Source organism: Rhabdochromatium marinum (assembly GCF_016583795.1).
Classification (GTDB): domain Bacteria; phylum Pseudomonadota; class Gammaproteobacteria; order Chromatiales; family Chromatiaceae; genus Rhabdochromatium; species Rhabdochromatium marinum.
The window spans coordinates 1-54,242 of record NZ_NRRS01000021.1 but is presented as its reverse complement, the minus strand read 5'-3'; the positions used below and the strand labels follow the sequence as shown (position 1 = coordinate 54,242).

General features: G+C 60.2%; 49 protein-coding genes, 1 tRNA gene and 1 pseudogene. 29 read left to right on the top strand and 22 right to left on the bottom strand.

What is annotated here, in order from left to right:
• Nucleotides 1-244: 244 nt before the first annotated feature.
• A complete protein-coding gene (locus tag CKO36_RS08650) occupies nucleotides 245-1,702 on the top strand; it encodes a flagellar hook-length control protein FliK (RefSeq protein WP_200283455.1) in 1,458 nt (485 codons plus the stop codon).
• A gap of 127 nt (nucleotides 1,703-1,829) precedes the next feature.
• Here the strand turns inward: CKO36_RS08650 and fusA are convergent, their stop codons facing one another.
• The 3 genes from fusA to argE form a co-directional block, all read right to left on the bottom strand.
• Complete coding sequence (gene fusA / locus CKO36_RS08645) at nucleotides 1,830-3,875, bottom strand: elongation factor G (RefSeq protein ID WP_200283452.1); 2,046 nt, start codon at nucleotides 3,873-3,875, stop codon at nucleotides 1,830-1,832.
• Between the two features lie 135 nt (nucleotides 3,876-4,010).
• On the bottom strand, nucleotides 4,011-5,717 hold the full coding sequence (locus CKO36_RS08640) for a GGDEF domain-containing protein (protein ID WP_200283449.1): 1,707 nt from the start codon (nucleotides 5,715-5,717) through the stop codon (nucleotides 4,011-4,013).
• Between the two features lie 35 nt (nucleotides 5,718-5,752).
• On the bottom strand, nucleotides 5,753-6,943 hold the full coding sequence (gene argE / locus CKO36_RS08635) for an acetylornithine deacetylase (protein WP_200283447.1): 1,191 nt from the start codon (nucleotides 6,941-6,943) through the stop codon (nucleotides 5,753-5,755).
• 234 nt (nucleotides 6,944-7,177) lie between these two features.
• On the opposite strand from argE, the gene CKO36_RS08630 reads away from it, so the two are divergent.
• From CKO36_RS08630 to CKO36_RS08610, 5 genes are all read left to right on the top strand, one after another.
• The gene (locus tag CKO36_RS08630; RefSeq protein ID WP_200283444.1) at nucleotides 7,178-8,668 is read left to right on the top strand and encodes an RsmB/NOP family class I SAM-dependent RNA methyltransferase; all 1,491 of its coding nucleotides are present in this window, start codon (nucleotides 7,178-7,180) and stop codon (nucleotides 8,666-8,668) included.
• A gap of 60 nt (nucleotides 8,669-8,728) precedes the next feature.
• Complete coding sequence (locus tag CKO36_RS08625; RefSeq protein WP_200283441.1) at nucleotides 8,729-9,043, top strand: (2Fe-2S) ferredoxin domain-containing protein; 315 nt, start codon at nucleotides 8,729-8,731, stop codon at nucleotides 9,041-9,043.
• A gap of 110 nt (nucleotides 9,044-9,153) precedes the next feature.
• The gene (rplM, locus tag CKO36_RS08620; protein WP_200283438.1) at nucleotides 9,154-9,582 is read left to right on the top strand and encodes a 50S ribosomal protein L13; all 429 of its coding nucleotides are present in this window, start codon (nucleotides 9,154-9,156) and stop codon (nucleotides 9,580-9,582) included.
• Nucleotides 9,583-9,658: 76 nt separating this feature from the next.
• On the top strand, nucleotides 9,659-10,048 hold the full coding sequence (gene rpsI / locus CKO36_RS08615; RefSeq protein ID WP_200283433.1) for a 30S ribosomal protein S9: 390 nt from the start codon (nucleotides 9,659-9,661) through the stop codon (nucleotides 10,046-10,048).
• A gap of 31 nt (nucleotides 10,049-10,079) precedes the next feature.
• A tRNA-Gln gene (locus CKO36_RS08610) sits at nucleotides 10,080-10,153 on the top strand.
• Here CKO36_RS08610 and CKO36_RS08605 read toward each other — a convergent pair.
• Nucleotides 10,139-10,477: a hypothetical protein gene (locus tag CKO36_RS08605; protein WP_200283430.1), complete on the bottom strand. Its 339-nt coding sequence runs from the start codon at nucleotides 10,475-10,477 to the stop codon at nucleotides 10,139-10,141. The genes CKO36_RS08610 and CKO36_RS08605 overlap by 15 nt on opposite strands.
• An 85-nt stretch (nucleotides 10,478-10,562) precedes the next feature.
• Here CKO36_RS08605 and CKO36_RS08600 point away from each other — a divergent pair, with 85 nt between their 5' ends.
• A complete protein-coding gene (locus CKO36_RS08600) occupies nucleotides 10,563-11,870 on the top strand; it encodes a porin (RefSeq protein ID WP_200283428.1) in 1,308 nt (435 codons plus the stop codon).
• 101 nt (nucleotides 11,871-11,971) lie between these two features.
• Here CKO36_RS08600 and fabA read toward each other — a convergent pair whose 3' ends face one another.
• From fabA to CKO36_RS08540, 12 genes are all read right to left on the bottom strand, one after another.
• Entirely contained in the window at nucleotides 11,972-12,487 is a 516-nt protein-coding gene (gene fabA, locus CKO36_RS08595) for a 3-hydroxyacyl-[acyl-carrier-protein] dehydratase FabA (RefSeq protein WP_200283426.1), read from the bottom strand.
• 146 nt (nucleotides 12,488-12,633) lie between these two features.
• Nucleotides 12,634-14,388: a proline--tRNA ligase gene (locus CKO36_RS08590; protein ID WP_200283424.1), complete on the bottom strand. Its 1,755-nt coding sequence runs from the start codon at nucleotides 14,386-14,388 to the stop codon at nucleotides 12,634-12,636.
• 44 nt (nucleotides 14,389-14,432) lie between these two features.
• A complete protein-coding gene (locus CKO36_RS08585; protein ID WP_200283422.1) occupies nucleotides 14,433-14,777 on the bottom strand; it encodes a phenylpyruvate tautomerase MIF-related protein in 345 nt (114 codons plus the stop codon).
• A gap of 58 nt (nucleotides 14,778-14,835) precedes the next feature.
• On the bottom strand, nucleotides 14,836-15,468 hold the full coding sequence (gene yihA, locus CKO36_RS08580; protein ID WP_200283420.1) for a ribosome biogenesis GTP-binding protein YihA/YsxC: 633 nt from the start codon (nucleotides 15,466-15,468) through the stop codon (nucleotides 14,836-14,838).
• On the bottom strand, nucleotides 15,465-15,965 hold the full coding sequence (moaC, locus tag CKO36_RS08575) for a cyclic pyranopterin monophosphate synthase MoaC (RefSeq protein WP_200283418.1): 501 nt from the start codon (nucleotides 15,963-15,965) through the stop codon (nucleotides 15,465-15,467). The genes yihA and moaC overlap by 4 nt, the downstream gene beginning before the upstream one ends.
• A 33-nt stretch (nucleotides 15,966-15,998) precedes the next feature.
• A complete protein-coding gene (ppa, locus tag CKO36_RS08570) occupies nucleotides 15,999-16,547 on the bottom strand; it encodes an inorganic diphosphatase (RefSeq protein WP_200283416.1) in 549 nt (182 codons plus the stop codon).
• Nucleotides 16,548-16,743: 196 nt separating this feature from the next.
• Nucleotides 16,744-18,747, bottom strand: a complete 2,004-nt coding sequence (locus CKO36_RS08565; protein ID WP_200283413.1) for a sodium-translocating pyrophosphatase — start codon at nucleotides 18,745-18,747, stop codon at nucleotides 16,744-16,746.
• Nucleotides 18,748-18,788: 41 nt separating this feature from the next.
• A complete protein-coding gene (locus tag CKO36_RS08560) occupies nucleotides 18,789-20,042 on the bottom strand; it encodes a 6-phosphofructokinase (RefSeq protein WP_200283410.1) in 1,254 nt (417 codons plus the stop codon).
• Nucleotides 20,043-20,183: 141 nt separating this feature from the next.
• Nucleotides 20,184-21,383: a UbiH/UbiF/VisC/COQ6 family ubiquinone biosynthesis hydroxylase gene (locus CKO36_RS08555; RefSeq protein WP_200283408.1), complete on the bottom strand. Its 1,200-nt coding sequence runs from the start codon at nucleotides 21,381-21,383 to the stop codon at nucleotides 20,184-20,186.
• The gene (gene ubiH, locus CKO36_RS08550) at nucleotides 21,380-22,681 is read right to left on the bottom strand and encodes a 2-octaprenyl-6-methoxyphenyl hydroxylase (protein ID WP_200283405.1); all 1,302 of its coding nucleotides are present in this window, start codon (nucleotides 22,679-22,681) and stop codon (nucleotides 21,380-21,382) included. The genes CKO36_RS08555 and ubiH overlap by 4 nt, the downstream gene beginning before the upstream one ends.
• The gene (gene pepP, locus CKO36_RS08545; protein ID WP_207161420.1) at nucleotides 22,668-24,044 is read right to left on the bottom strand and encodes a Xaa-Pro aminopeptidase; all 1,377 of its coding nucleotides are present in this window, start codon (nucleotides 24,042-24,044) and stop codon (nucleotides 22,668-22,670) included. Before pepP ends, ubiH begins: the two co-directional genes overlap by 14 nt.
• 45 nt (nucleotides 24,045-24,089) lie before the next feature.
• Complete coding sequence (locus CKO36_RS08540) at nucleotides 24,090-24,659, bottom strand: UPF0149 family protein (RefSeq protein ID WP_200283403.1); 570 nt, start codon at nucleotides 24,657-24,659, stop codon at nucleotides 24,090-24,092.
• Nucleotides 24,660-24,948: 289 nt separating this feature from the next.
• Between CKO36_RS08540 and CKO36_RS08535 the strand changes: the two genes are divergently transcribed.
• The 7 genes and pseudogenes from CKO36_RS08535 (at nucleotide 24,949) to cobJ (ending at nucleotide 30,857) form a co-directional block, all read left to right on the top strand.
• Nucleotides 24,949-25,188 (top strand): TIGR02449 family protein, encoded by a 240-nt coding sequence (locus CKO36_RS08535; protein ID WP_242469471.1) that lies wholly within the window; start codon nucleotides 24,949-24,951, stop codon nucleotides 25,186-25,188.
• Nucleotides 25,185-25,493 (top strand): cell division protein ZapA, encoded by a 309-nt coding sequence (locus tag CKO36_RS08530; protein ID WP_200283400.1) that lies wholly within the window; start codon nucleotides 25,185-25,187, stop codon nucleotides 25,491-25,493. The genes CKO36_RS08535 and CKO36_RS08530 overlap by 4 nt, the downstream gene beginning before the upstream one ends.
• A gap of 93 nt (nucleotides 25,494-25,586) precedes the next feature.
• Entirely contained in the window at nucleotides 25,587-27,200 is a 1,614-nt protein-coding gene (locus CKO36_RS08525) for a peptidoglycan D,D-transpeptidase FtsI family protein (protein ID WP_200283398.1), read from the top strand.
• Nucleotides 27,197-28,552 (top strand): FtsW/RodA/SpoVE family cell cycle protein, encoded by a 1,356-nt coding sequence (locus tag CKO36_RS08520; protein ID WP_200283396.1) that lies wholly within the window; start codon nucleotides 27,197-27,199, stop codon nucleotides 28,550-28,552. The genes CKO36_RS08525 and CKO36_RS08520 overlap by 4 nt, the downstream gene beginning before the upstream one ends.
• A 140-nt stretch (nucleotides 28,553-28,692) precedes the next feature.
• Nucleotides 28,693-29,121: a hypothetical protein gene (locus CKO36_RS08515; RefSeq protein WP_200283394.1), complete on the top strand. Its 429-nt coding sequence runs from the start codon at nucleotides 28,693-28,695 to the stop codon at nucleotides 29,119-29,121.
• Between the two features lie 68 nt (nucleotides 29,122-29,189).
• A pseudogene (locus CKO36_RS20650) lies at nucleotides 29,190-29,924 on the top strand (precorrin-2 C(20)-methyltransferase); the annotation flags it as partial.
• Complete coding sequence (cobJ, locus tag CKO36_RS20645; protein WP_338053442.1) at nucleotides 29,904-30,857, top strand: precorrin-3B C(17)-methyltransferase; 954 nt, start codon at nucleotides 29,904-29,906, stop codon at nucleotides 30,855-30,857. The pseudogene CKO36_RS20650 and the gene cobJ, both read left to right, overlap by 21 nt.
• A 4-nt stretch (nucleotides 30,858-30,861) precedes the next feature.
• On the opposite strand, the gene CKO36_RS08505 is transcribed toward cobJ, so the two are convergent.
• From CKO36_RS08505 to tcuA, 3 genes are read right to left on the bottom strand one after another with little or no spacing between them, the layout of a single operon-like run.
• Entirely contained in the window at nucleotides 30,862-31,632 is a 771-nt protein-coding gene (locus tag CKO36_RS08505) for a cobalt-precorrin-6A reductase (RefSeq protein ID WP_200283392.1), read from the bottom strand.
• 28 nt (nucleotides 31,633-31,660) lie between these two features.
• On the bottom strand, nucleotides 31,661-32,773 hold the full coding sequence (gene tcuB, locus CKO36_RS08500) for a tricarballylate utilization 4Fe-4S protein TcuB (RefSeq protein WP_200283389.1): 1,113 nt from the start codon (nucleotides 32,771-32,773) through the stop codon (nucleotides 31,661-31,663).
• Nucleotides 32,757-34,154 (bottom strand): FAD-dependent tricarballylate dehydrogenase TcuA, encoded by a 1,398-nt coding sequence (gene tcuA / locus CKO36_RS08495; protein WP_200283375.1) that lies wholly within the window; start codon nucleotides 34,152-34,154, stop codon nucleotides 32,757-32,759. The genes tcuB and tcuA overlap by 17 nt, the downstream gene beginning before the upstream one ends.
• Nucleotides 34,155-34,364: 210 nt before the next feature.
• On the opposite strand from tcuA, the gene CKO36_RS08490 reads away from it, so the two are divergent.
• The 12 genes from CKO36_RS08490 to pap all read left to right on the top strand — a co-directional run bounded on the left by CKO36_RS08490 (nucleotide 34,365) and on the right by pap (nucleotide 48,138).
• Nucleotides 34,365-34,931, top strand: a complete 567-nt coding sequence (locus CKO36_RS08490) for a thioredoxin family protein (protein WP_200283371.1) — start codon at nucleotides 34,365-34,367, stop codon at nucleotides 34,929-34,931.
• A gap of 234 nt (nucleotides 34,932-35,165) precedes the next feature.
• Nucleotides 35,166-37,178: a transketolase gene (tkt, locus tag CKO36_RS08485; RefSeq protein ID WP_200283368.1), complete on the top strand. Its 2,013-nt coding sequence runs from the start codon at nucleotides 35,166-35,168 to the stop codon at nucleotides 37,176-37,178.
• 54 nt (nucleotides 37,179-37,232) lie between these two features.
• Nucleotides 37,233-38,234 carry a type I glyceraldehyde-3-phosphate dehydrogenase gene (gap, locus tag CKO36_RS08480; RefSeq protein ID WP_200283365.1) on the top strand — a complete coding sequence of 334 codons (1,002 nt, stop codon included), beginning with the start codon at nucleotides 37,233-37,235 and terminating at the stop codon, nucleotides 38,232-38,234.
• Between the two features lie 116 nt (nucleotides 38,235-38,350).
• Nucleotides 38,351-38,680 carry a hypothetical protein gene (locus tag CKO36_RS08475; RefSeq protein WP_200283352.1) on the top strand — a complete coding sequence of 110 codons (330 nt, stop codon included), beginning with the start codon at nucleotides 38,351-38,353 and terminating at the stop codon, nucleotides 38,678-38,680.
• 78 nt (nucleotides 38,681-38,758) lie between these two features.
• Nucleotides 38,759-39,940, top strand: a complete 1,182-nt coding sequence (locus CKO36_RS08470; RefSeq protein WP_200283349.1) for a phosphoglycerate kinase — start codon at nucleotides 38,759-38,761, stop codon at nucleotides 39,938-39,940.
• Between the two features lie 6 nt (nucleotides 39,941-39,946).
• Nucleotides 39,947-41,395, top strand: coding sequence for a pyruvate kinase (pyk, locus tag CKO36_RS08465; RefSeq protein WP_200283346.1), 1,449 nt, complete (start codon nucleotides 39,947-39,949; stop codon nucleotides 41,393-41,395).
• 64 nt (nucleotides 41,396-41,459) lie between these two features.
• Nucleotides 41,460-42,524 (top strand): class II fructose-bisphosphate aldolase, encoded by a 1,065-nt coding sequence (gene fba, locus CKO36_RS08460; protein WP_200283343.1) that lies wholly within the window; start codon nucleotides 41,460-41,462, stop codon nucleotides 42,522-42,524.
• A 132-nt stretch (nucleotides 42,525-42,656) separates the two neighbouring features.
• A complete protein-coding gene (locus CKO36_RS08455) occupies nucleotides 42,657-43,151 on the top strand; it encodes a hypothetical protein (RefSeq protein ID WP_200283340.1) in 495 nt (164 codons plus the stop codon).
• 28 nt (nucleotides 43,152-43,179) lie between these two features.
• Nucleotides 43,180-43,866 carry a biliverdin-producing heme oxygenase gene (locus CKO36_RS08450; protein ID WP_200283337.1) on the top strand — a complete coding sequence of 229 codons (687 nt, stop codon included), beginning with the start codon at nucleotides 43,180-43,182 and terminating at the stop codon, nucleotides 43,864-43,866.
• On the top strand, nucleotides 43,866-45,140 hold the full coding sequence (locus CKO36_RS08445) for a glycosyltransferase (RefSeq protein ID WP_200283335.1): 1,275 nt from the start codon (nucleotides 43,866-43,868) through the stop codon (nucleotides 45,138-45,140). Before CKO36_RS08450 ends, CKO36_RS08445 begins: the two co-directional genes overlap by 1 nt.
• A complete protein-coding gene (locus CKO36_RS08440) occupies nucleotides 45,121-46,422 on the top strand; it encodes a glycoside hydrolase family 2 TIM barrel-domain containing protein (RefSeq protein ID WP_200283331.1) in 1,302 nt (433 codons plus the stop codon). The genes CKO36_RS08445 and CKO36_RS08440 overlap by 20 nt, the downstream gene beginning before the upstream one ends.
• Before the next feature lie 147 nt (nucleotides 46,423-46,569).
• Nucleotides 46,570-48,138, top strand: coding sequence for a polyphosphate:AMP phosphotransferase (gene pap, locus CKO36_RS08435; protein WP_200283328.1), 1,569 nt, complete (start codon nucleotides 46,570-46,572; stop codon nucleotides 48,136-48,138).
• Between the two features lie 38 nt (nucleotides 48,139-48,176).
• On the opposite strand, the gene lysM is transcribed toward pap, so the two are convergent.
• From lysM to CKO36_RS08420, 3 genes are all read right to left on the bottom strand, one after another.
• A complete protein-coding gene (gene lysM, locus CKO36_RS08430; RefSeq protein ID WP_207161419.1) occupies nucleotides 48,177-48,656 on the bottom strand; it encodes a peptidoglycan-binding protein LysM in 480 nt (159 codons plus the stop codon).
• Nucleotides 48,653-49,579, bottom strand: coding sequence for an isoaspartyl peptidase/L-asparaginase family protein (locus CKO36_RS08425; RefSeq protein WP_200283325.1), 927 nt, complete (start codon nucleotides 49,577-49,579; stop codon nucleotides 48,653-48,655). The genes lysM and CKO36_RS08425 overlap by 4 nt, the downstream gene beginning before the upstream one ends.
• Before the next feature lie 70 nt (nucleotides 49,580-49,649).
• A complete protein-coding gene (locus CKO36_RS08420) occupies nucleotides 49,650-50,732 on the bottom strand; it encodes an ATP-grasp domain-containing protein (protein WP_200283322.1) in 1,083 nt (360 codons plus the stop codon).
• 360 nt (nucleotides 50,733-51,092) lie between these two features.
• Here CKO36_RS08420 and CKO36_RS08415 point away from each other — a divergent pair, with 360 nt between their 5' ends.
• From CKO36_RS08415 to CKO36_RS08405, 3 genes are read left to right on the top strand one after another with little or no spacing between them, the layout of a single operon-like run.
• Entirely contained in the window at nucleotides 51,093-51,893 is an 801-nt protein-coding gene (locus CKO36_RS08415; protein ID WP_242469470.1) for a DUF2189 domain-containing protein, read from the top strand.
• 3 nt (nucleotides 51,894-51,896) lie between these two features.
• A complete protein-coding gene (locus tag CKO36_RS08410) occupies nucleotides 51,897-52,619 on the top strand; it encodes a sulfotransferase family 2 domain-containing protein (protein WP_200283319.1) in 723 nt (240 codons plus the stop codon).
• A complete protein-coding gene (locus CKO36_RS08405; RefSeq protein ID WP_200283317.1) occupies nucleotides 52,619-54,151 on the top strand; it encodes a BCCT family transporter in 1,533 nt (510 codons plus the stop codon). The genes CKO36_RS08410 and CKO36_RS08405 overlap by 1 nt, the downstream gene beginning before the upstream one ends.
• Nucleotides 54,152-54,242 lie beyond the last annotated feature (91 nt).

The following is a 54,242-nucleotide window of genomic DNA, read 5'->3' as shown; positions in this document are numbered from 1 at the left end:
AGCGCGTGCATCAATTCGCCAAGAACATCAACCGCAACGTCTTTGAAGTAGCGGATCGCCTGTGGGTAAAGATCGCCCTCGACCCAGAGGAAGAAAAACTACGTATTCCAGGTTAGGCGCGGTTTAGACAGCTTGGGGGTTGGCATGAAGATTGTATTCATGTCAAAACGCCGGTCTTCATGTGCAGCGCATTGCAACGCAGACATGTGCCGGGACTATTCGCGAGCAAAAGAGGCACTTTGTCATGGTCGGAACGCAACAGGCAATGGTAGAAGGCCGTTCGGTGCTAGCAGGTGTGCTGGGAGGAAACGGTGCACTGGCGTCTGCTGGGCAGGAGGCGGCTGGTGTTTTTACCGAGGCCATGGAAGAACAGCTCGGCGGTTTGCTGGTTGAACTTGGCATTGATCCCAAGCAGCTTGAAGGCATGGATGTCACGGCTATGCTGGCGCAACTTCAGGAGCTGTTGCAGGGGCAACTGACGGCCGCCAGCGGCGATGCATTGCCGCTGCTTGGCGAAGCCGCATCCCAGGCGCCCAAGTCATTGGCTGCGTTGAAGCTCTTTTTGCAGTCAAATGCTCAGGATCATGATCAGGACGACGTTGGGCAGGATCCGCAGGCCCAAGCGGCGCTGGCGGCCTTGCTACAGCAATGGCTGACCGGCGCAGACACAGGCGCGCAGACCTTGGTTGGCGATGAAGAAGCCGGTCATGAAAGGGTTAACCTTTTGTTGCGTCAGTTGTTTGGAGCTGAGCTGTCGGCTGATGGTTCGACAGAGGACGATGTTGCGCTTCTGGCGCGTTTGCGTCAGTTGTTGGGCGTTGGGCAATCGACCGACGGTTCGACGGAGGACGATGTTGCGCTTCTGGCGCGCTTACGTCAGTTGTTGGGCGTTGGGCAATCGACCGACGGTTCGACAGAGGACGATGTTGCGCTTCTGGCGCGCTTACGTCAGTTGTTGGGTGTTGGGCAATCGACCGAGGGTTCGACGGAGGACGATGTTGCGCTTCTGGCGCGCTTGCGTCAGCTACTGGGCGTTGGCCACCAGCCACGTGAGGGAGGGGCAGATAATCAACTGCCACGACCCTTGTTCGATTTTGTGGCGCAAGCCTTGGGGGAGCGCAGTGGCTCGGCGGATCGCTCGGCTACGCTAGGCATTAACAGTTCACCAACGGATGGATTGGCACTGCTGAAAGCCTCTCTGACGACAGCGCGTGGTGCCGAGTCAACCGCTTCCAGCAATACCACCGAAGGCACCAAGGCATTCGATCTTGCGCGCTTACTGACTTCCGATGGAACCCGGCAGCTGGCAGATCGCATAGCCATCATTGCGCGGGCGCGCGGTGGCGTGGCGGAACTCAAACTGCATCCGCCGAGCCTTGGTGCCATGGAAGTGCGGGTGTCGTTGGATATTGATAAAGCCCATGTGCATTTTGTTTCCACCAATCCGGTGGTGCGCGATGTGTTGGAAGCTGCAATGCCGCGACTGCGCGAGGCGTTGGCGCAGGATGGTCTGGCGCTTGGTGACGCCTCCGTGTCCGATCAACCGCCACAGCCCCACGACGAGGCGGCCGGTGAAGGGGGGCATGGAGCAGCGCATGGCGGCGAGGCTGAGGATGATAGCGAGGCGCTGATGGCGTTGGAAGGCGCCAGGCCGGGCAGTACCCTGTCAGCTTTGGCGCGCAGGCTCGATATGTTTGCCTGAGCTATAACTGCAACGCGCGCACCAAGTTGACCGCTGAGCTGAACTCACCCAGCTCCGGTGCTTTGCTGTAGCCAGCGGCGCGGCCCGCTTGGCATCATCCAAGCGGGCAGGCGCTGATTGGGAGTTGTTAATCCTCGGTACGCTGAAAAGCGTCGCTCAGTTGCTTTTGCACCGAGGCTGGAACAGACGCATAGTGGCTGAGTTCAATGCCATAGGTGCCCTCACCGCCGGTCAGAGACTTCAGGCGGGATTCATAGCCTTCGAGTTCGGCCAGTGGCACCTCGCCATCAATCAGGACGCGCCCCAGCGTTTTGGTTTCACTGCCATTGATGCGCCCGCGTCGTGAGGACAGGTCTCCGGCCAGATCACCCATGGCGCTGTCTTGTGCCACAATGCGGATCTTGACCACGGGCTCCAGTACCACCGGCTTGGCCTGCTCAACGGCCTCAATGAAGGCCTTGCGTCCGGCGGTGACAAAGGCAATGTCCTTGGAATCGACCGGGTGGAATTTGCCGTCGTAGACGGTCACGCGAATATCCTGCATCGGATAACCAGCCACGGCGCCTTCCTCCATGACCTGGCGGATCCCTTTTTCAATCGAAGGGATGAATTGTCCCGGAATGCTGCCACCCACGGTGGCATCAATGAAATCAAATCCTTCCCCTTGATCCAGCGGCTCCACGCGCAGATAGACTTCGCCGAACTGTCCGGCGCCGCCGGTTTGCTTTTTGTGGCGATGATGGCCTTCGGCCTTGGCGCTGATGGTTTCGCGATAGGGAATCTTGGGCGGGCGGGTTTCGACCTCGACATGGAACTGCTCAGCGAGTCGGCGCATTAGCACCTTGAGATGCAATTCGCCCAGACCGCGCATGACGGTTTCGTTGGCGGCGGCGTTATGCTCGACATGAAAGCAGGGGTCTTCGGCTTCCAGTTTATGCAGGGCGTCGGTTAGCTTCTGCTCATCGCCGCGCTTGGTGGGCGAAATGGCCAGGCCAAAGAGCGGCACTGGGCATTCGATGCTTTCCAGATGAAAATGATCCTCATCATGGGAGTCGTGCAGCACGGCATCGAAATGGATGTCATCGACGCGCGCAACGGCTAGGATATCGCCCGGCACGCCCTCATCGACTTCCAGCATGTCATGGCCATGCAACCGGTACAGGTGGTTCACCTTGAACGGTTTGCGCGCATCGCCGATGAACAGCTGGCTGTTTGGTGCAATGCGACCCTGGTGAATGCGGAAAATGCCCAGTTTGCCGCGGAAGGGGTCGTTGATGATCTTGAATACATGCGCGATGGCATGCTGGCCGGGGTCGGGTGTGATCTGCACCGGCTTGCGATCTGCACCTTCGCCCTTCATGAAGGCGGGCGGATTGCCCTCGGCCGGGTTGGGCATCAGTCGCTCCAGGATCGTGATCAACTCGGGTATGCCGGCGCCAGTGTCGCTTGAGCAGTAGCAGATGGGCACCAGATGCGACTCGCGCAGCGCTTCCTCGAAGGGGTCGTGCAGCTGCTCGGGTTTGAGTTCCTGGCCCTGCTCCAGATACAGCTCCATCAGGTTTTCATCGACTTCCACTACCTGATCGATGATGTGATTGTGTGCTTCATCAACCGAAGAGAAGTCGGTGCTACCGCCCGATGGCTGGAAAAAACAATCCATGACGCGCTGACCGTTGTCGGCCGGCAGGTTGATGGGCAGACATTCGGTGCCGAAGGTTTCGCGCACCTGCTCGGTAATGGCGGCCAGGTCGCAATCGGCGGAGTCGATTTTGTTGATGATGATCATCCGGCACAGATTGCGCCGGTCACAGGCCTTCCACAGGCGCTGGGTGACGGGTTCGATGCCGCTGTCAGCATTGATGACAATGGCGGCTGTCTCCACCGCTGACAGTACCGATAGGCTGCGACCGAGAAAATCCGGAAAGCCGGGGGTGTCGATCAGATTGACATGCTTGCCGTTGGCATTGAAGGCGGTAATGGCTACATCCAGTGAATGCTGCAACTCACGCTCCATGGCATCGTAGTCGCACACCGTGGTGCCTTTCGCAACGCTGCCGGGGGCAGGAATGGCTTGGGTGCTTGCCAGCAGCGCCTCGACCAGGCTAGTTTTTCCGCTGCCGGCGTGACCGACCAGCGCAATGTTGCGGACATCCTCCGCGTTGTATTCAGACATGGGCAAACCTTTCTCTGTGGTTAAAAATTGTGTGGCTAAACGTGCGTCGTTCCGGAAGTATATCGCACTGACAGGCGGCGTCTGCGCGCTCGGACGATGCGACCGGTAAAGCGCAGCACTTCATCTCGGTTGGCGTTATTTCTTCGCGGTGCGGCTCCCGCTGTCGAGCGGTGCTTGTTTGGGTAACATACCAGGCTCAAATACCACGCAACGATTCCGCCCGGTTTCCTTGGCTCGATAGAGCGCAAGATCGGCGCGGTGGTAGAGGGCTTCTGGCGTATCCTGGGCAATAAAGGTGGCCAGGCCGCAGGAAATGTTGAGTGGCACGGGCTGACCCAGATACTTGAAACGCTGGGTTGCGACCCGTTCGCGCAGACGATTAGCCAGCTCCAGTGCTGTCTCGATGTCGGTTTCAGGCAGGAGCAGCATGAATTCCTCGCCGCCCAGGCGGGCGAGGAAGTCGCTTTTGCGGGTCGCATCCTGCAACAGTCTGGCAATGGCTTTCAATGCATTGTCGCCTGCGATGTGGCCGAAGCGATCATTGACGCGCTTGAAATGGTCAATGTCCCAAATGCTCAGTACCGCTGGTCTGGCGTAACGGCGCCAGCGCTCCATTTCCTGGCCGATGTATTCATCGTAAGCCAGGCGATTGTGCAGGCCAGTCAGTCCATCATGCAGGGCACGCTCGCGGGCTTCGCGCAGGCGTTCGCGCAGCTGCTGGCTTTCCGTTTCGACCTTGGCGAGGGATTCGCGCAAATGCGCCGCATCGGCCAGGGCGAGTTCCAGCTGGGTTTGCTCCAGCTCCTTGCGCGCTTCGATCTGGACCTGGATATTTTCCAGGTGCGTTTTAATAGAAGACTTGAGTCCGCTGAAATCCTGAGCTTCGGCGACGGAGCGGTGAATGTGCGCGACCTCGGCCGACATGCTGTCATCAATGGCGCTGCCCTCGGCACTGGCACGTTCGCGTAGGCCAAATGATTCCCCAAGATGGCGATCCAGTGCTTGCAGTCGCTCGGTCAGTTGCGACAGAAAGCCTTCCAGATCTTTCTTTTCCCGCTCCAGCTGATGGCGCGATTTGGCCATTAAGTCGGCGATGTCGATGACGGCGGTGCTGGCCAGCTCTGTGGTGGGGGGCTGGTGCAGGCACTCGCCGATGCGCCGGGTTTGGCTGTCAAACTCCGCCGGCAGATCAATGCGGCTCAGCAGATCAAACAGCACTTGATTGAAGGGGGGCAGATTAAAAGGTGGCAGCTCGGACTGGATTGGCTGCGGTTGGGCCTCCGGTGCGGATGTCCTGTCGTCTGGAGCGGCGGTGGCCTCCTCCTTGCGCGCGAAGATTCGCTCAAACAGGCCTGAGCTGTTGGGGATAGGCTGCGTGTCAATCCATTCAGTCACCTCGGCAGTGTAATGTGAATAGGCCGTCAGTGCGGCGCGCAGATTAGCCTTCTTCCGCGCGGCTTGCAGACTCTGCTTGAGCTGTCGGGTGGCTTTGCGCAATTCACGCGGGACGCGGATGTGCTCCAGACTGCGTTCGTGGCTGCGCAGGGCGGCATCAATGTCATTGACTGTGTTCTGGCGCAGATCGACGCGCAGGATGGAGGCTGAAATGTCCTCCATCAGTTGCTGGATGTACTGAATCTCGCCCCCGCCCCGGAGCGTCTTACGTAGAATGTTGAGTTCGCTGTTCAGTTGCTCATCGTTGGTTTCAACCGCTAGGCTCAGACGTGAGAGGGCTTGACGCAGGGCTTGATCCTGCTCGCAATGGGTTTTTTGTTCAAGTTCTAGGGTGTTGAGCACTTGGAGATATTTGTGCTTCCAGGAATGGGGTTCCGCGTTCAGCATAATCATCTGCCTGTTGTCGCCAGAATGTATTGAGGCTAACGTCCTGTAGTGTCGGGCTGACAGAAGCGACCGATCAGCGATTGCAGAAGCCTAAGCGTGGGCTCAATGCGCTCAAGCGCCAGGAATTCGTTCGGCTGGTGCGCCTGGGCGATGTCGCCGGGGCCGAGCACAATGGTGTCCAGGCCGAGCTGATTGAAAAACGGCAGTTCGGTGCCGAAGTTAACCGCTTCTGCCGGGTAGCCAGTCAGTGCCTCGGCGGCGCGCACGATTTCGGCGTCGGCGGCCGTGGCTCCGGGGGGAATGCTCTGAAACAGCGCGTTCAGTGTCCAGTCCAGTCCGCGCGCCTCGGCAATGGGGGCGATCAATGCTTCCAGCTCGGCACGCAGGGTTGCGGCCTCCAGGCCCGGCAGCAGCCGGATATCCAGCTGCAAGCTGCATTGACCACAAATGCGGTTGGGATTATCCCCTCCCTGGATGGACCCCAGGTTGACAGTGGGGTAGGGCACGGAAAACAGTTCATTGCAATAGCGTGCTTGCAGTTGATCACGCCATTGCAGAATGGCGCCCATCACCTCATGCATGCCTTCGAGTGCGCTGCGCCCCAGTGCCGGATCGCTGGCGTGACCGCTTTGACCCAGCAGCTGAATGGCTTCGCACATGACGCCCTTGTGGGCGCGGACCGGGCGCAGGTTGGTGGGTTCACCAATAACTGCGTGGCGTCCGAGTGAGTATCCGGCGTCCAGCAGCGCGCGTGCCCCGTGCATGGCGGATTCTTCATCGGCCGTGGCGAGCAGGATCAGCGGTGCCTGGAGCTGCTCGGCGCGCAGGCCGCGCGCGGCCTCAATAGCCAGAGCCAGAAAGGCTTTCATGTCGCAGATGCCCAGGCCATACAGGCGTCCGTCGGCTTCGGTCATGACGAAGGGGTCTTGGTGCCAGAGCGAGGCGTCATAGGGGACGGTGTCGGAGTGGCCAGCCAGCACCAGTCCATCCTCACCCGTGCCAAGGCGGGCGATCAGGTTGGCTTTATCGGGCTCGTCGGGAACGCTCTGCATCTCAATGGCAAAGCCGCTGTCTTCCAGCCACTGCGCCAGAAGCTCAAGCAGCGGACGGTTGCTATGGTTCAGCGCCGGGTTGACACTGCTCACCGAGGGCGTCGCAATCAGCTCGGCCAACATGTGCCGCAGCGGCGGCGCGCCTGAGAGACTAGGGTAGGAAGCCGCCGTCATTGAGTTCTCCGAGCTTCATAGGCGCTGGTAATGGCACAGGACATAAGGGTATAAATTGCCGCTGAATTCTACGCGAGATTGTGCTATTCAAGCCCAGATGTCTGTGGCACGTCTAGCGGCTGTCTTGGATTTAACTCGCATCGTATCTGAAGTTTTCTTAATTTTTACAATGATTTTTTGCTTTTCCGAGTCCGATGCTCCGACGTTCGGTACGGTTGTGAGCGTCTTCAGCTTATGACGGAGCGACATGCACGGCGTCCTGAATTGGGGCATGCCGCTCAGCTGCGGCGGGTGATGGCGCGCTATCAGTCCCTGGTGAGCGAACAGGCTGGTGATTGGGAGGCATTCATTGCCGCGCTGCAACGCCCGTTACCCGCCTGCATCTGGGCGCATCCGCAACGCACGGATGTGGCCGAGCTGCAGGCACTGATCATTGCCGAGGAGGGCGGGGAACTGCCGGGGCTCGCTCGCGACCCCTGGAGCCCGCTGGCGTTGCGCCTGCCGGTTGATTTTAAGGCCGGTCAGCGTTGGTGGTACTGTGCCGGGTTGGCGCATGCGCAGGAAGCCGCCTCGCAGGTGCCGGTCTGGTTGCTGGATGTGCATCCGGGGCAGCGGGTGCTGGATCTGTGCGCAGCGCCGGGCGGTAAGACCGCGCAAATTGCGCTGGCACTGGGCAATCGCGGCACCTTGCTGGCCAATGATTTTGCCCGTGAGCGCATCGCGGCCTTGCAGGGCAATTTGGATCGCTTGGGGATTGTCAATGTCAGCACCACTTGGGGGGATGGGGGCAACTATCCAGCCGCCGCCGGTGCCTTTGATCGTATTTTGGTCGATGCACCTTGCTCCAGCGAGGGGACGCTAAGGCGCCATCGCAGTCTGGCTGCGCGGCTTGATCCCGACACTCTGGCGACCAATGCGCGTTTACATGGACGCCAGCTGGCCCTGTTGCGTAAAGCGGTGCAACTGTGCCGGGCGGGTGGACGCATTCTGTATTCCACCTGCACCTTTGCCCCCGAGGAAAATGAGTGCATTGTGGCTCAGGTGCTGGAGGAACAAGCCGGGCGGCTGCGGTTGTTGCCGGCGCGATTGCCTGGGCTGGCTGGTCGTCCGGGGCTGACCGCCTGGGGTGGGCGCACGCTGGACGCCTCCCTGGCTAATTGTTTAAGACTCTGGCCACATCACACGGATACCGGAGGCTTTTTTGTCGCGGTTATGGAGAAGACGCCAGATGCGCCGCAACTGGAGCCCGGCGACACGGCGGTTCTGGACGCTGGCGTCGATGACGAGTGCTGGCTGCCTGCCTTGGCTGAGCACTACGGCTGGCCGGAAACGATTTGGTCGGGGCTGCGCGTGCAGCGCCAAACCCGACGTGGGCTACATCTGCTGGCGGCTGACCATGAACCACCGGCGCAGCCAAGTGCTCAAGGGCGGGGCTTGTTTTTTCATCGCACCAATATCCGCCCGCCCAAGCTGACCACCGCAGGTGCCCTGCTGTTTGGAGCTCAGGCCACTCGGCAAGTGATGGAACTGAGCCAAGAGCAGCGTGATGCCTATCTGAGGCGTGCCAGCGTAACACCCAGACCGCAGCAGTGGGCGGATTGCCGTCCCGGGCAGGTGATCGTGCGCTATCGTGGTCATCCCTTGGGCGTGGCGCTGCTGACCCGCTCCCGGACGCTGGAAAGTCTGTTTCCCAGCCGCTGGAGCGGCTGTGCCGGGCGGAGCTGATGTAGTATGCGAACTGCGAACCGCCAACAGTGCGGATCGTCGATCAGGAGAACTTCTGCCATGTCCTACTATCGCCATCATCTGTTTTTCTGTCTCAACGAGCGCGAGGAAGGGCGCCGCTGCTGTCATCAGCAGGGCGCGGCTGATGCGCGCGCCTATGCCAAGGCGCGGATCAAGGAGCTTGGATTGGATGGCCCGGGGGGCGTGCGCGTCAATGCAGCCGGTTGTCTCAACCGCTGTGCGCTGGGGCCGGTGGCGGTGCTCTACCCGCAAGGCGTCTGGTACAGTTATGCCTCGCGCGAGGATGTCGAGGAAATTGTGCAGCAGCACATTGTTAAGGGTGAGCCGGTGGAGCGCTTGCGCCTGCCCGATTAATTTTGTGCCGCCCAACCCCTTGCGCAGTGAGTATCCTTGGGTTAAACTTGTCGGTCTTTCGTCGATGGAAACTTCTGATCGGCGGTTGCTATTTCTGGAGCCTAAACACTATGACGACTGAAAGCGCAAAGCCTGCCGAAGTGCGCCGCGTCTGGCATTTGGTGGATGCCGAAGGCAAGACACTGGGTCGCCTGGCCACGGAGCTGGCGCGTCGGCTGCGCGGCAAGCACAAACCCCAATATACGCCGCATGTTGATACAGGCGACTATATTGTGGTGGTCAATGCCGAAAAAATTCGCGTGACGGGGACCAAGCTCGCCAATAAAATGTACCACCGCCACACGGGGTATATCGGTCATCTGCGCTCGACCAACCTTGCCGACATGCTCGCGCGTCACCCAGAGCGCGTGATAGAAGCGGCGGTTAAGGGAATGATGCCGCACAACGCACTCGGTCGCGCGATGTTCAAGAAGCTGAAGGTGTATGCCGGAGCCGAGCATCGCCATACGGCGCAGCAGCCTCAGCCGCTGGAAATTTAGCCCCTATTTACTGCCGGTCCGCAGGCAGCCGGCCAGATCAAGCACAAAAAGAATCAAGTAAGGGATTCTCTCTACCATGATGCAAGTAAACTATGCTACCGGTCGGCGCAAGAGTGCGGCTGCGCGAGTCTTTCTGACCACGGGCTCCGGCAAGATTGATGTCAACGGCAAGCCGCTGGATAAGTTTTTTGGTCGCGAGACAGCCCGCATGGTCGTGCGCCAGCCACTTGAGGCGCTTTCCATGCTGGATCGGCTGGATATTCGCATCACCGTCACTGGAGGCGGCACGACCGGTCAGGCAGGCGCCATTCGTCATGGCATCGCTCGCGCCCTAGTTGACTACAATGAAGAAAATCGTGGACCATTGCGTCAGGCGGGTTTTCTGACGCGCGACGCACGCGAGGTTGAGCGTAAGAAAATCGGCTTGCACAAGGCAAGAAAGCGTCCTCAATTCTCGAAGCGCTGATTTGGCATTCACCACATCGCAGCAGTTCCCTTGGGGGATCGTCTAGCGGCAGGACAGCGGACTCTGACTCCGCTAACCTAGGTTCGAATCCTAGTCCCCCAGCCAAATTCTTTCTGTAAAAACCCGCGTTTCGCGGGTTTTTTTCTGTTCAACCCTGCTTGCCTGAGCTTTAGCCGCTGTTGGGCTGGTTTGCCGCAGGGGGGTGTTGCTGCTGGCATCAATCGGGTGTCGCGGTTTCGCCAATTTGTTGCGATAACGTCGGCTATTGTCGGAGGTGCACGCCTGTCTAGCGTGGCTGACGCGGGTTTGCTTGTCTTTTAATGTATTGAAATAAAAAGAAAAATTTTCGATCAGCCTGGTTTTGTCTCTCTTTTGAGACAAGTGAAAAAAATTGTCTCTTTTTTCGAAAAAAGTTGCGCGTTGTTGCATCCTGGTCTAATATACAACCTGCAAAGCATGACAGCGTTACATTTTTGTGATTCCACTCACCACTTCCACAACAGCGGAGAACACGATGAAAAAGACACTCATTAGCATGGCAGTTGCAGCCGCAATGGCCGCCCCAGCCGCCGCAATGGCCGAAGCCATCCTGTACGGCAAACTGCATGTCTCGATTGATTATGCTGACGTATCGAATGCGGCGGCTGTCCCTACCTATAATCGGAATGGCACGCAGTTGACTAAAGGCCTCGATTTCAAGGGCTGGGGCGTTAATGCCAATGGCGACTACATGCCTGGTGCAGGCCGTGCAAACCGCGTTGGTGTCAAAGGTTCCGAAGATCTTGGCAATGGTCTCAAGGCAATCTATCAGGTTGAATTGGGTGTCAACTTTGGCGACAACAATATCCCGGGTGGCTACAACGGTATTTCTGTACGTAATAGCTTCGTCGGTCTGGCCGGCGGCTTCGGTTCCTTCCTGGTTGGCCGCCATGATACACCGCTGAAAATCTCCACCGGCAAGTTGGATATGTTCGCCGACACCATGGCGGACTACAATGGCACCGTCGGTTTCCAGGATCTGCGTGTTGATAATGGCATTGCCTATATTTCACCAAGCTTTTCCGGCTTCCAGTTCATGGGTGCACTGGTAGCACCCGGTGGTGCAACGGCTGACGGAGCTGAAAATGTTAACTCTGACCAGCTGAATGGCGCCTACTCACTGGCTGGTATCTACAGCAACGGTCCTTTCTTCGCATCGCTGGCTTATGAGTCGCTCAGCAATGAGATGTTCATGAATACCGCTGTCAGTGAAGCGGGTGACGGTGTTGGTGTGTGCCGCAATGCTGCAGGTGCCCGCGTTGGTAGCTGTAACTACGTCGGTGATGACTTCAACAAGTGGCGCATTGGCCTCGGTCTTCTCGATTGGAACGGCTTTACTCTGAGTGCTGTTTACGAGGATCAGTCAGATCTGGCGCCAGGACAGCAATGGACAAGTGTCCGTAGTGGGCAACCTGTATATGGTACTGCTAACAGCTTTGATGCATCCACAGGTGCGATTCCGCTGGACGGTTTCCAAGGGCAATCGCTGTGGCAAATTCAAACCGCTTATGCATTCGGCAACAATCAGGTCAAGGCGATGTATGGCCAGGTTAGCCGCGACTATGACGACAATGCCGTGATTAAAAACGCAGCACCCTTGGGACAGACAACCTCTGATGCCATTGGTGGCGATCGCAACACATGGGCAATCGCTTTTGATCACAACTTCAGCAAGCGCACCAAGGCATACGTCCTGTACACCGAAGTTGACGAAGACCTGGAGAATTTTGTCGAAGGTTCCGATTGGAGCGGCTTCTCCATGGGCATGATCCACAAGTTCTAAATGTGGTCTCCGCACTAAGACGATCTTGCGAGATCGTCTGAAGAAAAAAGCGGCCTTCGGGCCGCTTTTTTTGTATGTGTTGCTCTGCTGTCGTAGCGCGTTTAAAAACCCTCAGTTGATGTAAACAGCCCCACTCGCAAGTCCTTCGCGGTATAGATCTCACGCCCATCAACATCCATGGTGCCATCGGCGATGCCAAGTACCAGTTTGCGGCTGATGACGCGCTTCATGCCCACTTTGTAAGTGACCTTTTTGGCATTGGGCAGCACTTGGCCACTGAATTTAACCTCACCCACGCCCAGCGCGCGACCGTGGCCCGGGTTACCGATCCAGGCCAGGTAAAAACCCACAATCTGCCAGAAGGCATCAAGCCCCAGGCAGCCGGGCATGACCGGATCCCCAGGGAAGTGACAGCCGAAAAACCACAGATCAGGCGTGATATCCAGTTCGGCGATAATCTCGCCCTTGCCATAGGGCCCTCCACCGTCGCTGATATGGGTCATGCGATCCATCATCAGCATGTTCGGCACGGGAAGCTGGGCATTGCCGGGGCCAAACATCTCGCCATGGCCGCAAGCCAGTAACTGCTCGCGGTCGAAAGATTCGGTTCTGCTCATGAAAGTTGTCTATCCTTGTCGGGAGAAGTGGCGATGGTCTGGCAACGCGCTGACTGGATTTGGTGTCGCGCGTGCCTATCGCCAGTGGTTGGTGAAATGAAATGGTGCCTGGGTCGAGTCAAGCGGGTCGGGGCAAACGGATCGGTTCAGGCGGCGTTGTGCTGCAACCTTTGGGTGATCAAGGCAACCGCATCCTGTAAGGGGATCAGCTGCATCTCCTGATCCTGACGGCCCTTGTATTCAATCTTGCCATCATCAAGGTGCTTGTCACCGATGACCAATCGATGCGGAATGCCTATCAGCTCCATATCGGCGAACATCACGCCGGGGCGGGCATCGCGGTCATCCAAGAGTACATCAATACCCGCATCACAGAGTTGCTGATACAGCGTCTCAGTGGCCTCGCGCACCCGATAGGATTTGCCGAGCTTCATCGGCAGCAGGGCCACAGTGAAGGGTGCAATGGGCGCCGGCCAGCAAATGCCACGCTCATCGTGATGTTGCTCAATGGCAGCAGCAACCACGCGCGAGACGCCGATACCATAGCAGCCCATGGTCGGGGTGATGGCCTTGCCGGCTTCGTCAAGCACCACGGCTTTCATGGCCTGGCTGTATTTGGTGCCGAGCTGAAAAATATGCCCGACCTCAATGCCACGCGCGATGGTGAGTTGGCCCTGACCGTCTGGGCTGGGGTCGCCCTCAATGACATTGCGCAGATCAGCCACCGGCGGCAAGGGCAGGTCACGGTCCCAGTTGAGACCAAACCAGTGCTGGCCATCCTGATTGGCACCGGCACTGAAATTTGCCGTTACGGCTACTGCGCGATCTACGATGCAGGGAATGGGCAGATCCTTGGGACCCAATGAGCCGGGCCCGGCCCCCACCGCCGCACGGATGTCCTCTTCGCTGGCCATGCGCAGCGGGCTGGCCACCTGCGGCAGCTTTTCGGCCTTGACGCTATTGAGTTCGTGATCACCACGCACCAGCAGGGCAATCAGGCCGGGGCTGGATGATGCCGCCGGTTCCTTGGTTTCTGTGGCGGGGGCCGCAGCCACAATCAGCGTTTTGACGGTGCGCTCAATGGGCTGGCCAAACTGTTCGACCAAATCGGCGATGGTTTTGGCGTTGGGCGTCTCAACCAGACGCGCAGGTTCCGTAGCTGCCGCCGGAGCATCAGCGGGTGCCAGTGCTTCGGCCAGTTCGACATTGGCGGCATAGTCGCTGACCGTCGAGAAGGCGATGGCATCTTCGCCGCTGCTGGCAAGCACATGAAACTCATGGGAGGCATTGCCGCCGATGCTGCCGGTGTCGGCCTGCACGGCGCGGAAATCAAGTCCACAGCGGTGGAAGATGCGGCTGTAGGCCTGGTACATCTGCTCGTAGGTTTGCGCCAGCGACGCGCGATCGAGATGGAACGAGTAGGCGTCCTTCATCAGAAATTCGCGCGCGCGCATCACGCCAAAGCGCGGGCGGATTTCGTCGCGGAATTTGGTCTGAATCTGGTAGTAATTCACCGGCAGTTGCTTGTAGCTGCGCAATTCATTGCGCGCGACCTCGGTGATGATTTCCTCATGGGTGGGACCAAAGCAGAAATCACGCTGATGGCGGTCGCGGATGCGCAGCAGTTCAGGGCCGTATTGCTCCCAACGTCCGGATTCCTGCCAAAGTTCAGCCGGCTGTACCGCTGGCATAGCGACCTCAAGCGCGCCGGCGCGGTTCATTTCATCACGTACAATGGACTCGACTTTGCGCAGAACGCGCAGCCCTAGCGGCAGCCAGGTGTAGAGTCCGGCCGCCAATTTGCGGATCATGCCCGCGCGGAGCATGAGTTGATGGCTGGCAATCTCGGCGTCGGCCGGGGTTTCCTTGAGGGTGTTGAGGGGGAATTGGGAAGTGCGCATCGCGTCCAACCGTCAGGTAAAACCCTGAAGTTTACCGATGCCGCCTAGAAGGTGCCACCATTGAAGCCGAACAGATGCCGGGGTGGTGAGCTAAATTCGATATAAACACGCCCAGCCGGCACGCCCAAGTGCTCGCCAACCAACTCGGTAAGGGCCGCAGACAGCTCACCCGTGCGCCCTTCCGGCAGCCCAAGACTTTTCAGCTCCAGATAAGCCAGCGGTGCTTGGGAGCCGCCAAAGCACATCTTGGCGGTCGGCTCAGCGATCACCATCACATAGCTTTCCGGTTTGCCCAGCAGTTCGGCCATGCGCGCCGAGGCGCTGGTGAGCAGGACATCCCAGGCAGCGTCTGGTAAGGGGGCATTGGTCTGAATTTTAAGTGTCGGCATACTGAAATCTCCATGATGGCTGGATGGCGCCATCCTGCTGAGTCGCGGGCGCTTTGCGTCAAGTCGGCGAGTGGTTGTGAGCCAGGGAGGATGAGTGAAGTGCCAGTTGTCCGCTGACCCACGCTTGGGCGGCTTCAATCCCGATGGCGCGCAGGGCGGAAAAGGCCAGCAGCGCGCTGCCGTCAGGTAATCCGGTCAGCTCACGGCGCACCTGGTGCAGGGTTTTGTCGATGGCGCCGCGTTTGAGCTTATCGGCCTTGGTGAGCAGAATCAGCAACGGCAGTTCGGCGTCCTGGCCCCAAGCCAGCATCTGGCGGTCGACCTCGGTGAGCGGGTGGCGGATGTCCATCAGTACCACTAGGCCGCGCAGGGACTGGCGTTCGGCCAGGTAATTGGCCATCAGTTGCTGCCAGCCAGCTTTAATGGCGACTGAAACCTTGGCGAATCCATAGCCGGGCAGGTCCACCAGGCGGTGCGCGTCATTGAGCTGGAAAAACACTAACTGCTGGGTGCGTCCTGGGGTCTTGCTGGTGCGCGCCAGCCGGTTTTGATGGCACAGGGCATTGAGCGCACTCGATTTGCCAGCATTGGAGCGTCCGGCAAAGGCGACCTCGGCGCCCTGATCCGTCGGGGCATGATCCAGCCCGGAGGCGGCGGAGAGAAAGTGCGCGCGTTGAAAGACAGGATTCATGCGAGTTGAGCGTCCATATCAAGATCGCGTTGCCAATGCCCGGACTGACCACCGCTTTTCTCAACCAGTCCGATCTCAGTCATGGTCATGCCGCGATCCACGGCCTTGCACATGTCATAGATGGTTAGCAGGCCAATCTGTACGGCGCACAGGGCTTCCATTTCAACGCCGGTCTGGGAACGGGTTTCCACCTGTGCGGTGCAGCGGATGGCTGCTGGCTCGGCTTGCGGCTGGAAATCAACTTCGACATGGGTCAGCGCCAGCGGATGGCACAGCGGGATGAGATCCGCCGTGCGCTTGGCGGCCATGATGGCGGCGATGCGGGCAATACCCAGCACATCGCCCTTGGCGGCATCGCCGGATTGGATTAAGTCCAGCGTGCGTGGCTGCATGACAATCTGCCCGCTGGCCAGCGCGCGCCGGCGAGTTGCGGCCTTCTCGCCAACATCAACCATCTGTGCCTGACCCTGTTGGTTAAAATGCGTGAGTTCAGGCATGAGAGGCGCCCTTGAGCATTGAGCCAGTGAGCATTAGAAGTTGGGTTTCTCGGGCGCTTCGTCGAACATCTTCACCGAGGTCATGATTTCCTCGCGTGCTTCCTCGCGTCCGCCCCAGCCAGCGATTCGCACCCACTTGCCTTCATCCAGATCCTTGTAGTGCTCGAAGAAATGTGCGATCTGGTCAAGCAGATGGGGGGGCATATCGCGGAAGCTGGTGATATTGCGATAGCCTTTGAACAGCTTGTCGATAGGTAGTGCCAGAATTTTGGCGTCATCGCCGGATTCGTCGGTCATTTTGAGCACGCCAATCGGGCGGCATTTAATTACCGATCCGGGGATGAGCGGGTAAGGCGTTACCACCATTACATCAATGGGGTCGCCGTCCAGCGACAAGGTGTGGGGCACATAGCCGTAGTTGCAGGGGTAGTGCATGGCCGTGGACATAAAGCGATCGACGAACATGGCCCCAGTGGTCTTGTCCATTTCGTACTTGACCGGCTCCGCGTGCGACGGAATCTCAATGATGACGTTGACTTCGTTGGGAACATTGTCGCCGCGCGGGACGCTGCTTAAATCCATGGATGGTCTCCAGTGAGGGAATGGCTGAATGATCAGGCGATCCGCGCCTGTCAGCCGTTTAACAACAAAAAAGGCCCGTAAAAGGGCCTTGGCCAGTGTGGTATTTTACGCGATTCCTGCGCCGCGCGACGCCTTGACTTGCAGATGCGCTGACGGGGCTGGTGATTGATTGCACCGCCCGCCAGCGCGCCTCAGCTTAAAGCAGTGGCACAATCAACAAAGCTACGATGTTGATGATCTTGATCAGTGGGTTCACGGCCGGGCCGGCAGTATCCTTGTAGGGATCGCCAACCGTGTCGCCGGTGACCGAGGCCTTGTGCGCTTCGGACCCCTTGCCGCCGAAGTGACCGTCCTCAATATACTTTTTGGCATTGTCCCAGGCGCCACCGCCGACCGTCATGGAGATGGCCACGAACAGTCCGGTGACGATGGTGCCGATCAGCATGCCGCCGAGCGCTTCCTTGCCCAGAATGACGCCAACCAGCACTGGCACCAGCACCGGCAGCAGGGACGGCACGATCATCTCCTTAATGGCGTCCTTGGTGAGCATATCCACCGCCCGGGTGTAGTCCGGCTTCTGCTCGCCCTTCATGATGCCCGGCATGTCGCGGAACTGACGGCGTACCTCATTGACGATACCGCCAGCGGCACGTCCGACCGCTTCCATCGCCATGGCCCCGAACAGGTAGGGCACCATGCCACCGATGAAGAGCCCAATGATCACCATGTGGTTATTCAAGCTGAAATCCATGGTCGCATCACCCAGGGCATGGGTGTAGTCAGCGAAGAGCACCAGCGCTGCTAGGCCGGCCGAGCCGATGGCATAGCCCTTGGTGACCGCCTTGGTGGTGTTGCCCACGGCGTCGAGCGGGTCGGTGATGCCGCGAATTTTGTCATCCAGCTCGGCCATCTCGGCGATACCGCCGGCGTTGTCAGTGATGGGACCAAAGGCGTCGAGTGCCACAATGATGCCGGTCATGCTGAGCATGGCGGTAGCGGCGATGGCGATGCCATAGAGACCACCCAGCGCATGGGATAGCAGAATGGCTAGGCAGACGGCCAGCACCGGTGCAGCCGTGGCCTTCATGGACACGCCCAGACCGGCGATGATGTTGGTGGCATGGCCGGTTTCGGACGCATGCGCCACCAGCTTGACCGGGTTGAACTCGGTGCCGGTGTAATACTCGGTGATGACCACCAGCAGTCCGGTGAGCGCCAGGCCGATCAGGGCGGCCAGATAGAGTGAGAAACTGGCGCCAAAGCTGCCACCGGGATTCATCAGCAGGGTGATCGGCAGGAAGGCCACCGCCGCGATACCACCAGCGACCAGCAGCCCTTTGTAGAGGGCGCTCATGATTTTGGTGTCGCCTTCCTCAGCCTTGACGTAGAAGGTGCCGATGACCGAAGCGACAATGGAGATGCCGCCCAGAACCAGCGGATAGACCACAGCGCTGCCGGAGGCCATCATCAGTGAGCCGAGCAGCATGGTGGCGACGACGGTCACCGCATAGGTTTCGAACAGGTCAGCCGCCATGCCAGCGCAGTCGCCGACATTGTCGCCGACGTTATCAGCGATGACAGCCGGGTTGCGCGGATCATCCTCGGGAATGCCGGCTTCGACCTTACCGACCAGATCGGCGCCCACATCCGCGCCCTTGGTGAAGATGCCGCCACCCAGTCGCGCGAAGATGGAAATCAGCGAACCGCCGAAGCCCAGTCCCACCAGCGCATGCAGGACTTTCTCTTGCTCCACGCCCATCACCGACAGCAGCCCGTAATAACCGGCCACGCCGAGCAGGCCCAGTCCCACCACTAGCAGACCGGTGATGGCGCCACCCCGGAAGGCGACTTGCAGAGCTGCATCCAGCCCCTCGTTCGCCGCCTGGGCGGTGCGCACATTGGCGCGCACTGAGATGTGCATGCCGATGTAACCGGCCGCGCCTGAGAAGACGGCGCCGATCACAAAGCCAAAGGCGGTGTAGAAGTCCAGAAACAGCAGCAGCATCACCGCCAGGGCGGCGCCAACCATGCCGATGGTGATGTACTGGCGGTTCAGATAGGCGCTTGCCCCCTCCTGAATGGCGGCCGCAATCTCTTGCATGCGCTCGTTGCCGGAGGAAAGTTTAAGTATCCATTGTACGGACCAGAGTCCGTAGCCAAGCGCCGCAAAGGCGCACAAAATTGCAAAAATGGTTCCCATAATGAACTCACTCCTCGTCGGGTGTGTGGGGATGGTGGTGGCTAGAGCTCAAAGGCTGCAAGCTTTTTCGCAACTGGTGCGTTCTTCATGGTGACAAAACGCGGCAGTCCGTTGGTAAAGGGCGGATAATCCTCGCCCTGAATCAGTGGCAGCAGATACTCCTTGCAGGCTGCCGTGATGCCAAAGCCATCGGCGGTGATAAAGTCGCGTGGCATGAATTTCTCAACATTGGCCACCTCGGACAAAGGCGCCTCGCCGACTTCCCACCGGTAAGGGTCATTGCTGACCCGCTTGACCGTTGGCATGATGGCATTGTGCCCGGCCAGCGCGAATTCCACGCCGGCCTTGCCCATGGCATAGGCTTGTTCGACATCGGTTTTGGAGGCCAGATGGCGTGCGGCGCGTTGCAGATAATCCGCCACTGCCCAGTGGAACTTGTAGCCCAGGGCCTCCTTGACCATGTTGGCCACCACTGGCGCGGCGCCGCCGAGCTGGGCATGACCAAAGGCGTCCTTGGTGCCCTGTTCGGCCAGAAAGCGGCCATCGGGATGTTTGGCGCCCTCGGAGACGATCACGGTGCAGTAATCGTGCTGTTCGACCATCGCCTTGACCCTGGCCATGAATTGCTCCTGATTGAAGTCGATTTCCGGAAACAGCACCAGCACCGGAATATTGTGATCTTCAATCAGCCCACCGGCGGCGGCAATCCAGCCGGCATGGCGGCCCATGACCTCCAGTACGAACAGCTTGGTCGAGGTCTTGGACATGGAGCGCACATCATAAGAGGCCTCCAACGCCGAGGTGGCAATGTACTTGGCTACTGAGCCAAAGCCGGGGCAGTTGTCGGTGATCGGCAGGTCGTTATCAACCGTTTTGGGCACATGGATGGCTTGTACCGGATAGCCCATGGTCTCCGACAACTGGCTGACCTTGTAGCAGGTATCGGCTGAGTCGCCGCCGCCGTTGTAGAAAAAATAGCCGATATCATGCGCCTTGAAGACTTCAATCAGGCGCTCGTATTCGCGCTGGTTGGCTTCAAGGCTTTTGAGCTTGTAGCGGCAGGAGCCGAAGGCACCCGATGGGGTGTGGCGCAGCGCGGCGATGTCCTCGTCGGATTCCTGGCTGGTATCGATTAAATCCTCGGTTAGGGCGCCAATGATGCCGTTGCGCCCGGCATAAACATTGGCAATTTTGTCCTTGTGCTGGCGCGCGGTTTCGATCACGCCACAGGCCGAGGCGTTGATTACGGCAGTGACGCCGCCGGATTGAGCGTAAAAGGCGTTCTTCGCGGTCATCAGACGATCTCCGGTGAGCGGATAGCGGAAAAGTCGGGACAGCCCGCACAGCGATGGCGCGGAGCGCTGGCCAGGACTTGGCAGGCTAGGGTAACGAAAGGCGGGGCGGATCGCACCGAAAAATTCCTCCGGGTGCTATGGTCAGCGGGAACTCAAGCCTATGGCGGCACGGATCAAACCCCGTTTCAGCGGGGGGAACTGGTCAACCGCGCTCAGCCCCAGCCCGCGCCCGGTGGCCAGTAGCGGATTGGCATTGCTGAACAGGCGCTTGAGCCCGTCCATGACCAGCAGCATCTGCTGGTTGTCGTGGCGACGCGCACGTTCATACCGGCGCAGCCTGGTCGGGTGGCCAGGGTCACGCCCGCGCGCCTGGGCATGGGCGATGACCTCGGCGAGTGCGGCGGCATCGAGAAAGCCAAGATTGACTCCTTGACCGGCCAGCGGGTGAATGGCATGCGCCGCATCGCCGATCAGCGCCGCGCGGCCGGAAACATAGTGCTTGGCATGCGAGCGGCGCAGCGGGAAGCTGGCGCGTGGGCCAAGCGCATGTATACGCCCCAGACGCTGATCAAAGGCTGTTTCCAGTTCGGCGGCAAAGGCGCTGTCATCCAATGCCAGCAGCGTTTCGGCCCGATGCTGCTCGGCTGACCAGACAATGGAACAGCGCCCATCGGCTAGCGGCAGGAACGCCAGTGGCCCGGTGGGCAGGAAGCGTTGCCAGGCGGTTTCACGATGCCAGTGCTCTGGCTCAACAGTGGCCACAATGGCGTGCTGATCGTAGAGCAGGAGATCACAGCTGATGCCAAGCGCGGCCCGCACGCGCGAATCCCGGCCATCGGCGCCGATCAGTAGCCCGGCACTCAGCGTGCGACCGTCGCTGAGGTGCAGCTGGGTTGTCTCGGAACCACATTCGAAGCGCTCGACCTTGGCTGGGCACAACAGGCTGATGGTTGGCGCCTGTTCGAGCTGTTCCCACAGGGCCAGGCGGGTGACGCGGTTTTCAACAATATGGCCGAGATTCGGCTCGCCCAGCCAGGCGCTGTCAAACTGGATTTCACCCGCGCCCAGCCCTTCCCAGACCACCATTTCGCGGTAGGGGCTGACGCCCAGCGCCTGCATGCGTGGCCAGGCGCCGAGGCGGCGCAGTAGCTGCTCGCTGGCGCGGCTCAGAGCCGAGACGCGCTGGTCGACCGAGTCGGCAGGCCAGTCGCGCTGGGGAGGCTGGGCGTCAATCAGGGCAATGCGCAGGTCGAGATCGCGGCAGGCGCAGGCCAGGGCGGCCCCGACCATGCCGCCACCGACAATTACCAGATCAAAGTGGTCGCTGTGGGGGGATGTCATTGCGGTGCTCCCGGTGTCGCGCCCTGATGCACCGCCGCCCAGGCTTGAAAGGCCGGTGAGATCGGTGGCAGCCCACGCGCCAGGCGCGGCTGCGGGCCATCAAGTCCCATAAAGCGCTGCGCCAAGCGGTGGCGCAGCGGCGGTAGCTGATCCAGTCCCAGCAGCCCAAGCGTGCGCCCGAGCTGCACGCCGGGGCAGGGCAGGCCGAACAGCCGCACCAGGGCGTCGGTCAGTCCGGCGGTGGCCAGGTGATCAGGGCGGCGTTGGCGCTGATAGCGCTTGAGCAGGGCCATGCTGCCCAGATCGGCGCCGGTGCTCTGGGCCTCAATCAATAAATCCGTTAGCTCGGCGACATCGCGCAGTCCCAGATTAAAGCCTTGACCGGCGACCGGGTGCAAGGTGTGGGCGGCATTGCCCAGCAGCGCAAAGCGCGGGCGTACCAGCTGGCGCGCCAGGCGCAGTCGCAGCGGATAGGCCTGGCGCCGAGCCGGTTGGCTCAGGCGACCAAGCCGGTAGCCGAAGCGCGCCTGCAAGCGCGCGATAAAAGCGGCGTCATCCAGGGCAAGCAGCGCTGGTGTCTCGGCAGTGCGGGCGGTCCAGACCACCGAGTAGCGTCCCTGGGTCATCGGCAGCATAGCCAGCGGGCCGGTGGAGGTGAAGCGCTCAAACGCCGTGCCCGCCGTGACGGCCCGGCCAGCGGCTGGGTGCCGGTCTGGCATCACGGTGGTGATAATGGCCTGCTGGTCGTAGTCGAGATCCCGCATCGGAATCGCCAGGCGCTGGCGCAGCTTGGAGTCGCCGCCATCGGCGGCCACCAGCAGTTGGGCGGCGAGGCTGTGGAGCCCTTCAGGTCCGGCGACCTCCAGCCGTACCTGTTCGCCGCTCAGGTTGCAGGCGACCACCTGTGCGGGGCGCAGCCAGTCAATCTGCTTGCAGGAGGTCAGAGCGCTTTCAATGGCTGCGCCGATGGTGCGCGCTGGTACCACCTCCCCCAGGGCCTCAACGCCTTCCTCGGCGGCGCTGAGTCGCGCCTGGCCCAGGTGCCCACGATCCGAGACATGGATCTGACGGATGGATTCGGCTTCAGGCGCCAGCTGTGGCCACACACCCATGCCGGTAAAAATGCGCCGACTGCCCAGTGACAGGGCGATGACGCGCTCGTCGTAACTGGGCTGACGGGGGGCATTGGCGGCGACCTGTTCGATGATGGCGATGCGCAGGCCGCTGTCGCGCAGCGCGCAGGCGAGACTGCCACCAACCAGGCCGCCACCCACGATCACCAGATCATACTCGCGCATTATGTTCCCTACGTGTGCTTGGTGCGGCATTGGTGTGCGTCTCGGCCATCAGGGTCTCGATTTCATCGGGGTGTTTGGGGACATCGCGCGAGAGGATCTCCGGCTGGTCGTCAGTGATCAGGAGATCGTCTTCAATGCGGATGCCAATGCCGCGATAGGCTGGCGGCACCTCGGCCTCAGGGGCTACATAGAGCCCCGGTTCGACGGTCAGCGTCATGCCGGGTTCGAACGGGCGCCAGCGATCCTTGACTTTATAATCGCCAACGTCATGCACATCAAGCCCCAGCCAATGTCCGGTGCGGTGCATGTAAAAGGGTTTGTAGGCTTCATCCTTGATCAGTGATTTGAGGTTTTGCTCCGCGCCGGTGAGCAGGCCAAGGCGCAGCAACCCGCGCGTCAGCACCCGCACAGCGGCCTGGTGCAGTGACTCCCAATGCTCGCCGGGGCGCGCCTTGGCGATGGCCGCCTGTTGCGCCTCCAGCACCAGTTCATAGAGTTCGCGCTGCGCCGGGCTGAAGCGGCCATTGACCGGAAAGGTGCGGGTGATGTCGGCGGCATAGCCCTGGTATTCGCCCCCGGCATCAATTAGTACCAGATCCCCGTCGCGCAGCCTGGCGCTGTTCTCAACATAGTGCAGAATGCAGGCATTCGCACCGCCGGCGACGATGGGTGGGTAGGCCTGCTCGCGCGCGCCCTGCTCGGCGCAATGGCGCAGGAAAAGGGCTTCCAGCTGCTGCTCAGTCAGGCCGGGGCGACAGTTGATCATCAGCTGCCGATGGGCATGCGCGGACAGCTGAGCGGCTTTGCGCATCAAGGCCAGCTCCGGGGGGCGTTTGCGCAGGCGTTGCGGGTGTAGTAGCTCGCCGCTGTCCACCAATTCAACCGGAGCGCTGATGCCTTTGCGCGCTTGCGCGCGCGCAGTGCGCAGCCAGCACATCACACGCAAATCAAAGGCGTCGTTCTGCGCTAGGGGGTAATAGAGCCGGCGGCGCGAGGCGAGTAACTCCGGCAGCTTGGCATCGATCTCGCTTAGCGGATGTGCGGCCTTGGCATGAAAGTGCTCAATGGCCCCCTCGGTGCCGTAGCGGCGGCCATCCCAGGTCTCGCGTTCGGGGTCACGCGGGCGTACAAAGAGCACATAGTCGCCATCCTTGTGCTTGGGCACCAGCACGGCAATGGCGTATGGCTCCGGAAAGCCGGTGAGCCAGAGAAAGTCGCTGTTCTGGCGAAACGGATATTGCACATCCCGATTACGCGTGACTTCGCTGGCCGCCGGGATGATCAAGGCTGCCCCGGGGCCGATGGCTTCCAGCAGCGCCCGGCGCCGGCGGCGGTGTTCGTGCTGGCTGATGCCTGGTTTCATAGCATCCGTTGTAGGTAATGGCTGTTGTTGGGGGTGTTGTCGTGTTTAGCCTGTCTGAGACTGACCGCAGTCCTCGTAAAGCAACATGGCCGCGACCCACAGAAACTCGATAATCTCCGTGAGCGATTGCTCGTTTTCCTCGCTGGCGTCGAGGTCGTGCAGATCCAGGTGCGTAATTTCGCTCAAATCGTTAAGGGCTTCGCGGGTGCTGCCGGTAAAGCGGTTGGGATCGCATCCGTTCAGGCCGAGTCCATACAGAAAGCCGCGACTCCAGTCATGCACCGCTTCAGCCCGCTCGGCCAAGTCAGCCTCGGCATCCGGCAGCAGGGGGCTGAATCCCAGCGGCGGGCCTTCGACGGCGGCGCGGGTCTGCTCGGCCAGTTGTGTCAAGGCCGCGCGGCACTGATCGGTGTCGTCCTCGGTCGTGGCTGTCTTGGGCAGGATTTCATCCAGCCAGCGGGATTGGGCGTCGCGCGCGCCGCTGCACAGCAGGCCGCAGTAGATGCCATGGGCTTCGCTGGGGCTCAGGGCTAACGCGCTCAGGGTGCTCAGATACTGAAGCGGTGGGAAGTCGGCTAGCTTGGGGGTGGTGGCTGCGGGGGGCTCAATGGACATGACAAGATTCAGGCGCTTGGTCGGTCAACGGGGGCAAATGGTCGGTTTTTGGTCTAAAATTATCCGCTTTCAGCGTCGCTGATTGGGGCATCGTCCGTCCACTGCCGCTTGGAGTGCAAGCTTGGGATTTTGGTCCAGACGAATCCCTGAACGGATCATAGCACCGGGTGCTGAAAGCAGCGCGCAACTTGTAAGTTTTTGCTAGGAAGTTGCTGCAAGTCTGTGTCTTGGTTGCGCATCCAGATGCGATTCGCATTGACCGAATGGTCTGCAACTTCTATATTGCAAGATGTTAACAGCAAACAAAGATGCTCGTGCGATGTCCGGGTTCGATATAAATATTTTCGAGAAGCAGGTGGACGAGCTGGTTAGTTTGTGTGACCACCTGCGCAAGGAAAATGCCTCTTTACGCGCGAGCCGGGAGCAATTGGTGGTCGAGAGAGCCGAGTTGGTCGAAAAAACCGAACTGGCCCGCAGTCGTATTGAGGCCATGGTGTTGCGATTGAAGTCGCTGGAGGATCAGTTGTGAGCCAGGACCCCGCTACGCCGGTCACGGTACAGATTCTGGACAAGGAGTACCGCATTTCCTGCGTTCCTCAGGAACGCCCCGGCTTGCTCGAATCCGCGCGCATTCTCGACGAGCGCATGCGCGAAGTGCGCCAAAGTGGCCGGGTGCTGGGCGCGGATCGGGTCGCTGTGATGGCGGCGCTGAACCTCATCTACGAACTCATCCAGGAACGTGATCGCCAGGCACTCACGGCGAGTCGGCTGCAAAGCTTGCAGGAGCGCTTGACCGAGACGGTGAATGCGCAATCCGAGCCGTCGGCGTCCTGAGGTATTTTTCCCAAGTCTGATCCCCGACTGAGGCGGCGCTTGCACTCGCGTGGTCCACGCGCCTGAGCATCCGGGCAGTGGAAGCCCCTAATCTTGAATCCTCTCGCCACCTTCAACACCCTGATCGCTTCGCCCGCTTGGCCGACCTTGCAGCTTGGCCTGCATGGTTTGTTCTTTTTGGCGCTGCTGTACTTGCTCAAACGCCTGTTTGATCTGCGCTTGGTGGCGGCCCCGGCGGCGCTGCCTAAGTCAAAATCCCCCCTGGGTGCTCCATTGGTGTTAGTGATATTGGGGCTGGCCTTTGGCGCCGTGCTGGCGTATCAGGCCAGTTGGCAGTTGATGGGCATGATGCGGCCGAACTTCATCGACTTCATGCAGACCTATGATCGGCGGCAGTTCAATCCGGCGCATCGCATTCAGCGCGGACGCATCGCCGATTGGCATGGTCAGGTGTTGGCCTACAGCCGGGAAGCTGCGGGTCGGGTGCAGCGGGTCTATCCCTACGGCGCGGCTTTTGCGCATGTGGTGGGCTATCAGGATGCGACCTTTGGAGCCACGGGACTGGAGGGGTCGGCCAACGCCTATCTGAATGGCAGCACGCCGGTGGATCTGCGCGCCTGGCGCGATCTGGGCCAACAGGTGCTGATCCAGCGTGAACCGCGTGGGCAGGATCTGGTGCTCACCCTGGATGCCACTCTACAACGCCAAGCGTTCGCGGTGCTTGAGGGCCGCGCTGGAGCGGTGGTGATGCTGCGGCCCGGTGACGGGGCGGTGCGGGTGCTGGCCAGTGCGCCGGCCTTTGATCCGAATCAGATCGAAGCCAGTCTGTTCCAGCCTGATGATCCCCAGGCGCGCCTGCTCAATCGCGCCCTGCAGGGACGCTATCCCCCCGGCTCGACGTTCAAGCTGGTGGTGGCTGCCGCTGCCCTGGCCGCTGGCGCTACCGGCCCGGTGCAATGCGATGCAGAGGGCTATACCACGTCGGCGCGCTATCCGCTGATTCGCGATCATGACTACTATGCCGCCCGTCGCCGGGGCACCGTCTGGACCGGGCATGGCCATTTGACCCTGGGTCGCGCCCTAGCAGAGTCCTGTAATGTATTTTTCGCCAAAACTGGCGTGCAGCTCGGCCATCGGCGGTTTGCCCAGGCCCTGCAGGATTTTCTCTTCGACCAGCGCATTGCGCTGCACAGCAGCGCCTATGGCTCCCTGATGATGCTGACCGGCGAGGCGCCGCGCATGACCGCCTCCGATCGCTACGGGCTTGCTCAGGCCTCGATCGGTCAGGGACGGATGCTGATGACGCCAGCGCATTTGGCGTTGATCACTGGCGCCATCGCCAATGACGGGTTGGCAGTGCGACCGCGTCTGGTGAAAAAAGACCAGCCCGAGGTGCTGGCGCGAATGATGCCGGCCTCTGACGCCCGGCGATTGCAGCCGATGATGCGGCGGGTGGTGACCGAAGGCACGGCGCGCTCAATCAATGCGTCGGGTCTTGCCATCGCTGGCAAAACCGGCACGGCGCAAAATTCCGACGGGCCGCCGCACAGTTGGTTCGTGGGATACGCGCCGGCGGATCGGTATGACCCGAAGCGAACGCTGGCCATTGCGGTGCTGGTAGAGCAGGGTGGGTATGGCTCCAGCGTCGCCGCGCCTCTGGCGCGCGATCTGCTGCTGCAAGCCCAACAGCTGGGTCTGTTGCCATGAACGCTCAGGCAGCGGCACCCAGTCACTGGCAGCGGCTCTGGCAGGAAAGCTGGGAGGCTCGTGCCCCGGAGCGGCATTGGCTGGGGTTGTGTGCTTTTGCGGTCAGTGTCGGCTTTCTGTTGATCTTTGGCGCGCAGCGCAGTGTCGAGCATCTGATCGAGCCACGCGACCTGCTGCCGTTGGCGCTCTATTTGCCCAGTCTGGTGGTGGTGCATCTCACGCTGGTCACGGTACGCTTTCGCGGCGACCAGCTGATGGTAGCGGTGGTGGCGCTGCTCTCCGGGTTGGGCATTCTGATGCACTACCGGCTGGGTGCTTTTAATGCCGACACCCTGGCTGAGGCCGCGCGTGACTATGCGCTCTATCCGGTGTGCATGGGGGTTATGGTGCTGACGGTGCTGGCCGGCATGCGCGGGCGCTATCGTCATCTTGCTGCTTGGCCCTGGCTGTGGGCGCTGCTGTCCATTGGGCTGTTGGTGGTCGTGGTGGCAACCGGACATCGCTATCGTGGCGCTATCTATGCCGCCGGTTTGCTGACGCCGAGCGAATTCCTGAAGATCACTGTGGTGTGCTATCTCGCGGCGGCCATCGCCGCGCGCGCAACCGCGCTCAGTGCCTGGCGCTTTGGCCTGCTGCCGCCCCTGCGGGCGTTGCTGCCGCTGGCGGCTGTTTGGTTGCTGCTGTGTGGCCTGCTGCTGTGGCAGCGCGATCTGGGCATGTTTGCCATCCTGAACTTGGTGCTGCTGTTGCTGCTGACTCTGGGCACCGGACGCAGCGGTTATCTGCTGTTCAGTGCTGCGTTGGCGGTTGGCAGCACGCTGCTGTTGCTGAGGTTTTTCAGTCATGGCGCCCGGCGCGTTGAGGCCTGGCTTAACCCGTTCAGTGATCCGACCGGCGCAAGCTGGCAATTGTTGCAGGGGCTCTCGGGTATGTACTCGGGCGGACTCTGGGGACGCGGATTTGGAGCCGGCAATCCGGAATATATCCCAATCGCCGCCTCGGATTTTGTCTATGCGGTGCTGGGCGAGGAGTTGGGTTTTGTTGGCTCACTGCTGGTGGTGGTGTTTTTTCTGGTGCTGTTTCAACGCGGTTTTGCCATCGCGCTGCGCTGTCGCAGCTCCTTCGCCCGATTGCTGGCGGCCGGACTGACCGCCGTGCTGGCGGTGCAGAGTTTTCTGAATCTGGGCGGCGTGACCAAGCTGATTCCGCTCACCGGCATTACGTTGCCCTTCATCAGCCAGGGCGGCAGCAGCCTGTTGGCCTCGTTGATTGCTGTGGGTTTGACGCTTGCAATTTCCGATGGCGAACCCAAGAGGGCTGCCAAGAGCCGCCCCAGGCGCAAGAAAACCTGAGCGTGCTGTTTCAGCGTTCAGCGGGTGTTTTGGGGCAACATCATTATAAGTTTGGCAATGGTTGACTAATTTCATCGACAATTGCCGGGCGTTTCTGCAAGCTCAAGTCCTCATCAACAAGCACCTAGAGGTGATCCGCGATGGATAGTTTTACCCGTAATTACAGTATCGTACTCGGCTTGATTCTGGTCGTTGCGCTGGGATTCTGGATTCAATCGAGCTGGCAGCCCCGCGTGTGGGAATTAAACGATATACTCACATCCGATCCGAAACTGAAAGAATACCCCTATCAGTTCAAGCTGCGTTCGCTCCAGAATGGCCTGGCCATTCTCTCGACACCGCGCAACAGCAAGATCCCGGCTTATCGCTTTTTGCAGATCATTCATCCGGAACTGGCCGGCAAAGGTCAGGCGGATCCGGCGATGGTACAAGCGCAACAGGATCTGATCGACCATCAGAAATACGCTCAGATCCTGATGCTTGGGCAACCGGATGTTGAGCGCGTCGATTGGGAGCTGGATGTCAAATGGCTGGCTGACCATGGGGTGCATGGCACGGCGGGCGGCTGAGATCCGCACGCAGGGGCCTATTGCCTTGGGAGTCGAATTGTTTGCCAACTGAACCTGAGTCTACTGCGGTGGCTCCGCCGCACAATACATCCGCGCCGGGTCGGCTGATTGGTCTGGGCGTGGGGCCTGGCGACCCGGAACTGATGACGCTCAAGGCCTTGCGCCTGCTACGCGCGGCACCAGTAGTCGCCTACTATGCGGCTGAGAACAAGCGCGGCAATGCGCTAACCACAGTGGCGGAGTATCTGCGCCCGGAGCAGCAGTTGCTGCCGCTGCTGTATCCGATCACCGGCAAAATTCCACCGCCGCCCTTTGATTACGAGGGCGTGATGCGCGCCTTCTACGATCAGAGCGCGGCATCCCTGGCCGCACATCTGGCCGCCGGTCGGGATGTCGCGGTGCTGTGCGAAGGTGATCCCTTTTTTTACGGCTCCTTCATGTATCTGCATGATCGCCTCGCTGGGCGTTTCCCCACCGAGGTGATCGCCGGGGTGTGTTCAGTGGTGGCCAGCGCCTCGGCGCTGCGCACGCCGCTGGTGTATCGCGATCAAGCGCTGCTGGTGCTCTCCGGTACGCTGAGCGAGGCCGAGCTGCGCCGGCGCCTGGCCGGTGCCGAGGCTGCGGCGGTCATGAAATTGGGCACCAATTTTGCCAAGGTGCGCCGGGTGATCGAGCAGCTTGGTTTGCTGAAGCGCGCGCGCTATGTCGAGCGCGCGACCATGGATGGAGAGAGTATTCGCTCGCTGCCGGAGATTGCGCCGACCAGCGTGCCTTACTTTGCGATGATCCTGATTCCGGGTGAACCCTGGCCGGGCTCGGCCATGGTGCCGGTGACTACGCCTGAAGAGCGCCGACAGGCGAATGCCGAGCCTGAAGCGGAAGTGAAGTCAGGCGCTGGGCCGGATGCCAAGCCCGATACTCAGCCGGGAGCCGGTGCGGAATCAGCGGCGACGGGCCATCTGGCGGTGCTGGGGCTGGGGCCGGGCGCGGCGGAATGGCTGACGCCTGAGGCGCGCGCGGCCATAGATCAGGCCGAGGATATTCTGGGTTACGAGACTTATCTGCGTCTGGCCGGTCCCTTTCGGCCCGATCAGCGCGTGCAGCCCACCGACAATCGCCAGGAACTCGAGCGTGCTCGCGCCGCCCTGGAGTTGGCGGCCAGCGGGCGTCGGGTGGCACTGATTTCATCCGGCGATCCCGGCATTTTTGCCATGGCCAGTGCGGTGCTGGAGGTGCTGCATGACTCCGAGCATTCAGCCTGGAATCCGGCCTGGCAACAAGTGGCGCTGGATATTCTGCCCGGAATCTCGGCCGCGCAGGCGTTAGCCGCGCGGGTGGGGGCGCCTCTGGGGCATGATTTCTGTGTGCTATCCCTATCCGACAATCTGAAGCCCTGGGCGCTGATTGAGCGACGTTTGGCATTGGCGGCCGAGGCCGATTTGGTCATCGCGCTTTACAATCCGCGCTCCCGCGCCCGGCCGGAACCCCTGGGACGGGCGCTAGAGCTGTTGCGCGCGCAGCGTCACGCGGACACCCCGGTGGCGTTGGGGCGGGATCTGGGACGGACGGGCGAGCAGGTGCAGCGGCTCACGCTCGCCACCCTGGATCCGGAGCTGGTTGATATGCGCACGGTGCTGATTATCGGCTCGTCGCGCAGCCACGCCTTTGCGCGCCCCCAAGGCGGCGACTGGCTTTATACCCCGCGTTGGTATCCAGCCGCTTCCGAGTCCCAGTAGCCCATCAACTACCGGCGTACTGCTCCAGCCAACGCATGGCGGCATCCACCGTGGAGACGGTTGGCAGTGGTGGTCGCGGTGGGCGCTCGCGCATGATGACGTCAATCCCCAGTTCTCGTGCCGCCAATAGCTTGGCCAGGGCGCCCTCACCTCCGCTGTTGCGACAGACGATGGTGTCAATGGCATAGGAGCGCAGCAGCTCACGCTCAGATTCCAGAGTAAAGGGGCCGCGCTCAATCAGCACCTTGGCGGCGGCGAAGGGCGGCATGGGATTAGGCGGCGTGACGGTACGCAGCAAAAACCAGATGTGCTCCAGACGGGTAAAGGCGTCCAGCTCGCGCACGCCCAGTGCCAGCAGTACTCGTCGTGCGCCGCGTGTTTGCAATTGTACGCTGGCTTGATCCCAGTCCGCGACTGACCACCAGCGATCCTCTGCTGTTGGCTCCCAGATGGGGCGCTCCAGTCGCAGCAGTGGCACGCCCGCTTGCTGGCAGGCCTGGGCTGCGTGTTCTCCCATGGTACTAGCGAAGGGGTGGGTGGCGTCCACCACGGCCCGGATGGCACGCGCGTGCAGGAACTCACGCAGCCCGGCGGCACCGCCAAAGCCGCCGATGCGGTTTTCACCAACCGGTGTGCGCGGCGCGGCGGTACGTCCGGCCAGTGAACTGATGCTGTGGAAGCCCTCGCGGGCGGTGAGCTGCTCGGCCAGGGCATAGGCTTCGGTCACGCCACCGAGTAGCAGCACATGGGTGGTGTTGAGATGGGTGTTGGTCATGGGCAATTGGTTATGGGTAAGGTGCCGCCTACCGATCCAGGCGCAGGCGCAGCAGGGTCAGGAGCCGATAACCGGCATGAACCAGTTTGCTGGCCGGCAGTAGCACAAAAAAGCCGTAGACACTGCCCAGATGAACCAGGAGCAGCAGGCCCATAGCCGGGGTGGCCCGCCAGAGCAGCAGCGCCAGGCCGGTCAGGACGACGATGAGCAGCAGTGCAATTAGCACCTGGTCGGCGGCACGGCCCTCGGGCGTGAGCGCTAGGGGGTTGGTGTGGCGCTTGATCCACAGCAGTCCCAGGCTGGCGCTCAGCATCAGCAGTCCCCCCAGCAGCCCCAGCACGACTGGCGGACTGCTCAGCGGATAGGGTGCGAGTTGCTCCAGAACATGATGCCAGAAGGCGGCCGCCAGCGTGGCGGCCAGGCAGCTTAGCAGACCCAGCACCAGCAGTTGATGCAGCCAGCGGCGCGCCGGCGCCAGGCGGCTGTGCGAATCGGTGCAGCCGATGCCACCGCCCTGGAGATTTCTCAGCTTCACCACATCCGCCAGCAGGCCGCGCAGGGTTGCTGTTAGCTGTGACCAAGTGAGTGGCCCGGCAGGGGCTTGGTGGCTGATCGCACGCCAATAGCGGCTCAGGCTGATACTGATCGCCAGCAGCGCCCAACCCAGGCTCAGGCCGGCAAGTCCGGCCATGATGGGAAAGGGGACGATCTGATAGAAATCGCCTGGCATCTGTGCAGATGTCAGCAGCGATGCGCCGGGGATGAGCCAGATCCCCAGCAGGCTGCACAGGATGATGGCAGTCAGGATGCCCAGCAGCCATCGTTGGGGCGTGCGCAGCAGCGACGCCAGTGCCGGGGGCCAGACGCGCGTGGCATAGCTGTGGTCGCGCAGACGCTCCAGCGTGCGTGGCACATTGATATTGAACGCATGCGGCGGGGCATACTGGCAGGCCTCCAAACAGTTGCGGCAGGCGTGGCAGAGGTGGGCGAGCCGCTCCAGATCGGCGCTGGACAAGGTCGGGCACTCACGTGCAGCATCGAACAGATCGCAGAAGCCGTTGCAATAGCCGCAGATGTTGCACAGATTCAGCACCCGGCGCGCTTCGATGACACTGTCAGTTTCGTTAGCGGCTGCGTGCATAGCGGGCCGCCTCCTCGCCGGCCAGGCTGCCAAATACCATGCCGATGGTCAGCATCAGCCCTGAGAGATACCCCTGGGGGCAGAGATTGGGTGCCATCAGGGTGCCGGCGGCAAAGAGGTTAAGCATCGGTTCGCCGCAGGTCAGGCGGGTGCGGGCCTGGGTATCGACAGCCAGACCGTGGTAGGTGAAGGTAAGTCCGGGACGCAGCGGATAGGCGGCAAACGGGGGGCGTTTCAAGGGATGCGCCGGGCCGGTGCGTGGCGGTTGCAGCCCTGTGGTGACTGGGGTGCTGGACGCCGTCTGGGGTGCCCGTTGGAGCTGGAACTGGTGCATGGCGGCATTGTAAGTCTGCAGCGTCTGCTCCAGGGCGGCGGGGTCGATTCCCAGTTGCTGCGCCAGGGCGCGCGGATGATCGGCACAGATAGGCGGATAGAGCGCAGCCGGTGCGTTGTTCAGTCCCGCAGCGTCCAGCAACAGATAGCCGATCTGATCCGGGTAGCTGGCCAGCCGCTGCCCCCAAAGGGCATAGCGTGTTGAGCCGCTGTCAGCGCCCTCGTCATGGCGGCGCTGGCCGTTGCGGTCCACTACCAAGCCCTGGGGCATGCCGCGAATGCGGGTGACAATGCCGCCATCGGTGGGTGGTGAGCGCGCATCGACAGCGACCAGATACAGGCGGCTCGGATCGCCAATGCCTTGCATGCCGTGAGCCAGCAATTCCAGCAGTGGCTCGCCCCGCGCCTCTGGGGTGCCGCGATTGATAAAATTCACCACCCCAGCACCACAGTGCTGACGCAGCCAGTCGGGGTTGCCCTGGGCGCCGCCGCAGGCCAGGACCACGGCGACCGGTTGTAGCGTCTGGCATTGTTCGCCCTGTTGCAGACGAAGGCTGGACAAGCGGTTGCCCAGCAGGCGCGGCTGACTGAGCGTGCACTGATAGCGGATATCCACGCCAAGCTGCTCGGCGTGCTGGTACAGGGCATTGACCATGGCCTGACCGCCGCCGAGCAAAAAGGCGGTCTTGCGCGAGAACGGCAGCCGCCCGTTGTTGCGGGTTTGCAGGGCTACGCCCGCCCCATGCAGCCAGTCCGGTAGCGCACGCGAGCGTTCAATCAGCACGCGTGCGAGTGTGGCATCGCCGCTGCCGCCAGTGACACGCGCGAGATCCTGAGCAAATTCAGTGGCTCCGTAGGTGCCAGCGGCCAGTGGGCTGGGCTGCTCATGACAGAAGCGAAAGTTACGCGCATGGCGGCTGTTGCCACCGCGTTGCCAGGGCGGGGCGCTCTCGGCGAGCATCACCTGTGCGCCGCTGCGGCGTGCGCGGATGGCGGCACACAGGCCCGCGATACCGCCGCCAATGACAAGAACCTCTGGTGGATTCACGGTTTGCTGTTGCAGCTTGAGTCAGTTCAGGTGCCAGGTCAGGTGCCAGGTCAGGTGCCAGGTCAGGTGCCAGGTCAGGTGTGTCAGGTCGGGTCTGTACAATTGTGACGGGTGCGAAAGGCTTTGGGAATACCCGAGTTTTCCGGTACTATATATGCCGTCAAATTACGCACCCATGGTTCAGATATGCTTGCCTAAGGGAGTCAGTTTATGGTTTCACTCGAAACTCCAGTGTGCGAGTTCGGTCTACCCGCCCCGGATTTTTCTTTGCCCGGCGTGGATGGCAAGACTTGGACGCGCGATGCTTGCAAGGGGCCAAATGGCCTGCTGGTGATGTTTATCTGCAATCACTGCCCCTATGTCCAGGCGGTACGTGATCGGATTGTGCGTGATGCGCGTGAATTAGCCGAGCTTGGTGTCGGTGTTGTGGCCATTATGTCGAATGATCCGACCGATTATCCAGAAGACTCATTTGACAACATGCGCCAGGTCGCGCAGGAGTATCAATTCCCCTTCCCTTACCTGCTCGATGAAACCCAGCAGGTGGCCAAGACCTTCGGGGCCATCTGCACGCCAGACTTTTTTGGCTACAACGGCCAGTTGGAGCTTCAGTACCGCGGTCGCCTGGATGAAAGCCGCAAGGAAGCCGCGCCGGCCAATGTGCGGCGTGATCTGTTCGAGGGGATGAAGCAGGTGGCCGAAACCGGTCAGGGGCCGGCGCAGCAGATTCCCAGCATTGGCTGCTCGATCAAGTGGAAGGAAAGCACCGCCCCCTGATAACCCCTGAAACAAACGCTTAAGCGTTTGTTTTTTTGTGGTTTACTGGGCTTTGGTCAAATCTGGCGCAGGGCATACCGGGTCGGAAAAAGTTGCCCCTGCGCGCCTTTCCTACTTAATATGTCGGCTTTTGTGCCGCGCGTCGGGTTCAGCGCCTGTTACAGCGTTGGGCTAGAGTGCGCGCGTCGAATATAAACGCCACTACTACTGTCAACCGTCTTGAGGGAGGGGCTCATGTCCTCACGCAAAGAACTCGCGAACGCTATCCGCGCGCTTAGTATGGATGCGGTGCAGAAAGCTAAATCGGGACATCCGGGTGCCCCCATGGGCATGGCCGATATTGCCGAGGTGTTGTGGAATGACTTTATGCAGCACAACCCGGCCAATCCCAACTGGTCCAACCGTGATCGGTTTGTTTTGTCCAACGGTCATGGCTCGATGCTGATCTATTCGCTGCTGCATCTGACTGGTTACGACCTGAAGATCGACGACCTTAAGCAGTTTCGTCAAATGCACTCCAAAACGCCCGGTCATCCGGAGTACGGCTATGCGCCGGGCGTTGAGACCACCACCGGGCCGCTGGGACAGGGCATCACCAACGCTATCGGCATGGCGCTGGCTGAGAAAATTCTCGCGGCGCAGTTTAACAAGCCCGGTCATGACATCGTTGATCACCATACCTATGTGTTCCTCGGCGATGGCTGCCTGATGGAAGGCGTTTCGCATGAGGCCTGCTCACTGGCCGGTGCGCTGGGGCTGGGCAAGCTGATTGCTGTCTATGATGACAACAACATCTCCATCGACGGCGAGGTGCGTGGGCATGGCGATACCCCGGCTTGGTTCCTGGATGATACCCCCAAGCGGTTCGAGTCCTATGGCTGGCATGTGATTCCCAAGGTGGATGGCCATGATCCCGAGGCGATCAAGATGGCCATTGAGGAAGCTCGCACCATCACCGACAAGCCCACCCTGATCTGCTGCCAAACCATCATCGGTTTTGGCTCACCGAATAAAGAGGGCAAGGAAGAGTGCCATGGTGCCCCGCTGGGTGATGACGAAATTGCGCTAACTCGCGAGAAGCTTGGCTGGACGCATCCGCCCTTTGAGATTCCCCAGGGCATCTATGATGGCTGGGATGCCAAGGCCCGGGGCCGTGCGCTGGAAGACGAGTGGAATCAGCGCTTCGCTGCCTACAAGAGCGCTTTTCCAACCGAAGCGGCTGAATTTGAACGGCGCATGGCCGGCACACTGCCAGATGATTTCGATGCCAAGGCTTGGGCATTCATCAAGGAAGTGGATGCCAAGGCGGAAAAAATCGCCACTCGCAAGGCGTCGCAGAATGCCCTCAATGGCTTCGGCCCCCTACTGCCGGAACTGCTGGGCGGCTCGGCAGATCTGGCCGGTTCCAACCTGACGCTGTGGAAAGGCTGTAAGGGCGTGGGACCCAAGGATGCCAGTGGCAATTACATCTACTATGGCGTGCGCGAGTTCGGCATGTCCGCCATCATGAATGGTCTGACCCTGCATGGCGGCTTCAAGCCCTATGGTGCCACCTTCCTGATGTTCATGGAATACGCGCGCAATGCCGTGCGTATGGCGGCGCTGATGAAGATCAACCCCATCTTCGTCTACACCCATGATTCCATCGGCCTCGGCGAGGACGGCCCCACCCATCAGCCGGTTGAGCAGGTCAGTATCTTGCGCCTGACACCACGCCTGTCCACCTGGCGTCCCTGCGATGCGGTTGAGAGTGCGGTGGCCTGGAAGTGCGCCATTGAGCGTCAGGAAGCGCCTACCGCGCTGATTTTCTCCCGCCAGGGTGCGCCACACATGAGCCGCGATGAAACGCAACTGCGTGCCATCGAAAAAGGCGGCTATGTGCTGCGCGACTGTGACGGCACCCCCGAGGCCATCATCATCGGCACCGGCACCGAAGTGGAACTGGCCGTGCAGGCCTGCGAGGCGCTGACCGCCAAGGGTCGCAAGGTGCGGGTGGTGTCCATGCCGTCCATGGATACCTTCGATGCGCAGGATGACAGCTACAAGGCATCCGTGCTGCCGGAGTCGGTCAGCGCCCGGGTCGCGGTGGAAGCCGGGGTTTCGAGCCTGTGGCCCAAGTACCTTGGCATGCAGGGCAAGGTGATTGGGGTCGATACCTTCGGGGAGTCGGCGCCGGCAGGTGATGTGTATAAAGCCTTTGGCGTGACCGCCGAGGCTGTGACGGCTGCGGTGGAAAGCCTGCTGTAGTGGTTCCTAATTATTATTCGATTGACTGAGTATCTGACTGAGGAGTAGTACCCCATGGCTTTAAAAGTAGGAATTAACGGTTTTGGTCGTATTGGTCGCATGGCGTTTCGTGCCATTGCCAAGGACTTTCCGGATATGCAGGTGGTTGGCATCAACGACCTGCTCGACCCCGATTATCTGGCCTACATGCTCAAGTACGATTCGGTGCATGGCAACTTTGACGGTGATATCAGCGTCGATGGCCACACCATGATCGTCAACGGTAACAAAATCCGTCTGACCGCCGAGAAAGATCCGTCCAAGCTCGCGTGGGGCGATGTTGGTGCCGACCTGGTTCTGGAGTGCACCGGCTTTTTCCTGACCACCGAAAGCTGCCAAGCGCACATTGATGCTGGCGCCAAGAAGGTGGTGCAGTCCGCGCCCTCTAAGGACAGCACTCCGATGTTTGTCTATGGTGTCAACCACAAGACCTATGACGGCCAGGCCATTATCTCAGCCGCCTCCTGTACGACCAATTGTCTGGCGCCGGTGTCCAAGGTGCTGAACGACAACTGGGGCCTGAAGCGTGGCCTGATGACCACCGTGCATGCCGCGACTGCTACCCAGAAGACGGTTGACGGCCCTTCCATGAAGGATTGGCGTGGCGGTCGCGGTATCCTCGAGAACATCATCCCGTCCTCAACTGGCGCGGCCAAGGCGGTAGGCAAGGTACTGCCCGAGCTGAATGGGAAGCTGACCGGCATGGCCTTCCGCGTACCGACCTCTGATGTGTCGGTGGTCGATCTCACCTGCGAGCTGAGCAAGGAAGCCACCTATGACGACATCTGCGCGGCCATGAAGGCGGCCTCTGAGTCTGGTGACCTGGCTGGCGTGCTGGCTTACACTGAGGATAAGGTGGTCTCGACCGACTTCCGTGGTTGTGGCACGCCGTCCATCTTCGACGCTGGCGCTGGCATTATGCTGGATTCGACCTTTGTGAAGGTCGTCTCCTGGTATGACAATGAGTACGGCTATACCTGCAACTTCCTGCGTATGGCGCAGCACGTCTCGAAGTAAGTTCGCTGAATGTTCCCGGCCATACCGGTTATCAACCGATATGGCCGGGGGTTCGGGCACCAAGGTTTTTTCATCATTGCTGGGTATAGTCGGCAAAACTTTAGGAGCATTGAGCCATGTTGCGTACAGCTTGGACGATTTTGTTCTTGGTTTTCGGTTACTCAACCCTGGCCTTGGCGGGTGACTATTACATCAATATCACCAACAGCACGGGCTATACCATTGACTATCTCTATGTCAGCCCGGCGAGTTCCGATGACTGGCAGGACGATGTGCTCGGCGATGATGTGCTGCCAAATGGCTATCGTGGCAAAGTTACCCTTCGCGGGTTTGACTCCCCCATCTTCGACATCCAGTTGGAGGATGAAGAAGGCGATACCTACACCTTTTATGACTTCAATGTTGAAAAATACGATCTTGAAGTCAAACCTGGCGATATCGATTGAGGCGCTCATGTCCTCTCATGGTTGCGCTGTATCGTATCCAATCGCCTATTTGCTCAATTTCCGGAGGAAAGTTGTCCCATGTCCTTCACCAAACTCTCTGATCTTGATCTCGCTGGTAAGCGTGTACTGATTCGCTCCGACCTCAACGTCCCGGTGAAGGACGGCAAGGTGACTTCGGATGCGCGCATCACCGCTTCCCTGCCCACTTTTGAGCACTGCCTGAAAGCCGGTGCCAAAGTCATGGTGATGTCCCATTTGGGGCGTCCGGAAGAAGGCGTCTATTCTGAGGAAAACTCGCTGGCTCCGGTCGCGGCCGATCTCGGCGCCAAGATGGGCCGCGAGGTGCGTCTGGTAAAGGACTATCTTGAGACAGCTCCGGAAGTTGCCGACGGTGAGCTGGTATTGCTCGAAAACGTCCGTTTCAATAAGGGCGAGAAAAAGGACAATGAAGACCTGGCCAAGCAGTACGCCAGTCTGTGCGACGTGTATGTGATGGATGCCTTTGGCACCGCGCACCGCGCCCAGGCGTCCACCCATGGCGCGGGTAAGTTCGCGCCTGCGGCCTGCGCCGGTCTGCTGCTGGCCGAGGAGCTGGACGCGCTGCAGAAGGCGCTGGCTAAGCCTAAGCGGCCCATGGTTGCCATTGTGGGCGGTTCCAAGGTTTCCACCAAGCTGACGGTGCTGGAGTCGCTGTCAACCAAGGTCGATCAACTGGTAGTCGGTGGTGGCATTGCCAATACCTTTATTAAGGCTGCCGGTCACAATGTCGGCAAATCGCTGTGTGAGGATGATCTGGTTGCGACTGCCAAGGCGCTGATGGAAAAAGCCGAGGCCGCTGGTGCCACCATCCCGATCGCGACCGACGTGGTGGTCGGCAAGCAGTTCAATGAAAACGAGCCGGCGGTGCAGAAAAAGGCCGACGCGGTGGCGGATGACGACATGATCTTCGACATCGGCCCCGATAGTGCTAATGCCCTGGCCGAAATCATCAAAAAGGCCGGCACCGTGGTCTGGAACGGCCCGGTGGGGGTGTTCGAGTTTGATCAGTTCGGCGCGGGCACCAAGACCATTTCCATGGCCATCGCTGAGACCGACGCCTTTACCCTGGCCGGTGGTGGTGACACCATTGCGGCCATTCAGAAATACGACATCTATGACAAGGTGTCCTATATTTCCACCGCTGGTGGTGCCTTTCTGGAGTATCTGGAAGGCAAGGTGCTCCCGGCAGTCGCCATGCTTGAGGCGCGAGCCAAGGATTAAACCCTGATGCCAAGACGGACCAAAATTGTCGCCACCTTTGGGCCGGCCACGGATGCCCCGGGCGTGCTGGAGGCCATGATTGATGCCGGACTCAATGTCGTGCGGCTCAATATGTCGCACGACAGCCATGAAAGTCAGCGCAAACGTGTGCAGCAGGTGCGCACAACCGCGCGCGCCAAGGGCTGGCCGTTGGGAATCCTGATCGATCTGCAGGGCCCCAAGATCCGCATCGGTCGCTTCGCTGATGGTCCGATTGAGCTGCGCACTGGCGGTGACTTTGCCATTGATGCCGCTTGTCCGCTTGAGGCCGGTGATGCGACCCGAGTGGGGACCACCCTGCCGAGTATGGTCGAAGATGTGGTTCCCGGCGATGTGCTGTTGCTGGATGACGGTGCCATTGAACTGGAAGTGACCGCTGTGCAGGGGCCGCGCATCCAATGTCGGGTGCGACATGGCGGCAAGCTGTCGAACAGCAAGGGTATCAATAAGAAGGGCGGTGGGCTTTCGGCTCCGGCGCTGACTGAGAAGGATAAAGCGGATATTCAGTTCGCCGCCGAGGTCGAGGCCGATTATGTTGCCGTCTCTTTTGTCTGCAACGGTGATGATGTGCGCCAAGCCCGCGCGCTGCTGCAAGCGGCTGGAGGGCAGGGAGGCATTGTTGCCAAGATTGAGCGTGCCGAGGCTCTGGGCGCCTTGGACGACATCATCGATACCGCCGATGCGGTCATGGTGGCGCGTGGCGACCTGGGGGTCGAAATTGGCGATGCTGAGCTGCCGGCGGTGCAGAAACGCCTGATCAGTCTGGCGCGCGAGCGCAACAGTGTGGTGATCACCGCCACGCAGATGATGCAGTCGATGATCGAAAACCCCATCCCAACTCGGGCTGAAGTGTTTGATGTGGCCAATGCTGTGCTGGATGGCACCGACGCGGTGATGCTCTCGGCTGAGACCTCCATCGGCAAAAATCCCGCCAAGGTGGTCGATTCCATGTCGCGCATTTGCGCCGAGGCCGAGAAGGAACGCCTGGTGCGCCGCTCGTCCCATCGTCTGGATACCGTTTTTGGCCGAGTAGACGAAGCCATTGCAATGGCAGCGATGTACACGGCCAATCATCTCGGTGTCAAGGCCATCGCGGCTTTGACCGAATCCGGTTCGACGGTGAAATGGATGTCGCGCATCAGCTCCGGTATCCCCATTTATGCCATGACCCGACAAGTCGCGACGCGACGCAAGGTCACGCTGTTTCGGGGGGTCTACCCGATTCGGTTCGATGTCTCCAGCGCCAATATCCACGAGGTCAACAAGGAAGTGATTGCAGAGCTGTTGCGCCAGGGAACGGTGCAGAACGGGGATCTGGTTCTCATCACCAAAGGCGATCGCTGCGGTGTGGAGGGACAGACCAACATCATGAAGATTATGCGTGTCGGCGAGCATCATCTGCTCGCTGACGATTGACGGGCCAGGCTGGCCGTCAAGCGCAGGATTCAAGTTTTTACGTCAACGACAGAGGAGTATTGCAATGGCCCTCATTTCGCTTCGCCAAATGCTGGATCATGCGGCCGAATACCAGTACGGTGTTCCTGCATTTAACGTCAACAATCTTGAGCAAATGCGCGCGATCATGGAGGCGGCCGATGAAACCGACTCCCCGGTCATCGTGCAGGCCTCAGCCGGTGCGCGTAAGTATGCCGGTGCACCCTTTCTGCGTCATTTGATTCTGGCCGCCATTGAGGAATGGCCGCATATTCCAGTGTGCATGCACCAGGATCACGGCACCTCCATGCCGGTGTGCCAGCGTTCCATTCAGCTGGGCTTCAGCTCGGTCATGATGGATGGCTCGCTGGGCGAAGATGGCAAGACCCCAACCACCTATGAGTACAACGTCGATGTCACCCGCAAGGTGGTCGAGATGTCCCACGCCTGCGGCGTTTCGGTCGAAGGTGAGCTGGGTTGCCTGGGTTCACTCGAAACCGGTCAGGCTGGCGAGGAAGACGGCATCGGTGCCGAGGGGACGCTGGATCACAGCCAGCTGCTGACCGATCCTAATGAAGCCGCCGACTTTGTCAACAAAACTCATGTTGATGCCCTGGCCATTGCCATTGGCACCTCGCATGGCGCGTACAAGTTTACCCGGCCGCCGACGGGCGACATTCTGGCGATCAGCCGCATCAAGGAAATCCATGAGCGCATCCCCACGGTGCACTTGGTCATGCACGGTTCCTCTTCGGTGCCCCAGGAGTGGCTGAAAATCATCGACCAGTTCGGTGGTGACATGGGCGAGACCTATGGTGTGCCAGTCGAGGAAATCGCCGAAGGTATCAAGCATGGCGTGCGCAAGGTTAATATCGACACCGATCTGCGCATGGCTTCCACCGGCGCGATTCGCAAGCACTTGGCTGAAAATCGCAAGAACTTTGATCCGCGCAAGTATTTTGCTGCCGCCACCACGGCGATGAAGGACATCTGCAAGGCCCGCTACGAAGCCTTCGGTACCGCCGGCAACGCCAGCAAGATCACGGCGTTGTCGCTGGATGCCATGACTGAGCGCTATACTAAGGGTGAACTTGACCCGAAAGTAAAGTAACGGGCGCAGCCTGCGTTACAATGTAACAGACGAAGGGCGCTGCGGCGCCCTTTTTTCTCCCATTGGTTGCCAGTCGGCTTCTTTTGTTTGGGTCTCTCACTTGGCCACAATGGAGGTCAGGAGTCAGGCGTTGTGGCTCGCGTACGTGCAAGATCGATCTATCGACCGCAAATTATTGCGGCGCGCAAGGAATGGGTCGGCTGGTTTTTGATTGTGATGTTGCTGCTGACGCCCTGGCTGCTGTCGGCGGCTTCGCCGTGGCTGGTGCAGCAGTTCATGGCGATGCCATCGCGCTATGAGGCTCAGGTGTTGGCTTTGCGTCACGAGCGCAAACGACTGCGGCGCTTACAACAGCGCAGCCAGGCGCTGGAGGTGCGCATTGCGCAACTGGAATTTGACTTGCTGATTGACCGGCAAGCCAATCGGCTCGCAGCTAAGCAAATCCAGGCTCTGAAGCTTGAGCGCGCGCACCTGCAACAGAGCGCGGTGGATTTGCGGCAATTGCTTGGCGCCAATGCGCCAGCGTTCGTGGCTCCCGGATGTCTGGGCGATCTGGATGACGGGCACTGCAAGGTGTCTCTCATGCAAGATTTCAATGAGCTGCCAGCTGAGCGTAGTGAGCATTAAGCCGCTGGTCGATCAAATTTTTTTGTTTATGTTAACAACAGATTCACCCGTTGGGCGTCCTGGTGCGCTGATGAACGAACTGCGCACCAGGACCGCCGCGCTGCATGCCGCAACCGAAGCCTTGCCCCTGATGCGCAATCTGATGGCGCCGGAAGTGGACGCAGCCATCTATCGAGCCTACCTCACCGCCATGGCCAGCCCCTATGCGCTGATCGAGCCGCATCTTTATGCACGGTGCTCGCAGGCCCTGTTGATCCGGCTGGGGGTGCGCCCCAAGTTGCCGGCGCTTCAGCGCGATCTGGCCGCACTCAAGATCCCTCTACCGCCCGCGCATAGTGACCAATCCGATGACCTGCTGCATCTGGTGCGCGACGAGGCCGAAGCGCTTGGTGGGCTCTATGTCCTGGAAGGCGCCACCCTCGGCGGGCGAGTCATTTCACAACGGCTCAAACGCAATCTCGGCCCCCAGGCCGAGACACTGCCGTTTGATTTTCTTGGCACTCAAGCCGATCCCTCACCCGCCGCCGATTGGCGTCACTTTAGTGCCGCGCTCGAAAACGAGGTTTGCTTGCAGCACCACGATCCCGAGCGGATCCTGGGCGCCGCTGTGGCCGTCTTTGACTTCCTGCATCAAGCGCTCAGTCGCTCGGTGTCGGTGTCGGAATCCAGGGATTGGCCGCAGCCTGAGGCGGCAGCCGCAAGGCTTCGCTCCTAATGCTGGCCGCTCTGCGGGAATGGCTGCTTGCCCAGCAGCTCACCCTGTTTTTGGGCATTGTTGGTTATTTCTGGGCGAACTGGATGTTCAAGCTCCTGCTGGCGCAGTTTTACCGCCCGATCCGGCAGGGCTACGGCAAAGCGGTATCCGTCATCATGCCGGTTTACAACGAAGATCGTGAAGTATTGCGCCAATCGCTTAGCCTGCTCCTGGCCCGTCCGGCGTGGGAAGTGGCTGAGCTGATTGTCATTACCGATCGCCGCGAGCCTGACCTGATTCCCTGGCTGAAGGCCAATCTGCCAACAGATGCGCGGCTGCGACTGGCCACGGGTCAGTTTTCCGGCAAACGGTTTTCACTGCGCTTGGGGATTGAACTCGCGCGCTCCGAGGTGGTGGTCTCGGTGGAGTCGGATGTGTTGGTGCGCCCCGATGCGATTTGCGAACTGATCAAGCCGTTTGATCGCGCCGATGTGGGCGGTGTGGTTGGAGATCAGCAAGTCTATGAGCCCTTGCGTACGATGTGGACCTTTTTTGACTTTCTCTGTGAAAAAGTCAAGTATTCCATCGGTTATCCCGCTTTTAGCCTGTGGCGACAGGTGCCCGTACTGGCCGGGCGCACCGTGGCCTATCGCCGCGCAGCTGTGCTGCCCCTGCTTGATGGTCTGACCCACGAGACCTTTTTAGGGCGCCGCTGCATCTCCGGTGACGATGGCCGCATAACCAGTCTGCTGCTCGAAAGCGGCTGGCGCACGCTCTATCAAGCCACAGCCGTGGTTGAAACCATCTCGCCAGATAGTCCCAAAGCTCTCTTTATGCAGCGCACCCGCTGGTACCGTAACACCTGCCGGCGCACGCTGCGGGCGCTGTTCTGGGATCGATTGTGGGTGTGGCGCTCCTATCCGCTGGTCACCTGGGGCATGATTGCCGCTTGGCTGAATCCGCTGCTGGTGGGCGTCTTGCTCTTTTTGCTCGGGCACAGCCTCTGGAGCGGACATTTCTGGTGGTTCGGACCAGATGCCGGTGGTGTGACCCTGCGCATTGCCCTGCTACTGCTGGGGCTGACTCTGACCCGAAGCCTGCGCGCCTGGCCGGGGTATCGCGCGCTTGCCGCCCATCGTCCAGGCTGGCGGTGGTTCCTGGTGTTGCTGCTGCCCTTCTACTTGGTGTTTTTGTGGCTCATTCGGCTCTACGCCATTGCCACCTTCAACCGACAGGGTTGGGTGACCCGTCAAACCATGGCGGCTGGTGGGGTCAATGCGCGTTTTAAGTCTTAATCCAAGGCTCTGCTTGGTGTTGTTGTTCCTGGCACTGATGCCGCTGACATTGCGACCAGCATTCGCGCTTGGGACCACCATCAGTGGCAAGCCGGGTGACTGGAGCCTGCAGCTGGACGGCCAGCCGTTTTTTATTCAGGGCGTCGGCTGTCGTGAGCGCATGGGCGCTGATGGCACGAATTATTTGGCACTTGCCGAAGAACTTGGCGCCAATGCCGTGCGCACCTGGGGCCTGGAAAGTACCAACCAGCGCTACCTGGACGAGGCCCAGGCGCGCGGATTACAGGTGAATGTCGGCATCTGGCTTCCCCACCCAGGCAGCGCGGTGCACCCGAATCTGACCTATACCCAGCCCGACCACCCGCAACTCAAAGCCGTGCGCAAGCAGGTACGCGCCTATGTGCGCCGCTACAAGGATCACCCGGCGGTGATGCTCTGGACGCTGGGCAATGAAGTCTTTTATGCCGCTGGTAAGGACGCGCGTGAAATTGCCGGTATCAAGGCCTTCTTGCAGTCGCTCGCGCGCATGGTAAAACAGGAAGACCCGGCGCATCTGGTGAGCTATGCGGCGGCTGGATGGCGGCGTGCCCGGCACCTGAGGGAGGTGTCGGCGATTGATGTGGTTGGTGTTAACCACTACGGGGATGTCTTGCGCCTCCGCTGGAAACTGAAGCAACTGGGAGAGACCCGACCCTTCATCCTGACCGAAATGGGACCGATTCGCCCGGAAGACAGCGGTCGCGATCACCTTGAGGTGCCGATTGATCCCTCCGACATCGACAAAGCCCAGCGTTACCAGCTTTATCTGGCCCAGCTCAGGGCGCGTGCACGGCACAGCTTTGGGGCCTTTGTTTTTATGCTTGGTGACCCCAAGCCCGATGACCAGACCTGGTGGCCATTGACGCTCGGTGAGCAAAAACGCCTCACCTACGCAGCGGTACAAGCGTTTTATACCGGAAAGGAGGCGGCTAACCGCCCACCTTTATGTGCGGCTGTGCGTATTGCGGTGTCTGAATTGGCGCCAAAAGAAGCCTTTACTCTTGATGTCATCGCGGCTGACCCCGATGGCGACTCGCTGAGCTTTGGGGCAAATTTCTGGCCGCTTGACAGCTGGCGTCAACAAAAAGCCGCCGATCTGGTGAAGGCTCGGTTTGAGTTTCAAACGCCGCAGCTGAAATTGCGCGCTCCCAAACGGCAAGGCCGCCACCTGCTGTTTGTGACAGCATCCGATGGTCAAGGCCATGTCTGCATCACGCGCGCTGCACTGCGTGTGAAGAACTGATGGGTTCAGGCCGGTGCGGCCTTGGCGCAGACCTGTGAGGCCGGCATCGGTTAGACTGACTGGCGTTTAGCGCGTTTTGAAATTCAGTCTTTCGGCCCGGTCTTCTGATCCAGTGAGGACCCAGTTTCGCAGCGGAGCAAAATCAGTATGTTCGAAGCCACCAAAGTCGGCCGTGCGGTCAGCAAGCAAGAGTTCAAGGAGCAACGCGATGAGTTGCGCACTCAGCTGTTGGAGGTGCAGCGGCAGTTGCGCGAAACCCAGATTCCGGTGATTGTCATTGTGGCCGGGGTGGAGGCGGCCGGTAAGGGCGAAGTGGTCAACCGGCTGAACGAATGGCTGGACACGCGTGGCCTGCAAACCTTTGCTTATTGGGATTTGAGCGACGAGGAGCGTGAACGCCCCAGATACTGGCGCTTTTGGCGCAGTTTGCCGCCGCGCGGCGAGATTGCCGTGTTGTTTGGTGGCTGGTATCTGGCGCCGATTGAGCATCGCTTTCAGGGCTTGTGCAACGATGCTGCGCTGGATGCCGAACTGAGTCGCATTGAGGACTTCGAGCGCATGCTGACTCAGGACGGCGCCCTGATTGTCAAATTCTGGTTTCATTTGAGCGAAAAGGATCAAAAGCGGCGGCTGAAGGATTTGTCGCGCGATGATCGCAGTCGCTGGAAGATGTTGCCGGAAAAGTCCAAGTTCTCCGAGCAGTATCAGCTCTTCGAGCATGTTGCCGAGCGTCTGATTCGCCAAACCGACCGCGGCATTGCGCCCTGGTATCTGGTCGAGGCGACCGACAGCCGCTATCGCGATCTGACCGTGGGTAAGACCCTGTTACAGGCCATTCGCACGCGTATTCGTCAACCGCTGCCGACTGAGCCGCCACCAACGGCCGACCCGCTTGACCTGCCCGACAGCGCCCCGGCGCAAATTACCCTGCTCGATCAGCTGGACTTGACACAAAAACTGGAACGCGATCTGTATAAATCCGAATTGAAGCGTTTGCAGAACGAGATCAACGAACTAACCTGGAAGGCTTATAAGAAAAAACGCACCACGGTGTTGGTATTCGAGGGCATGGATGCTGGCGGCAAGGGTGGTGCCATCCGTCGCATTACCAGCGCGGTGGACGCGCGCCTGTATCGCGCCATTCCAGTCGCAGCCCCTACGGACGAGGAAAAAGCCCACCATTATTTGTGGCGTTTCTGGCGCCACATTCCGCGTGAGGGCTCCATGATCATTTACGACCGTTCCTGGTATGGTCGGGTGCTGGTCGAGCGCGTCGAGGAATTCGCGACCGAATCGGAATGGCGCCGTGCCTACAGCGAAATCAACGACTTCGAGGAGCAGTTGGTCGAACATGGGGCCATTCTGCTGAAATTCTGGCTCCAGGTCAGCGATGACGAGCAACTGGCGCGTTTCCGTGATCGCGAAAATACGCCCTATAAGCAATACAAGATCACCGATGAGGACTGGCGCAACCGCGACAAAGCGCCGCAGTATAAGGCCGCTGTCAATGAGATGGTGGCGCGTACCAGCACGGAGTACGCTCCCTGGACCCTGGTGGAGGGTGACGACAAGCCCTTTGCGCGCATTAAGGTGCTCTCGACGCTCTGTGATCGGTTGCACGATGCCTTGAAAGAGAATGCCCCCAAAGTCGCCGGTTCCGTCACCCGCTGCGGCGATCAGGTTGAAATCACCGCAGAGGCTGGGGCGGATTCGTAGCGGGAGGGGCGGGCGCTGAACTCAGGCTAGCCGGTGCGTCAGGCCGGCTGGCGTGGGATGCGTATTTTCTGTCCGACAAAGATCAGATCCGGGTCTTTAATGACCTCGCGATTGGCTGCGAAGATGTGCGGGTAGGCAGTGGCATCGTCATAAAATTGCTGGGCAATTTTCGACAGGGTATCGCCTGCTTCGATCAGATAGTAATCGACTTCTTCCACGGCTGCGGGCGCCGCTACGGCGCTCGCGTCAACCTCGGCAATTCCCTGGACATTGCCGGCCATCAGCACGGCCTTTTCTAGTGCCGCTGCCTCCTCGGCGCGACCGGAAATCGCTACAGTGCCGTCTTTCACCTTGACATCCAGGTCTTGAATGCCCGGATTATCGGCTTCTAACATTTCACGGATTTTTTGATCCGCTTCGGACTCCTTGCCGAATATCCGCCGCCCGACATCTTTTGCAAATCCGAATAATTCCACGCCTGTTCCTCCGTTGGTGTGTGAGTGAGTGCGGCGCTTCAAAACTGGCAGTGACTGGCGCCGCCGTGCTCGATCCAGCCGTGGATCATTTTCTTGGTGGTCATGGCGCTGGCGCACTGGCCCTGATGATCAATGCAAATCAGTCCGCCGCGACCGCCGATCTTACGGCGAAAATGCTTGAGCGCGAATTCAACCGCGCCATTGGCATCCAAGCCACGGTATTCGATCAGATCGCCCGCCATTTTTGCAAGCGCTGTGCGGATAAAATCCTCACCATAGCCGGTGGTGGAGATGGCGCCGCTGGCGTTGTCGGCATAGACACCGGCGCCGATGATGCAGGAGTCACCGATGCGTCCAAGGCGCTTGTTGACAATGCCGCCGGTTGAGGTTGCGGCGGCCAGATTGCCATTGAGATCGCGCGCCACTGCGCCGATGGTGCCATATTTCTGTGCCTCGCCGGACTCATCATGATCGAGCATGATAGCCCGGTGCACTTTGGCCTGCTCGAGCTGAGCGATCCGTTCGGGGGTGCGGAAGTAATCATCGGGTGTGATGGGAACGCCGCAATATTCCGCATAGCGTCGTGCGCCCTCGCCACAGAGCAGGACGTGTTCGCTGCCGTCCATGATTAGGCGCGCCAGTTGAACCGGATTGGCGATGCCACTGACGCCGGCGACGGCACCGGCGGCCAGATCGCGACCATCCATGATACCAGCGTCCATTTCCACCTGGCCGTCCTCATTGAGCACTGAGCCACAGCCGGCGTTAAACAGCGGATTATCTTCGAGTTCCGAGGCGCAGCTTTCCACCGCTTCCACGGCTGTGCCGCCGCGCGCGAGGATCTCGCGACCGAATTCCAGTACTAGGCGGATACTTTCAAGATAGCGCACAGCGATGGCCTGATCGCGCACATTGTCAAGCGCGCCAGCGCCGCCGTGGATCATTAAGGAATAGCTGGAAGTCATGGTGCAAGGCTGTCGCGGTCAGTGGCCGACGGCCAGATCACGGCGGCCGCCGGAGATGGATTGCAGGCTATTAACAGCGGGTGGTCAGCTCGGCAGCCAGTGCCTCTTGCTGCGTGCGATCACCGGCCAGCAGGGCCAGGTATTTGCCCACCTGGATGGGTCCCCAGTTGACCAGAACCACCCCGGTACCTGTTGTTGGATCATACTCTAGCCCACTCAGGTCCAGATCGGCTAGTCGCCGATGGCGGGTGCCAAAGGCCAGTGCAAGCCATTCGCGAATGCCGAGTTTGTCCGCAATCAGGGTCGGGTAGGAGGCACCGTTATAGCGCGGGTTGCATTCAATGGCCAGATACTCAGTGCCCTCCGCTGCCTCCAGCACCGCCAGATCGAATGCAAACAGGCCGCGTATGCCGCGCTCGCCCAGCCAGTTAGCCAAGGGATCGACCAATTCCCAGGGTGCCTGCGAGGCCGGATGGCGGTTGCCCTGGTGCACATAGCCATCGAGCACCTGCTCGGTGGCTGCCAATCGTCTGACGGCGCCCTCTTCGCAGCTGTATTGCAGGTTCAGAAAGGTCGTGGCGCGGACTTCCTGCTGAATTTGCACGGCCAGGTCCGGTGCGAACTGGCGGCAGGCCTCACGCAGCTCGGCGGCGTTGGTGCAGCGGAAAATACCAACACCGGAGACAGAAATGGCGGCTTTCAGATAACAGGGAAACTCGGTGGCCGCGATGTCATCCTCCTGGATGGCGCTCACCTGGGCAAAGCATCGGGTGACGGGGACTGGGACGCCGAGCCGCTGGGCATGGGTCATGAAGGCGTTTTTGCAGTTGATGGTCGCGACAGTCTCATACCAGGACGGATCCGGGCGGACCTGATGCTCGGCGGAGCCAAAAAAGAATACCGACAGCCGATGCTCGGTCAAATCCCGTAGCCGGGTGCGGTCAATATCCCAGATAACCTGTTGGCTGTGGCGCAGCCCAATGCGCTGATAATGGGCGCAGAGCGCGTCCCAGTCCGCGCGCAGTTGCGGGTGCAGCATTAAGACATCCTCGGGCTCGCTGATGCCAACCGCGCGTCCCGAATACAAATGATTACCCAGCACCCCGTCAGCTGTGCAATGCATGATGTCGTGGTAAAGAACCCGGCTCTTCATGATCTGCGCTCCGCTTAATCGCAATCGCATTGGCAACACCCAACCTGTAAGTATAAGCATAAATCATGCCGTCCATCTGAGTGGGCCATGGAAGCGCTGCTGCTCACGCTGGGTTGGCTACAGCGGTGTTGGTGATGTGGCTCAAATGGTGCGAACCGCAGCCAGCGGCGCACCATGGCGGCGCATCTGCGGTCCCCCTTGTAATTTTGACCGGCTTTCTCAATTATTCAGTGAAGGTCTGATTGTGGTGGCACAGCACCGCTCAGCCTGACCGCACCTGACGCGATTGCTCAGGACCCCAGCCCCTCCCTGCTTGAGGAATTCATGATGCCAAGCTCTATAATGAATCCGGATCAGGCTATGGATCTGGATCAAGCCGTTACCACTTCCGCTGCAAAGGCCGTCGATGATGGCATTCGCGTGAACCGTATTACCCTGGCTCAGCCGTGGGAATGGCTGGCAAAAGGCTGGGATGACTTGCGCCAGGCGCGCCGATACAGCCTGACCTATGGCGCGGTGCTGGTGCTGATCAGCGTGCTCATGACCTGGGCATTGGTATCCAAGGGCTATACCTTTATCGTGCCCTTTTTGGCGGCGGGGTTTTATTTGCTGGCGCCCGTGATTGGGCTGGGACTGTATCAGATCAGCGCGCATGTCGAAAAGCACGAACCCCTGCAATTTTGTCATGCACTGGAGGCTTGGCGGCGCAATCAGGGGCAGCTGAGTATTATTACGGCTGGACTTATCATTATTATGCAGTTCTGGATGCTGGCTAATTTCTTTCTGTTCGCGCTGCTTTACACCAGCATTCACCCGCCGTTGGAGAATTTTTTTCGCGTGGTGTTCCTGTCGGGTGAGAACAATGTCTTTGTTTTTGCCAGCGTGCTGGTGGGTTTCGTGCTGGCTGGTATCGCTTACGCCATCAGTGCAATTTCGGTGCCCATGCTGGTGGATCGGAAAATCGATGGCTTCACGGCCATTCGCACCAGTGTTAAGGCGGTGACAACCAACTGGCTACCCATGGGATTCTGGGCGGTGATTATCGTCACCTGCGTTGGCCTGGGGTTTCTGACGCTTTATATCGGACTGGTCATCGCCATGCCGCTGCTCGGCCATGCCACCTGGCACGCCTATCGCGATTTGGTTCCGGTGGATCAATAGCCCATGCTGCTTTCGCCCGGACATGGTTTTTTGTTTGTACATATCGCCAAAACAGGCGGCACCAGCGTGCGCGCGGCTCTGGGCCGGCTGCGCTGGCGCGATCCCTGGTACTGGCCGATCTTCCTGTGCGCGCGCCTGAGCCACCTGAGCGGGCATCGGCTGGCGGTCAAGCTACCCCGTCATGCCAAGCTGATTGCCGCCAAGGAATTACTCCCGCACGAAGTCTTTGCCGGATTGTTTAAGTTTGCCTTTGTGCGCAATCCCTGGGATTTGCAGGTCAGCTCGTATCACCATATCCGCCGCGAGCGTCCACATTATTTGGGCGGACATGACACTTTCACCGACTTTTTGCGCTGGAAGCTCGACCCGCAGCGCCCTTACCAGTATCACATTGACACTTCAATCGAACGCCAAAGTGACTATCTGATTGATTTGCACGGACAGCTGTGTGTCGATTTTATCGGCCGTTACGAACAGCTGAACCAGGATTTTGCCCATATCTGCCAGCATCTGCACCTGCGCATCCCAGCCTTGCCGCATCACCGCCGCGCGGCTGATCGCGACTCGGATTACCGCCACTATTACACCGATGAGACCGCAGAGTGGATCGCCCGGCATTTCGCGCGCGACATTGAACTCTTTGGCTATCAGTTCGACCCCCGGCAACCCCATCAGCCAGCGGCGGAAGCCAGCGCCCTGTTTGACATCTCGGGTTTGCAGTCATAATGGAGTCTCGCGATCACCAGTCGGCCCTGGTGGCCAACCAGGCGGCGGAGTCCAGCATCATCCGCACGCTGATCAGCCTCAGTCTGGGCTTGCCACTGCTGACCATCGCCTGGGGGCTGGTCGATGCGCAGGCTGCCGTGCATGCCCAGCGCATCGCCGCATCATTGCTGCATTGTCTGTACTGGCTCAACACGCCGGTGGCGACTCTGCTGTTGGGTCTGCTGTTGTGGGTGGCGCTGGGTGCACGCGGGCGCCAGCGGCTTGGCGGCCTCAGCCATCCAGAGTTCAGCCGTCTGGCCTGGTTTGCCATGCTGCTGACAGCGGGGCTGGGCAGTCAGCTGATTGTTTGGGGGGGCGTGGCGCCCTGGCCGGAGCTGTCGCAATACCAATACCCTGATAGGTCGCCCGATACCGCTCTGGCGGCGCTGGCCCAGGCTCAATTCCACTGGGGCCTGCATGCCTGGGTCTGGGCCCTGGTCTGCGCGCGGTTGCTGGCGCTTCAGCCCCGCCATCTGGGAACCTCGAACCTTTATGCACCACAAACCTGGCGGCTCGGCGTGCGGACTGCCACGGAGCTGGCGCTGCTGCTGGGAGCGGTTTTTGCGCTCATACTGGCGATGCCGCTGGGCGCTGGGTGGCTGACATCCGGGCTCAGTCAGCTGAGCGGCTATGCCCTGGCTCAAACCACCGAGGTGGTGGTGCTGCTGGTAATCGTGCTGGTGGCCTCCCTGGCGGCTATCGCTGGACTGCAACGCGGCCTCAAACCCCTGGCGCTGGCGGCAAGCCTGGCGTTGCTGGGGTTGATGGTGGTGGTGTGGATCAGTGGCGGGGCACTCGATGGCGCCAAACTGACCATTGCCACTATTGGGGAGTATCTGAGCGCGTTGCCCCGCCTGAGTTTTGCGACTCAGCCGTTCTTGACCGGGCATGGCGGCCATTGGTCTGGCGATTGGACGCAACAGGCGTTCATCCGCTGTCTGCTGTCAGCCCCGCTGGTTGGGCTGTTTATCGCCCGCATTTCGCGCGGACGCCCTCTGCGCGAGCTGTTATTGGCCGGCCTGCTGGTGCCGACACTGGTGAGTTTCCTGTGGATCAGTCTAGCCGACGGCGCGCAGCTGCGACTGGCACTTGCCGCTGACTCCAGCTCCATGCATAGCCACAGCACTATGACCGCCCTCGATGCTTGGGCGCTGTTTGAGCCCGGGGTGTTCAGTGCCCCTGCGCTAACCTTGGGACTTGGCCTGGGCCTGCTCGCCGCCAGCGGACTGCTGGCAGCCATGCTGGGCGCTCAGCTCTACGCACTGGCGAATCTGACCACAGCTGGCGGGTGTGACTCGTCCTGGCGTATGCGACTATTCTGGTGCCTGGCGCTTGGCGTGCTGGGGCTCGGATTGCTGTTGATCAAAGGTGAGGCTGCGGCTCAAGCCGCAGCCCTGGTCGCTGGCATTGGCACTCTGATTGCGCTCTTGGCGCTGAGTTTGAATTTGCTTCGCAGGCTAAGGGCCTGTCACAAAATAAGTGTCTCACTTTGAGGGCTGCTGCTATGCTTATGGCATGGTCAATGGCGACACACTAAAACGGCGGTTTGAGCTTCTTGAACCGGTTCTTGATGAACGGTTGCGT

What these genes read in the sequence shown, in the direction of transcription:
- CKO36_RS08650 (WP_200283455.1), top strand. Translation starts at nt 245, where the DNA reads ATGGTCGGAACGCAACAGGCAATGGTAGAAGGCCGTTCGGTGCTAGCA.
- fusA (WP_200283452.1), bottom strand. Translation starts at nt 3,875, where the DNA reads ATGTCTGAATACAACGCGGAGGATGTCCGCAACATTGCGCTGGTCGGT.
- CKO36_RS08640 (WP_200283449.1), bottom strand. Translation starts at nt 5,717, where the DNA reads ATGCTGAACGCGGAACCCCATTCCTGGAAGCACAAATATCTCCAAGTG.
- argE (WP_200283447.1), bottom strand. Translation starts at nt 6,943, where the DNA reads ATGACGGCGGCTTCCTACCCTAGTCTCTCAGGCGCGCCGCCGCTGCGG.
- CKO36_RS08630 (WP_200283444.1), top strand. Translation starts at nt 7,178, where the DNA reads ATGACGGAGCGACATGCACGGCGTCCTGAATTGGGGCATGCCGCTCAG.
- CKO36_RS08625 (WP_200283441.1), top strand. Translation starts at nt 8,729, where the DNA reads ATGTCCTACTATCGCCATCATCTGTTTTTCTGTCTCAACGAGCGCGAG.
- rplM (WP_200283438.1), top strand. Translation starts at nt 9,154, where the DNA reads ATGACGACTGAAAGCGCAAAGCCTGCCGAAGTGCGCCGCGTCTGGCAT.
- rpsI (WP_200283433.1), top strand. Translation starts at nt 9,659, where the DNA reads ATGATGCAAGTAAACTATGCTACCGGTCGGCGCAAGAGTGCGGCTGCG.
- CKO36_RS08605 (WP_200283430.1), bottom strand. Translation starts at nt 10,477, where the DNA reads ATGCAACAACGCGCAACTTTTTTCGAAAAAAGAGACAATTTTTTTCAC.
- CKO36_RS08600 (WP_200283428.1), top strand. Translation starts at nt 10,563, where the DNA reads ATGAAAAAGACACTCATTAGCATGGCAGTTGCAGCCGCAATGGCCGCC.
- fabA (WP_200283426.1), bottom strand. Translation starts at nt 12,487, where the DNA reads ATGAGCAGAACCGAATCTTTCGACCGCGAGCAGTTACTGGCTTGCGGC.
- CKO36_RS08590 (WP_200283424.1), bottom strand. Translation starts at nt 14,388, where the DNA reads ATGCGCACTTCCCAATTCCCCCTCAACACCCTCAAGGAAACCCCGGCC.
- CKO36_RS08585 (WP_200283422.1), bottom strand. Translation starts at nt 14,777, where the DNA reads ATGCCGACACTTAAAATTCAGACCAATGCCCCCTTACCAGACGCTGCC.
- yihA (WP_200283420.1), bottom strand. Translation starts at nt 15,468, where the DNA reads ATGAATCCTGTCTTTCAACGCGCGCACTTTCTCTCCGCCGCCTCCGGG.
- moaC (WP_200283418.1), bottom strand. Translation starts at nt 15,965, where the DNA reads ATGCCTGAACTCACGCATTTTAACCAACAGGGTCAGGCACAGATGGTT.
- ppa (WP_200283416.1), bottom strand. Translation starts at nt 16,547, where the DNA reads ATGGATTTAAGCAGCGTCCCGCGCGGCGACAATGTTCCCAACGAAGTC.
- CKO36_RS08565 (WP_200283413.1), bottom strand. Translation starts at nt 18,747, where the DNA reads ATGGGAACCATTTTTGCAATTTTGTGCGCCTTTGCGGCGCTTGGCTAC.
- CKO36_RS08560 (WP_200283410.1), bottom strand. Translation starts at nt 20,042, where the DNA reads ATGACCGCGAAGAACGCCTTTTACGCTCAATCCGGCGGCGTCACTGCC.
- CKO36_RS08555 (WP_200283408.1), bottom strand. Translation starts at nt 21,383, where the DNA reads ATGACATCCCCCCACAGCGACCACTTTGATCTGGTAATTGTCGGTGGC.
- ubiH (WP_200283405.1), bottom strand. Translation starts at nt 22,681, where the DNA reads ATGCGCGAGTATGATCTGGTGATCGTGGGTGGCGGCCTGGTTGGTGGC.
- pepP (WP_207161420.1), bottom strand. Translation starts at nt 24,044, where the DNA reads ATGAAACCAGGCATCAGCCAGCACGAACACCGCCGCCGGCGCCGGGCG.
- CKO36_RS08540 (WP_200283403.1), bottom strand. Translation starts at nt 24,659, where the DNA reads ATGTCCATTGAGCCCCCCGCAGCCACCACCCCCAAGCTAGCCGACTTC.
- CKO36_RS08535 (WP_242469471.1), top strand. Translation starts at nt 24,949, where the DNA reads ATGTTAACAGCAAACAAAGATGCTCGTGCGATGTCCGGGTTCGATATA.
- CKO36_RS08520 (WP_200283396.1), top strand. Translation starts at nt 27,197, where the DNA reads ATGAACGCTCAGGCAGCGGCACCCAGTCACTGGCAGCGGCTCTGGCAG.
- CKO36_RS08515 (WP_200283394.1), top strand. Translation starts at nt 28,693, where the DNA reads ATGGATAGTTTTACCCGTAATTACAGTATCGTACTCGGCTTGATTCTG.
- cobJ (WP_338053442.1), top strand. Translation starts at nt 29,904, where the DNA reads ATGATCCTGATTCCGGGTGAACCCTGGCCGGGCTCGGCCATGGTGCCG.
- CKO36_RS08505 (WP_200283392.1), bottom strand. Translation starts at nt 31,632, where the DNA reads ATGACCAACACCCATCTCAACACCACCCATGTGCTGCTACTCGGTGGC.
- tcuB (WP_200283389.1), bottom strand. Translation starts at nt 32,773, where the DNA reads ATGCACGCAGCCGCTAACGAAACTGACAGTGTCATCGAAGCGCGCCGG.
- CKO36_RS08490 (WP_200283371.1), top strand. Translation starts at nt 34,365, where the DNA reads ATGGTTTCACTCGAAACTCCAGTGTGCGAGTTCGGTCTACCCGCCCCG.
- tkt (WP_200283368.1), top strand. Translation starts at nt 35,166, where the DNA reads ATGTCCTCACGCAAAGAACTCGCGAACGCTATCCGCGCGCTTAGTATG.
- gap (WP_200283365.1), top strand. Translation starts at nt 37,233, where the DNA reads ATGGCTTTAAAAGTAGGAATTAACGGTTTTGGTCGTATTGGTCGCATG.
- CKO36_RS08475 (WP_200283352.1), top strand. Translation starts at nt 38,351, where the DNA reads ATGTTGCGTACAGCTTGGACGATTTTGTTCTTGGTTTTCGGTTACTCA.
- CKO36_RS08470 (WP_200283349.1), top strand. Translation starts at nt 38,759, where the DNA reads ATGTCCTTCACCAAACTCTCTGATCTTGATCTCGCTGGTAAGCGTGTA.
- pyk (WP_200283346.1), top strand. Translation starts at nt 39,947, where the DNA reads ATGCCAAGACGGACCAAAATTGTCGCCACCTTTGGGCCGGCCACGGAT.
- fba (WP_200283343.1), top strand. Translation starts at nt 41,460, where the DNA reads ATGGCCCTCATTTCGCTTCGCCAAATGCTGGATCATGCGGCCGAATAC.
- CKO36_RS08450 (WP_200283337.1), top strand. Translation starts at nt 43,180, where the DNA reads ATGTTAACAACAGATTCACCCGTTGGGCGTCCTGGTGCGCTGATGAAC.
- CKO36_RS08445 (WP_200283335.1), top strand. Translation starts at nt 43,866, where the DNA reads ATGCTGGCCGCTCTGCGGGAATGGCTGCTTGCCCAGCAGCTCACCCTG.
- CKO36_RS08440 (WP_200283331.1), top strand. Translation starts at nt 45,121, where the DNA reads ATGCGCGTTTTAAGTCTTAATCCAAGGCTCTGCTTGGTGTTGTTGTTC.
- pap (WP_200283328.1), top strand. Translation starts at nt 46,570, where the DNA reads ATGTTCGAAGCCACCAAAGTCGGCCGTGCGGTCAGCAAGCAAGAGTTC.
- CKO36_RS08425 (WP_200283325.1), bottom strand. Translation starts at nt 49,579, where the DNA reads ATGACTTCCAGCTATTCCTTAATGATCCACGGCGGCGCTGGCGCGCTT.
- CKO36_RS08420 (WP_200283322.1), bottom strand. Translation starts at nt 50,732, where the DNA reads ATGAAGAGCCGGGTTCTTTACCACGACATCATGCATTGCACAGCTGAC.
- CKO36_RS08415 (WP_242469470.1), top strand. Translation starts at nt 51,093, where the DNA reads ATGGATCTGGATCAAGCCGTTACCACTTCCGCTGCAAAGGCCGTCGAT.
- CKO36_RS08410 (WP_200283319.1), top strand. Translation starts at nt 51,897, where the DNA reads ATGCTGCTTTCGCCCGGACATGGTTTTTTGTTTGTACATATCGCCAAA.
- CKO36_RS08405 (WP_200283317.1), top strand. Translation starts at nt 52,619, where the DNA reads ATGGAGTCTCGCGATCACCAGTCGGCCCTGGTGGCCAACCAGGCGGCG.